Raw genomic sequence first — 56584 nt, 5'->3', positions numbered from 1 at the left:
GGGCGCTGGGCGCGGGGCATGGCGCGGGTCAGGCCCTCAATCACAGCGGCGGTGTAGATCGACTGGTGCCAGTACGGCGTGGACAGGTGCGGGCGGTCCTTGGGCAGGCTCAGGGTTTTGCCCAGGGCCAGGCCCAGGGCCAGGTTGATTACCAGATCAAAGCCCAATACGCGCACGATGGCGTCTTCGACTGAGCGGATCTTGCCCGGCGAGGCGTAGTAGGGCGACGCGGCCCAGCTGACGACCTGGGCGGCAAGGGCCGGGTCGGTTTCCACCACGCCAGTAATGTCGTCGATGGTGGCGTTGGGGTCGACACGCAGCTTGATGATCTTCTGTGCGGTGTCGGCCAGCGGCGGAATCTCGATGGTCGCTTCCAGGCGTTGCTGGATACGGCGCGCGGTGAAGGCTTGCATCGCCTGGGTGATTTCCTCGCGGTCATCATTGGGGCGGTCGAGGTTCGGGCGGATGTTGCTCAAGGGTTCACCGAACTGCGCGGCGCTGGCCTTGGTGAGCAGGCTCTTGAAGGCGTCGGTGGGGATTTCCAGCAACAGCCCGGCTTCGCCCGAATGCACCAGCAGGCTCGGCTCATTGAGCATACGGCCTTCGTACAGGCATGGCGAACTGGTCAGTGGCGGCAAGCCTGGCAGCAGGCTCAGGTCATGCTTGCCCAGCATGCGCTCGACCCGCTCGGGGGCTACGGCCGTGAGGCGGCGACCGGTGAGTTCGGCGAGGCGGTTGAGGTCCAGCAACTGGCTTTGGGGGAACAGCACCATGAGCGCGCCAACCGCATCCTCAAGCAATACCGCCTGGACCTTTCGGGCAGGGTTCAGGCCAGGCTGTTCGAGGACTTCCGTGTAGGGGATGGCGAGCTTTGCGAGCAGCGCCCGAATGACCGGCGGGGCGGTCAGTGGGGCTGTGGCGAGGGCAACTTCTGACATGGCCTGATCCAATTTCTTACAGTCATTGGAGTATAACCAGCTTGATACGGGTGTTGGTCGGATAAGTGCGTCAGGCGTCACACTTGACCGTATTGCTGGCCGTGGCGCAGCCAGCGGTTGAGCAAGGGGCTGACGTGATCGGGCCAACGTTCGAGCAAGGCTTGCGCAGCATCGCGCACGGCGGGCAGCAGGTCGGCATCGCGCATCAGGTCGGCGACCTTGAATTGAAGCAGGCCGGTCTGGCGCGTGCCGAGCATTTCACCGGGGCCGCGCAGTTCGAGGTCTTTTTCGGCGATGACAAAACCGTCGTTGGTTTCGCGCATGATGCCCAGGCGCTGGCGACCGATCTGCGACAGTGGCGGGTGATAGAGCAACACGCAGTGGCTGGCGGCGCTGCCCCGGCCCACCCGCCCGCGCAGCTGGTGCAGTTGCGCCAGGCCCAGGCGCTCGGGGTTTTCGATGATCATCAGGCTGGCGTTGGGAACGTCCACGCCCACTTCAATCACGGTGGTGGCCACCAGTAATTGCAGGTTGCCGGCCTTGAACTCGGCCATCACCGCGGCTTTTTCCGCCGGCTTCATACGGCCATGGATCAACCCGACCTTGAGCTCACCCAAGGCGCTGGTGAGGTCTTCATAGGTAGTTTCGGCGGCCTGGCAGGTCAGTTCTTCGGACTCTTCGATCAGTGTGCACACCCAGTACGCCTGGCGGCCTTCGGCGCAGGCACCGCGCACGCGCTCGATCACTTCGACCCGCCGCGTGTCGGTGACCAGCACGGTGTTGACCGGCGTTCGCCCTGGCGGCAGTTCGTCGAGGATCGAGGTGTCGAGGTCGGCGTAGGCGCTCATGGCCAGGGTGCGTGGGATCGGCGTGGCGGTCATGATCAACTGGTGCGGGTTCATGCGCCCGCCCACGCCTTTCTGGCGCAGGGCCAGGCGCTGTTGCACGCCAAAGCGGTGCTGTTCGTCGATGATCACCAGCGCAAGGTTCTTGAACTGCACTTCGTCCTGGAACAGTGCATGGGTGCCCACCACCATCGGTGCGCCGGCGGCGATCTGCTCCAGGGCGGCCACACGGTTCTTGCCTTTGAGCTTGCCAGCCAGCCACGCCACTTCCAGGCCCAGGGGTTCGAGCCAGCGCTTGAAGGTGATGAAGTGTTGTTCGGCGAGGATTTCCGTGGGTGCCATCAACGCCACCTGATAGCCAGCTTCCAGGGCTTGCAGGGCGGCGAGGGCGGCGACCACAGTCTTGCCGGCGCCTACGTCACCCTGGATCAACCGCAGCATCGGTTCTTGCTGGCTGAGGTCGTAGGCGATTTCATTGCCCACACGCTGTTGCGCGCCGGTGGGTGCAAAGCCGAGGTTGGCCAGGTATTGCGCAGGCAGCCGCGTGGCCTTGGGCATTGCCGGGGCGCGCAGGGAACGCATGCTTTCGCGCAGGCGTTGCTGGGACAGCTGGTGCGTGAGCAGTTCTTCAAAGGCCAGGCGATGCTGGGCCCAATGATGGCCGAGGGCGAGTTCGTCCACATCGGCATCGGCGGGCGGGTGATGCAAATACCGTATCGCATCGGCCAGGGGCGCCAATTGATAGTCGCGGGCCAGTTCCAGGGGCAGCCAATCGGGCAGGCTTTGCGGGCCGAGCATGGTCAGGGTCTGCATGCACAACTGACGCAGACGTTGCTGGGTCAGGCCCTCGGTCAGCGGGTAGATCGGCGTGAGCGTGGTGTCCACCGGTGGCGGCTCATCGCCGGTAATGGCTCGGTATTCCGGGTGGTAGATTTCCAGGCCCGAGGCGCCTGGGCGTGCCTCGCCGTAGCAGCGCACGCGGGTGCCACGCTTGAGGCCTTCCTTCTGCGCGTTGCTGAAGTGGTAGAAGCGCAGGCTCAAGCCGCCGGTGCCGTCCTGCAGGCGCACCACCAGGCTGCGGCGCTTGCCCATCACCACGTCGGCGCCACTGACGGTGCCTTCGATCACCGCGTCCTGCCCAGGGCGCAAATGGCCGATGGGCACCACGCGGGTGCGGTCCTGGTAGCGCAGAGGCAGGTGGAACAGCACGTCCTGAAGGTTCTCCAGGCCGACCTTGGCCAGCTTCTCGGCCATGGCCTCACCGACACCCTTGAGTGCCGTCACCGACACCTGCGACAGCTCAGTCATACCGTGGCTTAGCTCGCAACGGGCGGCTTGGCCACCGAACACAGGCGGATCGAGTCCGCGAGGATCTCAATCGCTTTGGGGCGCGGGAAGCTGGCGCGCCAGGCAATCGCCACGGTACGGAACGGCACGGGCGGCGTGAGTGGGCGCACTTCGATCACGCCCTGGGCGTAGTGATGGCTGTCTACCGCAGACAGCGGCAGGATCGAGATGCCCAGGCCGGACGCGACCATATGGCGAATGGTTTCCAGGGAGCTGGATTCCACCGTGGTGTGCTTGGCGCCGTCGTTGCCCTTGGTCAGGGTCGGGCAGGCTTCCAGCACCTGGTCGCGGAAGCAGTGACCTTCACCGAGCAGCAGCAGGCTCTTGTCATTGAGCAGGCCGGCGTCGATGGTGTCCTTCTTGGTCCACGGGTGGGAGGCCGGCATCAGCACGTAGAACGGCTCGTCGTAGAGCGGCAGGGTCAGCACGTCCGCCTCGTTGAAGGGCAGGGCGATGATGATCGCGTCCAGCTCGCCGTTGCGCAGTTTGTCGCGCAGCACGTGGGTGAAGTTTTCTTCGATATACAGCGGCATCTGCGGCGCGACGCGGTGCAGTTGCGGAATAAGGTGCGGGAACAGGTACGGGCCGACCGTGTAGATGGCGCCGACTTTGAGCGGTGCGGTCAGCTGGTTCTTGCCGGCCTGGGCCAGTTCGCGAATGCTTTGCGCCTGTTCCAGGACCTTCTGGGCCTGGGCAACGATGCCTTCGCCCACCGGGGTGAGACGCACGGCGCTCTTGCTGCGCTCGAAAATCAGCACACCGAGTTCGTCTTCAAGCTTTTTCACACCCACCGACAGCGTCGGCTGGCTGACGTGGCAACGTTCGGCTGCATGGCCGAAGTGCTGTTCTTGGGCGAGGGTCACGATGTAGCGTAATTCTGTAAGAGTCATAGCGGGCGTCCATGAGGTTGCGGGCCAAGCATACCGGCTGCAATCGATAGACGCACGTTATCAGAACTTTGCTGGGGATTGAGTGGGGAATGTCGGAATTTTGCTGAGGTAATAAAGCACATGCGGGAGGGAGCAAGTCCCTCCCACAGTACTCTGTCAGCGGCGACGCTTGTCGATGTTGTAAACGAACGGCGCGACCAGTTCGACGCTGCCGTTTTTCAACAGGTCCGCAGGCGGCTTGGGTAGCGGCTGAGCCTTGCGGATCATCTCAAGGGTTGCACGGTCCAGGTCGGCGTTGCCGGAGCGGCCTTCCAGTTCGTAAGACAGCACATTGCCTTCACCATCGACCACGAAGCGCAAGCGGTTCATACCTTCCTTGCCACTGCGTTGGGCGCCAGGCGGGTACTTCTTGTACTTCTGCAGATGCGCCAGCAATGTGCTTTGCCAGGAAGCCTGGGCGGCCAGCTGCTGTGCCGATGGGCCCGGCGTAGGCTGTGCGGACTTCTGCGCAGGTGCGTTGCTCGGCGGCGTTTCGCTCGGTGGCTCCTCGGAAGGTTTCTCCTTGGGCGGCTCGGGCTTCTTCTCCACCGGCTTTGGCGGTTGTGGCTTAGGCTTGGGCTTGACCGGCTTGGGCACCTGGATCGTTGGCTTGGGCGCCTCGGCCAGCTTCGGCAGGGGCAGCTCTTCGACCGGTGGTGGCGGCGGCGCAACGACCTTGGGCGGCGCTGGAGGCGGCGGCGGTGCTGGCAGCGGCGCCAGGTCGATGACCATGGCGGCGGGTGGCAGCTGGATCGCCTGCGGCGCGGACCATTGGAGCGCGATGATGATCGCGACGGCATGCACGCCCAGCACGACGGCGAGGCTGGTGCCATAACGCGTCAGTTTGTGGCGCGTCGTGATCATTTCTTGGCTGCCGTCTCAAGTCCGACCAGGCCTACCTTGAGGTAGCCGGCAGCCCGCAGGGCATCCATCACGCTCATCAGGTCGCCATAGTCCACGCCTTTGTCGGCCTGGAAGAAGATCGTCGTGTCTTTCTTGCCTTGGGTCTTGGCATCCAGCACCGGCCCCAGGGTTTCAGCCTTGACTTCTTCTTCGCCCAGGAACAGGCGTTGGTCCGCCTTGACGCTGAGGAAGATCGGTTTCTCTGGCCGCGGCGCCGGCTTGGCGCTGGACGCAGGCAGGTCCACCTTGATGTCCACGGTCGCCAGCGGAGCCGCCACCATGAAGATGATCAGCAGCACCAGCATCACGTCGATAAACGGCGTGACGTTGATTTCGTGGTTCTCGACGAGTTCGTCGTCGCCTTGATTCAAATGCAGGCCCATGGCCGATTACCCCACTTTCACCATGTGCGGTTGCGAGCTGCGCTCGGTAGGCAGGTGATCGAGGTCACGGCTGACCAGCAACAGGACTTCAGCCGATGCATCCGACACCTGGGCCTTGTAGCCGGCAATCGAACGGGCGAAGACGTTGTAGATGACCACCGCAGGAATCGCGGCAACCAGGCCCAGGGCGGTCGCCAGCAGGGCTTCGGCGATGCCGGGGGCAACGACGGCGAGGTTGGTGGTCTGGGTTTTGGCGATGCCGATGAAGCTGTTCATGATGCCCCACACGGTACCGAACAGGCCGACGAAGGGCGCGGTGGAACCGATGGTGGCGAGTACGCCGGTGCCGCTGCTCATGTTGCGGCCACAGGCGGCAACCAGGCGCTCCAGGCGGAAGCTGACGCGTTCCTTGATGCCTTCTTTTTCGCGAGTGTTGGCCGACAGGCGCATTTCTTCCAGCGCGTCGTGCACCAGCAGGTTGGCCAGGGTGCCCTTCTTGGTCGCGGTTTCGCTCGCTTCCTTGAGGGTGGTGGCTTTTTTCAGGTGGACGATTTCAGCACGCAGACGACGCTTGGCGCCCAACAGCTCGAAGCCTTTGGCAATCCAGATGGTCCAGGTGATGATCGAGGCGATGGCCAGGCCGATCATCACAGCCTTCACTACCACGTCGGCATTCTGGTACATGCCCCATGGCGACAGGTCGTGGGCCATGCCCAGGGTGTTGTCTTCTTCCAGCACCACGCCGGTTTCGTCGGCAGGTGCGGCAGCGCCGGCGGCCTGGGCCGGGTCGGTGGCCACTGGCGCGACGGCAGGCGCTGCCGGGGTCGCGGCATTTTGCTCGGCGGCTGCTGGAGCGGCGGGAGCGGTGGCGTCAGCGAATGCGGCGGTCGGTGCCAGCAGCACGCTGAACAGCATCGCAGCAATCGCACGCCAGGCGCGGGAGGGACTGTGAAGCTTGGTTGGCGAAGCGGGGTTTGTATGACGTGTCATGCTGGCCGGACCTGAGAGAAAAAATGGGTGATCGTCCTTCCAGACCATTTCGGGTCGAGGACAAATGGGCGGTTATTATTGCAAGTAATTCTTGTTAACTAAAGTGGCACTGTTACTTTATTTCGCTTTTTACTGGCCGTTGATCCACTCGCGCGGCTAATCTGCGCCTTTGAGAATGGAGTTTTGTGATGTCTGTGCCTTCTGTTGTGATTGCCGGTTGCGGTGATGTGGGTAGTCGGCTGGCTAGCCAATTGCTGGTCTCGGAATGGGAGGTTCACGGCCTGCGCCGCGATATTTCGCGCCTGCCCGACGGGGTGATCGGCATCGCCGGCGACCTGTTCAAAAAGGACTGCCCTGACACCTGGCCCATCGGCGGGGTGGATTACCTGGTGTACTGCGCCGCTGCCACTGACCACGACGAAGCCGGCTATCGCGCCGCCTACGTGCAAGGGTTGCTGCATGTGCTGGAGTGGCTGGAAGACTACGGCCAGACGCCCAAGCATTTGCTGTTTGTCTCCAGCAGCAGTGTGTATGGGCAGCAAAACGGCGAGTGGGTCGACGAAACGTCCGAGACGCAAGCGAAGGGCTATTCTGGGCAGGTGATGCTGGAGGCTGAACAGGTGGCGCTCAACAGCGGTATTCCAGCGACCATCGTGCGACTGACCGGGATTTACGGCCCGGGTCGTGAATGGCTGCTCACTCAGGTTCGCCAAGGCTATCGCGTAGCGGTTGACCCGCCGTTGTATGGCAACCGTATCCACGCCGATGACGCCGCGGGCCTGCTCGCCTTTTTGCTGCGGCATGTGGAAAAGGGCGGTTCGCTGGACAAGGTCTACATCGGCGTTGACGATGCGCCGGCACCACTGGCCGAGGTGGTGGCCTGGTTGCGCGAGTACCTGGGTGTGACCGAGTGGGCTGAAGATGCAAGTGTGCGCCGTGCTGGCAGCAAACAGTGCAGTAATGCGCGTATCAAGGCGCTTGGCTGGATGCCGACATACCCGACTTACCGGGAAGGCTATGCGGCGATTCTGAAAGGCTGAAGCGCGGCAAAAAATGTGGGAGCAGGCAAGCCAGCTCCCACATTTGGATTTGTGTGAGGCTTTTATTACTTTTCAAGCAGCCATTGGCGCGGGCCTGGCGTAAACGAAGGCACTTCATCGGCCTGCGCGGTATTGATCGCCTGGAAGATCTCCAGTTGCTCACCCTTGCGCGCGAAGATCCAAGGGTTGCCCTGGCCGTTCAGTTGCAGCCAGATGCTGTCATAGCCGCCGCTCATGGAGGCGCAGTCGCCTGCCAGGCAGAGTGAATAACGATCAACCCCCGGCAGGCCGGCGACCTTGCCGTCAGCCTGGAACTGCACCGTGGCGCCGCTGCCGGTGCCGTCGCTGATCTTCCAGTCGCCGCCCATGTAGGCCGCGTAAAGTGCGCGTTCGAAGTTGGCGCCCAGTGGCGCGCCTTCTGGGGCCGGGTCTTTGGCGCGGGCAAACAGCTGCTCGGGCTCATTGTCGTTGGCCACTTGCAGCAGTTGCTTGCCTTTGCGTTTGAGTTCGGTGGCAGAGCTGCCATAGAAGTCCACGTTCCACGCGCCGGGTTTTTCACCCGACAACTTGCCTTCCGCCACTTCAAAACCGTTGTAGTAGCGCGCCTGCAAGGCCTTGGTGTTGACCTCCCACTCAAGGTTGGGGCCATAGGATTGCAGGGCTTCACGCAAAGGGCCGCCCTTGGCTGCCGCGTCGATGGCGGCCTGGTTGATCCAGGTGCCGCTCACATCCAGGTCGGCGGGGTTGCTGGCGCAGCCGCCGAGCAACAGGGCGAGCAACGAGGAGGCTACAAGCGCTTTGCGCATTACGAAATCCTTCTGAAACGAAGTCGGCGCAGCCTGTTGGGGCTGCGCCGGGTGTTTTACTCGATGACCAGAATGGCGTCCATCTCAACCTGTGCGCCCTTTGGCAAGGCGGCAACGCCGATGGCGGCGCGGGCTGGGTAAGGTTGTTCGAAGTACTTGCCCATGATCTCGTTGACCTTGGCGAAGTGGCTGAGGTCAGTGAGGAAGATGTTCAGCTTGACGATGTCCTTGAACGAACCGCCGGCAGCTTCAGCCACGGACTTGAGGTTTTCAAAGACCTGTACGGTCTGGGCTTCGAAGCCTTCAACCAGTTCCATGGTCTTTGGGTCCAGCGGGATCTGGCCGGACATGTAGACGGTGTTGCCCGCCTTGATCGCCTGGGAATAAGTGCCGATGGCAGCTGGAGCTTTATCGCTGGTGATAACTGTCTTGGTCATGAATGACTCCTTGTAATGGATCGGTTATGCACGCATGCGGGTGATGCGGATCACACCGGTCAAGGCGCGCAACTTTTTGATCACGCGGGCCAGGTGCACGCGGTCGTGCACGCTGACCACCAGTTGGACCACGCTGATGCGACCATCGCGTTCGTCCATGCTGATTTTCTCGATATTGCCGTCGGCGGCGTTGACGCTGCTGGCCAGCAGGGCGATCAGGCCGCGCTGGTGTTCCAGCTCCACCCGCAGCTCGACGTTGAATTCGCCGGTGACATCCTTGGCCCACGAGAGCTGGATGCATTTTTCCGGGTTGTGGCGGATTTCGGTGATGTTGCGGCAGTTGTCCAGGTGCACCACCATGCCTTTGCCTGCGGACAAGTGGCCGACAATCGGGTCGCCCGGGATCGGCGTGCAACATTTGGCGTAGCTGAGCACCAGGCCCTCGGTGCCGCGAATCGCCAGCGGGCCTTCCGGGCTCGGCAGCTGTTCGCCTTCGCCCAGCAGGCGGCGCGCAACCACGTAGGCCATGCGGTTGCCCAGACCGATGTCTTCCAGCAGGTCTTCGATGGTTTCCTGGCGGTACTCGTGGAGCATCGCTTGCACGCGCTCTTGCGGGATCTTGTCCAGGGCGCTGTCGAAGCCGTTGAGTACCTTGTTCAGCAGGCGTTCGCCCAGGCTGATGGACTCGGAGCGGCGCTGCAATTTCAGCGCGTGGCGAATATGCGTACGTGCCTTGCCGGTGACCACAAAGTTGAGCCAGGCCGGGTTCGGGCGAGCGCCCGGTGCGCTGACGATCTCCACCGTGGAACCGCTTTGCAGCGGTTCGGACAGCGGGGCCAGGCGCCGGTTGATGCGACAGGCGATGCAGCTGTTGCCGACATCGGTGTGCACTGCGTAGGCAAAGTCGACCGCCGTGGAGCCTTTAGGCAGCTCCATGATCCGACCTTTAGGCGTGAACACGTAGACCTCGTCCGGGAACAGGTCGATCTTCACGCTTTCGATAAATTCCAGGGAGTTGCCGGCACGTTGTTGCATTTCCAGCACGCCCTTGACCCATTGGCGCGCACGGGCATGGGTGCCTTTGGGCTGCTCGTCGCCGCTGGATTTGTACAGCCAGTGGGCGGCGATGCCGTTGTTGGCCATCTCTTCCATTTCGCGGGTGCGGATCTGGATCTCGATCGGCACCCCGTGCATGCCAAACAGGGTGGTATGCAGCGACTGGTAGCCGTTGGCCTTGGGAATTGCGATGTAGTCCTTGAAGCGGCCTGGCAGGGGTTTGTACAAATTGTGTACAGCACCCAGTACGCGGTAGCAGGTATCGACCTTGTCGACGATGATCCGGAACGCATACACGTCCATGATCTCGTTGAAGGCCCGACGCTTGCCGCGCATCTTCTTGTAGATGCCATATATGTGCTTCTGCCGGCCGCTGACCTCGCCCTCGATCTCGTCGATCGCCAGGCAATGGCTCAGGGACTCTTCGATCTTGTTGACGATTTCCTTGCGGTTGCCCCGTGCGCGCTTGACCGCCTGGTAGATGCGCGCCGAGCGCATGGGGTGCATGGCTTTAAAGCCAAGGTCTTCGAATTCGATACGAATGGCGTGCATGCCCAGCCGGTTGGCGATGGGCGCATAGATTTCCAGGGTTTCCTTGGCGATGCGCCGGCGTTTTTCGCCGGACAGCACTTCCAGCGTGCGCATGTTGTGCAGCCGGTCGGCCAGCTTGACCAGGATCACCCGAATGTCTCGGGCCATGGCCATGGCCATTTTCTGGAAGTTTTCCGCCTGGGCTTCGGCCTTGGTCTCGAAGTTCATCTGGGTCAGCTTGCTGACCCCGTCGACCAGTTCGGCCACGGTTTCGCCAAATTGCGCACTGAGCGCTTCCTTGGCAATGCCGGTGTCTTCGATCACGTCATGCAGCATCGCGGCCATCAGGCTCTGATGGTCCATGTGCATGTCGGCAAGAATATTAGCCACCGCAAGAGGATGGGTGACATACGCCTCGCCGCTACGGCGGCGTTGGCCGTCGTGGGCTTGTTCGGCGTAGAAATACGCTCGGCGAACCAGGTTGACCTGGTCGGCGCCGAGGTAGGCCGATAAGCGATCGGCGAGGGCGTCTATGCTCGGCAAAGTGTGAACTCCTGCCGATGGCTGTGACCCCGCGCCGTGCTACGTCGACCAGGCATAGGCTTAGACGTCCTCGTTGGACTCGCCTTCGAACGCTGCAAACAGCGGTTCGTCTTCAACGATTTCGGCGTTGGCGATGAACTCGTAGCTCATCAGGCCTTCAGCGATTTCACGCAGGGCTACAACGGTAGGCTTGTCGTTTTCCCACTGGACCAGGGGCTCTTTGCCGCCAGTGGCCAGTTGACGGGCACGCTTGGTAGAGAGCATGACCAGCTCAAAGCGGTTATCCACGTGTTCTAGGCAGTCTTCAACGGTTACGCGGGCCATGGTATTCCTCGGAGCGAATGCAAGATGCGCGCTGCCCGGTTGGGCGAGCGGACTGAGCAGTTTAAAAAATCACCAGCGTTTAGGGAAGCGCTGATTTTTGGCAGGCCTTCGCAAAACCGCTACAAGTGCCAATGTAAGGCCCTTGCAGCTGTTTTGGGAAGAGCCAATCAGCCGAGCAATTCGGCGAGTAATTTGCCGAAACGTTGCTGTTGGCGCTTTTGCTGCAGTTGGTTGGCGCGGAAAATCGCCTTCAAATCGTCCAGTGCGTGGGCAAAGTCATCATTGATGATCAGGTAGTCGTAGTCGACGTAGTGGCTCATTTCGCTGACGGCCTCACGCATGCGCCCCTCGATGATCTCGTCGCTGTCCTGGCCGCGGTTGGTCAGGCGCTGGTGCAGGGCTTGGAGCGAGGGCGGCAGGATGAAGATGGAGCGAGCCTTGGGCATCAGTTGGCGCACTTGTTCGGCGCCCTGCCAGTCGATTTCCAGGATCAGATCGTGGCCTTCGTCCAGGGTCTGCTGCAGGTGGCTTTGCGAGGTGCCATAGAGATTGCCGAACACTTCGGCGCGCTCGAGGAAGTCACCGTGTTCGATCATCTTGACGAACTCGGTACGCTCGACGAAGTGATAGTGCACGCCGTCTACCTCGCCCGGGCGCATGGCGCGGGTGGTGTGGGAGACCGAAATGCGGATCTGCTCGTCGGCGTCGGTCAAGGCCTTGACCAGGCTGCTCTTGCCCGCGCCCGAAGGGGCGGAAATGATGTAAAGGGTGCCGGTGCTGTGGGTCATGGAGGGTGCCTTACTCAATATTCTGTACTTGTTCGCGCATTTGCTCGATCAACACTTTGAGGTTGACCGCCGCCGTGGTGCTGCGCGGGTCGAACGCCTTGGAGCCCAGTGTATTGGCTTCGCGGTTGAGTTCCTGCATCAGGAAGTCCAGGCGCCGACCGGCGGCACCGCCCGACTTGAGTACGCGGCGCACTTCAAGGATATGGGTGCTCAGGCGGTCGAGTTCTTCGGCCACGTCGCTCTTCTGCGCGAGCAGGACCATTTCCTGTTCCAGGCGCGTCGGGTCGAGGTCGGCTTTCATGTCGGTAAAGCGGTCGAGGACCTTCTGGCGCTGGGTGGCGAGCATCTGCGGTACCAGTTCGCGCAGGGTCACCACGTCGGCTTCGATCGACGTCAGCCGCTCGTTGATCAGGCGCGCCAGCTCGGCGCCTTCGCGCTCGCGGCCGGCCTTGAGTTCCTTCAGGCCCTGGTTGAACAGGGCGAGGGCTTCGGCATTCAGGGCCTGCGGGTCGGCCGCGTCGGCCACCAGCACGCCGGGCCAGGCCAATACTTCCAGAGGGTTCAATGCGGCCGGCTGCTTGATCAGTCCAGCGATGGTTTCGGCCGCGGCCACCAGTTGGGCGGCGCGGTCGCGGTCAACCTGCAGCGGCTTGCCGGTGGTTTCTTCGGTAAAGCGCAAGGTGCATTCCAGCTTGCCACGGGAGATCCCCTGGCGCAGCGCTTCACGCACCGCTCCTTCGAGGTCGCGGAACGACTCTGGCAGGCGCAGGTGCGGCTCCAGGTAACGGCTGTTGACCGAGCGCAGTTCCCAGCTGAGGGTGCCTTGGGCCCCGGCTTTTTCGACACGGGCGAAGGCGGTCATGCTGTGCACCATGGAGGTACCTCGCGTTGGATAAATAGAAATTGACCAGGCCGACCTGTAGGAGCGAGCTGGCTGGCGAAGAACGCAAGGGCACCGCGTTGAATCAGGAAGGCCCCGTAATCGTTGACGTTTTTCGCGAGCAAGCTCGCTCCTACCGTCTGGAGGCGCAGGATTGTAGCGCAGTGGGAGGGGGCACCCAAACACGGGCATTAGTAACCGGATTTTTTAGAAGTGCCTCGAACCGGCTTGCGGCTCTATAATGCTCGGCAGTTTTTCGTCCTCAGTACAGGTATCCCCTATGAAACGTCCAAGTGGTCGCGCTGCCGATCAGCTCCGCTCGATCCGCATCACCCGCAACTACACCAAACACGCCGAGGGATCTGTACTGGTCGAGTTTGGCGATACCAAGGTCATCTGCACTGTCAGCGTCGAAAACGGCGTGCCGCGCTTCCTCAAGGGCCAGGGCCAGGGTTGGTTGACCGCTGAATATGGCATGCTGCCGCGCGCCACTGGCGAGCGTAACCAGCGTGAAGCCAGCCGTGGCAAGCAAGGCGGGCGCACCCTGGAAATCCAGCGCTTGATCGGTCGTTCCCTGCGTGCCGCTTTGGATATGTCCAAGCTGGGTGACGTCACCCTCTATGTTGACTGCGACGTGATCCAGGCTGACGGCGGTACCCGCACGGCATCCATTACCGGCGCCATGGTGGCCCTGGTTGACGCTTTGAAAGTGATCAAGAAGCGTGGCGGCCTGAAAGCGGGTGACCCGCTCAAGCAGATGATCGCCGCTGTGTCGGTTGGCATGTACCAGGGCGAGCCTGTGCTGGACCTGGACTACCTGGAAGACTCGGCCGCCGAGACCGACCTCAACGTGGTCATGACCAGCACCGGTGGTTTCATTGAAGTGCAGGGCACTGCCGAAGGCGCGCCATTCCAGCCGGCTGAGCTGAACGCCATGCTGGCCTTGGCCCAGAAGGGCATGACCGAAATTTTTGAATTGCAGAACGCCGCGCTGGCTGACTGAGCCGGCCCCAAGGAGAAGCGCCATGAATGACAGCCAGTTGCCGGTTCCGGCACCGTCCAAGGAAGTACGCCAGTGGGCAATGTTGTGTCATTTCGCGGCATTCCTGGGGTTGGTATTCCCCTTCGGCAGCTTGCTGGGGCCGTTGATCCTGTGGCAGTTCAAGAAGGACATGGACCCGCTCGTCGATGACCAGGGCAAGGAGGCGCTGAATTTCCAGATCACCGTGGCGATCGCCTGGCTGGTGTGCCTGCTGCTGGGCTTCGTGGTGGTCGGCTTCTTGCTGATGACCGTGCTGGTGATCGGGGCGTTGATACTCACGATCATCGCCGGTATCAAGGCCAACAAAGGCATTGCCTACCGGTATCCGTGGACCTGGCGCCTGGTCAAGTAACCGAGCGGCCACAAAAAAACCGACATCACTGTCGGTTTTTTTGTGCCTGGAGAATGACCTCAGATGGTCAATGTCCAGTCGTAGTCCACGATCAGCGGCGCGTGCTGCGAGAAGCGCGGCTGGCGCGGCAGGCGTGCACTGCGCACGAACCGGCGCAGGCCCGGGGTCAGCAGCTGGTAGTCGAAACGCCAGCCCAGGTTGAGCATCTCAGCCTGTTCGTTATCCGGCCACCAGCTGTACTGGTCGCCTTCGCGGCTGACTTCGCGCAGGGCATCGACATAGCCCATGTTGCCGACAATCTCGTCCATCCAGGCGCGTTCCGGCGCCAGGAAACCTGGGGATTGCTGGCTGTCGCGCCAGTTCTTGATATCCAGCTTCTGTTGCGCCACGTACAGCGAGCCACAATAAATGTACTCGCGACGTTTGCGTCGCTGTTTATCCAAGTAACGGGCGAAATCGTCCATTAGCTTGAATTTCTGGTTCAAGTCTTCATCGCCGTTCTGCCCGGAAGGAAGCAGCAAGGTCGCGATGCTGACCTTGTCGAAATCGGCTTGCAGGTAACGCCCGTAGCGGTCGGCTGTCTCGAAGCCGAGGCCGCTGATGACCGCCTTGGGTTGCAACCGCGAGTACAAAGCCACGCCACCTTGGGTGGGCACTTCGGCATCGCAGGCATAAAGGAAGTAGCCATCCAGTTGGAAGGCTGGGTCGTCCAGTTCAAAGGCGGAGGCACGGGTGTCCTGCAGGCAGATGACGTCGGCATTCTGTGCTTGCAGCCAACTGAGCAAACCACGCTCGACTGCAGCCTGAATACCATTAACGTTCACACTGATGATCCGCATAAATGGCCCCAAAAATCGCGTGCGTGTATGATACACGCCGTCCACCCAATTAGCTAAATCCGTGGTATCTGAGGCTTTTTTCATGCAGGCGTATCAGCGCGATTTCATTCGTTTTGCCATCGATCGCGGCGTTTTACGCTTCGGTGAGTTCACCCTCAAGTCCGGGCGCACCAGCCCGTACTTCTTCAATGCGGGCCTGTTCAACTCAGGTTCGGCCCTGGCTCAGCTGGGCCGTTTCTATGCGGCAGCCATCGTTGAGAGCGGTATTTCCTTCGACGTACTCTTTGGCCCGGCCTACAAGGGTATTCCCCTGGCTGCGGCGACGGCGGTCGCCCTGGCGGAGCATCACGGGCAGGACTTGCCGTGGTGTTTCAACCGTAAGGAAGCCAAGGCCCATGGTGAAGGCGGGAGCCTGGTCGGCGCGCCATTGACCGGCGATGTGCTGATCATCGATGACGTGATCACCGCGGGTACTGCGATCCGTGAAGTGATGCAGATCATTGCTTCCCAGGACGGCGCCAAGGCTGCCGGTGTGCTGATCGCCTTGAACCGCCAGGAGCGCGGCAACGGTGAGTTGTCGGCGATCCAGGAAGTGGAGCGCGATTTCGGCATTCCGGTGGTGAGCATCGTGTCGTTGAACCAGGTGTTGCAGTTCCTGGAAGATGACCCGCAGCTCAAGCAGCATTTGCCAGCTGTGCGTGCATACCGCGAGCAGTTTGGCGTCTGACACTGACCCCTGTGGGAGCAGGCTTGCCCGCGATAGCGGTGTGTCAGGCGGTGCATTTTTGAATGTACTGCCGTCATCGCAGGCAAGCCAGCTCCCACATTTGAACTGTGTACAAACAAAAGGCCCCGCTCAATTCAATTGAGCGGGGCCTTTTGCTTTGCGGCGATTAAGAACGCTTGCGGTTACTGATCAGCGTGCCCATACCGGTATCCGTGAAGATTTCCAGCAGCACCGCATTCGGCACGCGGCCATCAATGATCAGCGAGCTGCCGACGCCGCCTTGCACCGCTTCCAGCGCGCAGCGGATCTTGGGCAGCATGCCGCCGTAGATGGTGCCGTCGGCAATCAGGTCGTCCACCTGTTGGGTGGTCAAGCCGGTCAGTACCTTGCCTTCCTTGTCCATCAGGCCGGCGATGTTGGTCAGCAGCATCAGCTTTTCAGCCTTCAACGCTTCTGCCACTTTGCCCGCCACCAGGTCGGCGTTGATGTTGTACGACTCACCGTTGGCGCCCACGCCGATCGGCGCGATCACCGGGATGAAGTCACCCTTGACCAGCAGGTTGAGCAGGTCGGTGTTCACGCCCACCACTTCACCCACCTGGCCGATGTCGATGATTTCCGGCTGGGTCATTTCAGGTGTCTTGCGGGTAACGGTGAGCTTTTTCGCACGGATCAGCTCGGCATCCTTGCCGGTCAGGCCGATGGCGCTGCCGCCGTGGCGGTTGATCAGGTTGACGATGTCTTTGTTGACCTGGCCGCCGAGGACCATTTCCACCACGTCCATGGTCTGCGCGTCAGTGACACGCATGCCATCGATGAAGTGACTCTCGATCGACAACCGCTTGAGCAGGTCGCCAATTTGCGGGCCGCCGCCGTGGACGACCACGGGGTTGATCCCCACGGCCTTCATCAGCACGATGTCGCGAGCAAAGCCGGTTTTCAGCTCGTCGCTTTCCATGGCATTGCCGCCGTACTTGATCACCAGCGTCTTGCCGACGTAGCGTCGAATATAAGGCAACGCTTCGGACAGGACCTTGGCGGTGTTGGCAGCGGCTTCGCGTTCGAGGGTCATTCAGGGCTCCGGGCAAAAAATCAGAACGGTAATTGGAGATCAGGGGCAACACGTTTCAACTGGGCGTGGAACACGTCCTTGATGCGCTGCAACTCCGCTTCGGTATCCGCCTCGAAACGCAGGACCAGCACCGGTGTGGTGTTGGACGCGCGAACCAGGCCCCAGCCTTTGGCGTAATCGACTCGCACACCATCAATGGTGGTCAGGTTGGCGCCTTCACCCCATTGCGCATCGTGCAATGCGTCAATGATGCTGAATTTGCTCTCCTCGGTCACATGGATATTGATCTCAGGCGTAGAAATATCATTCGGGAAGGTCTGAAACAGCTCTTGCGCCGTGGATTTCTCCTTGCTGAGGATCTCCAGCAGACGAGCGGCGCTGTAAATACCATCGTCAAACCCGAACCAGCGCTCTTTGAAGAACACGTGGCCGCTCATTTCGCCGGCCAACAGCGCGCCGGTTTCCTTCATTTTCTTTTTGATCAACGAGTGACCGGTCTTCCACATTAGCGGGCGACCGCCGTATTCCTTGATCAATGGCGTGAGGCGGCGAGTGCATTTCACGTCGAAGATGATCTCGGCGTTGGGGTTGCGCGCCACTACGTCACGGGCAAACAGCATCAGCAGGCGGTCCGGAAACACGATCTCGCCGGTTTCGGTCACCACGCCTACACGGTCGCCGTCGCCATCGAAGGCCAGGCCGACGTCGGCGCCCACTTCCTTGACCTTGGCGATCAGGTCCACCAGGTTTTCCGGCTTGCCTGGGTCTGGGTGATGGTTGGGGAAGTTGCCGTCCACTTCGCAGAACAGTGGGATCACTTCGCAGTTCAGGGCTTCGAGCAGTTGCGGGGCAATCACGCCCGCTGCGCCGTTGCCGCAGTCCACCACGACTTTCAGGCGGCGGGCGAGCTTGACGTCGCGGGTGATTTCATCGGAGTAGCGCTGGAGGATATCGACCTTGGTGATGCTGCCGGTGCCGCTGGTCAAGTCGTTGGTCTTCAGGCGGGTGTGCAGGGCCTGGATCTGTTCATTGGCCAGGGTGTCGCCAGCGATGACGATCTTGAAGCCGTTGTAGTCCGACGGATTGTGGCTGCCGGTAAGCATGACCCCGGATTTGCCCGCCAGTACGTTGGCGGCGTAGTACAGCGCGGGGGTTGGTACCAGACCGACGTCGCTGACGTGGCAGCCGCTGTCAGCCAGGCCCTGGATCAGTTGCTCGACCAACTCCGGGCCGGACAAGCGGCCGTCACGGCCTACCGAAACGTTGGGTTCGCCCTGGGCCAGGCTCTGGGAGCCGATGGCGCGGCCGATCCAGTAGGCGGTTTCGGCGGTCAGGGTCTTGGGGACCACGCCACGGATGTCATAGGCGCGAAAAATGCTGTCGGGAAAGGTCGGGGCTACGCGGGCTGCGGTACTCATTGCGGGGGAAACTCCATCTGAAAGGGGGCAAGGCTGGCCTGATGTGGCTGGCCGGCAGGCTCAAACTGAAGGGTATGACGGCGTTTTCGGCAGAGAGTTCGTGGTGTAAAAATGCCATCGGCGCTCTGGCTTTAGCATTGTTTTTACGTAGTCCTTTGATTTCATTAGAGAAATCTCGATGATTATTTCCGCGCATTCTTCATCCTGAAAAGCCGGGCGGTGGCGCGTGGCCGGACGATGGCGTCCGGCCACGTTCAGCTTAGTCAGTGACTGCCGGAATGCCCAAAACCGCCTGCGCCGCGTTGGGTTTCGTCAAATTCCTGCACCAATTCAAAATGCGCCTGCACCACCGGCACCAGTACCAACTGGGCGATGCGCTCGCCGATGGCGATGTTGAAAGCAGTCTGGCCACGGTTCCAGCACGACACCATCAACTCGCCCTGGTAGTCCGAATCGATCAGGCCGACCAGGTTGCCGAGCACGATGCCATGTTTGTGGCCCAGGCCGGAGCGCGGCAGGATCAACGCCGCCAAGCCTGGATCGCCGACATAGATCGACAGGCCAGTAGGAATCAGGATGGTCTGGCCCGGCTCAAGGACGGTGTCCTCCTTGAGCATGGCGCGCAGGTCCAGGCCGGCGGAGCCCGGCGTGGCGTAGGCCGGCAGGGGGAACTCGTTGCCGAGGCGTGGATCGAGGATCTTGGCTTGCAAAGCGTGCATGGAGATTAAACCTGGTTCAGCCGTTGGGCGATAAAAGAGATCAGTTGGCGGGCAATCTTGCCCTTGCTGGTCTGGGCGAAAAGGGTGGCGTGCAGTTCGCGGTCGATCACGCTGCACGCATTTTCCTCGCTGTTGAAGCCGATGCTCGGGTTGGCGACATCATTGGCAACGATCAGGTCGAGGTTTTTGTCTTTCAGTTTGCGTGCGGCGTAGTCCAGCAGGTGCTCGGTCTCGGCAGCGAAGCCGACGCTGAACGGGCGGTCTGGACGGGTAGCGATGGTGGCCAGGATGTCTGGGTTACGCACCATTTGCAGGAGCAGGCCGTCGCCGCTCGTAGGGTCTTTCTTGAGCTTCTGCGGGGCGACGACCTCCGGGCGGTAATCCGCAACCGCTGCCGAGGCGATAAACAGGTCGCAGGGGATGGCGGCTTCGCAGGCCGCCAACATGTCCCGAGCGCTGACTACGTCGATTCGCGTGACGCGATCAGGGGTGGGCAGATGCACGGGACCGGTGATCAGTGTGACGCGTGCGCCTGCTTCGACCGCAGCTTCTGCCAACGCGAAGCCCATTTTTCCTGAGCTATGGTTGGTGATGTAGCGCACCGGGTCGATGTTTTCCTGGGTTGGGCCGGCGGTGATCAGCACGTGCTTGCCGGTCAGGGCCAGGTGCTGGAAGCACTCGGCGGCGCACTGCGCGAGGTCCGTGGCTTCGAGCATGCGGCCCAGGCCGACGTCGCCGCAGGCCTGGCTGCCGGACGCCGGGCCGAACACCTTGAGGCCACGGGTTTGCAGGAGTTGGGTATTGGCCTGGGTGGCCGGGTCGCGCCACATGGCCTGGTTCATGGCCGGTGCGATAGCGACGGTGGCGTCGGTGGCCAATACCAGGGTGGTGAGCAGGTCATCGGCAATGCCCTGGGCCAGACGGGCGATCAAGTCGGCGGTGGCCGGGGCGATCAGCACCAGGTCGGCCCATTTGGCCAGTTCGATATGGCCCATGGCGGCTTCTGCTGCCGGGTCCAGCAGGTCGAGGTGAACCGGGTGGCCGGACAGGGCCTGCATGGTCAGCGGGGTGATGAACTCGCTACCACCACGGGTCATGACCACGCGCACTTCGGCGCCCTGGTCCAGGAGCCTGCGAACCAACTCTGCGCTCTTGTAGGCGGCAATGCCGCCGCCGACGCCGAGAACGATGCGTTTCCGATACAGACGCTGCATTGGTTTGCCTTTCCAGTTCAGTGATGCCAGTTCAGTGACGCCTGCGATGACCCCTCCCCAGGTGAAATCGCCGGCAAAAAAGAGGGCCCTACGATAACACAGCGCCCGCCGGGCAACAGCGGAGCAGATACAGGGAGGTGGGATGAGTATTCGTGATTGGCCCGTGGCGGAGCGTCCGCGGGAGAAGCTGTTGGAAGGCGGCGCGGCAAGCCTGTCCGATGCCGAACTGTTGGCGATCTTTTTGCGTACGGGGGTTGCCGGCCGAAGTGCGGTCGACCTGGCGCGCCATCTGTTGGCGCAATTCGGTGGCCTGCGCCCGTTACTGGAGGCCAGCCAGACGCTGTTCAGCCAGCATCTGGGGCTGGGCCCGGCGAAGTTCGCTCAACTGCAGGCGGTGCTGGAAATGTCCCGGCGCCACCTGGCAGAGCGCTTGCGAGCTGACTCGGTGCTGGAAAGCCCGCTGGCCGTGCGCGAGTACCTCAAGGCACTGCTGCGCCATGAGCCCCATGAGATCTTCGGTTGCCTGTTCCTGGATTCCAAGCATCGGGTGCTGGGGTTCGAGGCCATGTTCCAAGGCACTATCGACGCTGCGATTGTCTATCCGCGACAAGTGGTCAAGCGCGCCTTGGCGTACAACGCGGCGGCGTTGATCCTGTGTCACAACCACCCGTCGGGGAGCGCGGAGCCCAGCGCGGCTGATCGAAAATTGACCAAATTGCTGCAAAAGGCGCTGGATGTGGTGGATGTGCGTGTGCTGGACCACATCATCGTGGGCGATGGTGATCCGTTGTCGATGGCTGAATACGGTTGGCTGTAATAACCCCGCCTCTGTCTGTAGGAGCGAGCTTGCTCGCGAAAAACCTGAGAACCCCGCGGGGCGTCAGGCTTGCCGCGTCATCGTTGTCGATTTTCGCGAGCGAGCTCGCTCCTACAGGTGGGAGTGTTCCTTAGGGTTTGAGGCTGACCTTCGAGTAATCCTGGCGCCCGAAAGGGCTTACCTGGTACCCCTCGATGTTCTTGCGGGTCAAGGCAAACGCCGTCGGATGCGCCAACGGCAACCACAGCGCCTGTTGCTGGATCTGCGCCTGGGCCTGTTGATACAGCTTGCTGCGCACACCTTGCTCGCTGGTGGTTTTGCCGGCACTGATCAACTTATCCAGGGTGGGGTCGCAATAGCGGGCGAAGTTGGTACCGGACTTCACCGCAGCGCAGGAGAACTGCGGCGTCAGGAAGTTATCCGGGTCGCCGTTGTCGCCGGCCCAGCCCATGAACAGCAAGTCGTGCTCGCCGGCCTTGGCGCGGCGGATCAACTCGCCCCATTCGATCACGCGAATCTCGGCCTGGATGCCAACCTTGGCCAGGTCGGCCTGCAACAGTTGGGCGCCGAGGTTCGGGTTGGGGTTGAGCAGGCTGCCGGTAGGGCGGGTCCATATCGTGGTCTTGAAGCCGTCCTTGAGCCCGGCGCGGCCCAGCAGCGCCTTGGCTTTGGCGAGGTCCTGCGGGTAGCCTGGCAACTCTTTGGCATAGCTCCAGGTATTCGGCGGGTAGACACCGTTGGCCGCTTCGGCGGTGCCTTCGAACACGGCCTTGAGGTGGCTGCCCTTATCAAAGGCCAGGTTGATTGCCTGGCGTACTTCGGGCTTGTCCAGCGGCGGGTGCTGGCTGTTGATGGCGACGAATGCGGTCATGAACGCAGCGGTTTTCTCGACTTTGAGTGCTGGGTCCTTTTCGGCTTCGCCCACATCCAGAGGCTTGGGCGACAGGGCGATCTGGCATTCATCGCGGTGCAGCTTCTGCAGGCGTACGTTGGCGTCCGGGGTGATGGCGAAAATCAGGTTATCCACCGCCGGTTTGCCGGCGAAGTAGTCCGGGTTGGCCTTGTAGCGCACCACGGCGTCTTTCTGGAAACGCACGAACACAAACGGGCCGGTGCCGATGGGCTGGCTGTTGAGCTTTTCGGGTGTACCGGCCTTGAGCAGTTTGTCGGCATATTCGGCCGGGTAGATCGAGGCAAAACCCATGCTCAGCGCCGGTAGGAAGGTGGAGTCGGCGTGGTCGAGGGTAAAGCGCACGGTCAGCGGGTCAAGGGCGTCGATTTTCTTGACCAGTGTAGGCAATTGCAGGGATTGGGCGTGAGGAAAGCCGCTCTGGGCGATCTTGTGCCACGGGTTGGCCGGGTCGAGCATGCGCTCGAAGCTGAAGCGCACGTCTTCGGCGGTCAGGGTGCGGCTTGGGCTGAAATAGCTGGTGCGATGGAATTTCACATCGGGATGCAGCTTGAAGGTGTACGTGAGCCCATCGGGCGACACTTCCCAACTGTCTGCAAGGCTGGGTACCAACTTGCCACTGGCCGCGTCGAATTCCACCAGGCGGTTCATCAGCACATCGGCCGAGGCGTTGGTGGTGGTCAGCGAATTGTACTGCACCACATCGAACCCTTCGGGGCTGGCCTCGGTGCAAACGCTCAAATTGGTGGCCGCAACGGCCATCGGCGCAATAAAGAGAGGGGCAAGCAATAGCGGTAGGGCAGCGAGGCGCATATTCGGTTTCCTGTGCAGATCGAAGGCCCATCTGCGAGTGCAGTCTGGAAAAAGCCTACCGTAGAGGTCTGATTGATAAATGACTAGCCCATTTTTGCCTGTGCTTTTGGCGCAAATGCTGTTTTGATGGCGCCTGCGCGTGTTGCGCCGTGCACTTCCCTGTGACCGCAGGCGTTGTAAATCATTCTGTGCGACGAGCGGTCGGCTGTTACAGCGGCCCCTCCTGGCAGCGGTTCAGGCACTTGTGGCCAAGATTTACGCTGCTAAAAATACACAGGTTGTTGTTGCACTGGGGTCTTTCTGGTATAAAGCAGCGCTCTTTTCTAGGGGCCCGGTTCCTTCACTGTAGGTGTAGCCGGTAAGACCCTAAAGAAACGCGGCGCCTGGCGCCAAATGACTGAGAGATTAAGCGGCCAACCCATGCCGGGTTGGGCATGTGGTTTTAGAGGGCTGAGGCATGTCGAGAGTCTGTCAAGTTACCGGTAAGGGTCCGGTGACTGGGAATAACATTTCCCACGCAAATAACAAAACCCGTCGTCGTTTCCTGCCGAACCTGCAGCATCACCGCTTCTGGGTTGAAGAAGAGAAACGTTTTGTTCGCCTGCGTGTATCTGCTAAAGGCATGCGTATTATCGACAAGCGTGGCATCACTGTCGTGCTGGCCGAAATCCGTGCCGCTGGCAAGATCTAAGGAGCTCTATCATGCGTGAATTGATTCGAATGATCTCTAGCGCCGGTACTGGTCACTTCTACACTACCGACAAGAACAAGCGTACTACCCCGGACAAGCTCGAAAAGAAAATGTTCGACCCGCGCGTTCGCAAGCACGTGATCTACAAAGAAGGCAAAATCAAGTAATTGATTTTCTTCCTTGTGAAAAAAAGCCCGTATCTCACGATGCGGGCTTTTTTTTGCCTGGGATGATCGTTCCCACGCTCTGCTGATCGTTCCCACGCTCTGCGTGGGAATGCCGTCTCGGACGCTCAGCGTCCCGTTGTCGATCAATCAATGATCAGGCTTTCTCTTCGAACACCACGTAGATCTTGCGGCACGCTTCCAGCACTTCCCAGGTACCGCTGAAGCCGGCAGGGATCACAAAGCGGTCGCCGGCCCGCAGGGTCTTGGCATTTCCCTCGGTATCGCGCAACACCGACACGCCTTGCACGATCTCGCAGTATTCATGCTCGGTGTAGTTGACCTTCCACTGGCCCACTTCACCTTCCCAGACGCCGGCGTTCATCTGGCCGCATGGGCTGTTGTAGTGGTTGTAGAGTGTCTGCTCGGGATCGCCCTTGAGGATTTTCTCGGCGGCAGGGCGGTAACGTTCGGGGGCGGTGTTGGCTTGGCTGAAATCGACGATGTCCTGGATGCTCATGTGCATTTCCCGTCTGGCCTGCGGTTGGAGAGCCCAAAGTCTATGTTTATTAAAATGAACATCGCAAGGGCGTTTGCCGCCGTTATGTCAAATATATTGAAACATCCCCAGCCGCTGGTTTAGGGTGGCAGCTGCCTTGAGCCGAACAGCAGGCTGGTCGGGCAAGCATTTGTGATGGCGCCGGGATAAACCTCCCAGGCCCTTGTATTCAATAAGAGGAGGACACTCGCATGACCACCCTGACCCGTGCCGACTGGGAACAACGCGCCAAGGCTCTGAAGATCGAAGGCCGCGCCTATATCAATGGCGAGTACACCGCCGCCGTTTCCGGCGACACCTTCGAATGCATCAGCCCGGTGGATGGGCGCTTGCTGGCCACTGTCGCCAGCTGTGATGCCAGCGACGCCCAGCGCGCCGTGGAAAATGCGCGTGCCACTTTCAATTCCGGCGTGTGGTCGCGCCTGGCGCCGGCCAAGCGCAAGTCCGTCATGATCCGTTTCGCCGCGCTGCTCAAGGCCAATGCCGAAGAGCTGGCGCTGCTCGAAACCCTGGACATGGGCAAGCCCATCAGCGATTCCCTGAACATCGACGTCCCCGGCGCGGCGCAAGCCCTGAGCTGGAGCGGCGAGGCGATCGACAAGATCTACGACGAAGTCGCCGCCACGCCCCACGATCAACTGGGCCTGGTGACCCGCGAGCCCGTGGGTGTCGTTGGCGCCATCGTGCCGTGGAACTTCCCGCTGATGATGGCCTGCTGGAAACTCGGCCCGGCGCTGTCCACCGGTAACTCTGTCATCCTGAAGCCGTCCGAAAAATCCCCGCTGACTGCCATCCGCATTGCCGCGCTGGCCGTAGAGGCCGGTATTCCTAAAGGCGTGTTCAACGTGCTGCCTGGCTATGGCCACACCGTGGGTAACGCCCTGGCGGTGCATATGGATGTTGATACCCTGGTGTTCACGGGCTCCACCAAGATCGCCAAGCAACTGTTGATCCGCTCCGGTGAGTCGAACATGAAGCGTGTCTGGCTGGAAGCCGGTGGCAAAAGCCCGAACATCGTGTTTGCCGATGCGCCGAACCTGCAAGCGGCCGCCGAATCCGCCGCCAGTGCCATTGCCTTCAACCAGGGCGAAGTCTGCACCGCCGGTTCGCGCCTGCTGGTCGAGCGTTCGATCAAGGACACCTTCCTGCCGCTGGTGATCGAAGCCCTCAAGGGTTGGAAACCCGGCAATCCACTGGACCCAGCCACCACTGTGGGTGCCTTGGTGGATACGCAGCAGATGAATACCGTGCTTTCGTACATTGAAGCCGGCCACGCCGACGGCGCCAAGCTGGTCGCAGGTGGCAAGCGCACCCTGGAAGAGTCCGGCGGCACCTACGTCGAGCCGACGATTTTCGACGGCGTGACCAATGCCATGAAGATCGCCCAGGAAGAGATCTTTGGCCCAGTCCTGTCGGTGATCACCTTCGACAGCGCTGAAGAAGCCATCGCCATCGCCAACGACACCCAATACGGCCTGGCCGCAGCGGTGTGGACGGCGGATATCTCCAAGGCGCACCTGACGGCCAAGGCTCTGCGTGCCGGCAGCGTGTGGGTTAACCAGTACGACGGCGGCGACATGACCGCACCGTTCGGTGGTTTCAAGCAGTCGGGTAATGGCCGCGACAAGTCACTGCATGCATTCGATAAGTACACCGAGCTGAAAGCGACCTGGATCAAGCTCTAAGCAACACTGCTGATCCTCCTGTAGGAGCGAGCTTGTGTGGGAGCTGGCTTGCCTGCGATAGCATCTCCGAGGTGTGGCTGACACACCGAGGCGTCTGCATCGCAGGCAAGCCAGCTCCCGCACAGGTCCGCTCCTACAGTTCGTTTTGCAAACCAGAATTATCCACAGGAGCGTGGCAATGCGTTGGGCGACTTATTTCGCCGTGCTGGCCTCGGTACTCAGCGTTGGCTTGGCCCTGGGTGTCAGCATGCCGTTGGTTTCCCTGCGTCTTGAAGGCTGGGGGTATGGCAGTTTCGCCATTGGCGTGATGGCGGCGATGCCGGCGTTCGGCGTGCTGCTGGGGGCCAAGGTCTCCAGCCGTATGGCGTCCTGGCTCGGCACTGCCAACCTGATGCGCCTGTGCCTGTGGGCCGGTGCGGTGTCCATCGGCTTGCTGGCGATCCTGCCCAGTTACCCGGTGTGGCTGGTGCTCAGGCTGATGATCGGGGTGATCCTGACCATCGTCTTCATCCTTGGCGAAAGCTGGATCAACCAATTGGTGGTCGAGCAATGGCGTGGCCGCCTGGTGGCGCTGTATGGCTGCAGCTATGCCTTGAGCCAGCTCTCGGGGCCGTTGCTGCTGGGCCTGATTGGCACCGACCATGACTACGGTTTCTGGGTCGGCGCGGGCCTTTTGGTGGTGGCGCCGCTGCTGTTGCTGGGACGTACCGGGGCACCGACGGCGGATTCGTTCAGCGTGACGTTTGGCGACCTGTGGCGCTTTTGCCTGGGCCTGCCGGCGATTGCCTGGGCCGTGGCGTTGTTCGCAGCCTTCGAAGCGATGATCCTGACGTTGTTGCCGGTGTACTGCCTGCAACAGGGTTTTACCGCCGAGATCGCCTTGGCGATGGTCAGTACGGTGGTGGTGGGCGATGCGTTGCTGCAATTGCCTATTGGCGCGTTGGCCGACTACCTGCCGCGACGGACCTTGTTCCTGGCCTGTGCGCTGCTGTTGCTGGCGTCGAGCCTGGCGGTGCCGGTATTGATGCACACGTTGCTGATCTGGCCGGTGTGGGTGGTGTTCGGTGCGAGTGCCGGTGGGTTGTTTACCTTGTCGCTGATTTTGATTGGCGAGCGCTACCGCGACGATGCGTTGGTGCGTGCCAACGCTCATGTGGCGCAGCTGTGGGGCATTGGCTGCCTGATCGGGCCGCTAGTGGCGGGAGCGGGCAGCCAGTGGATCAGCGGGCATGCGCTGCCGCTGCTGATGGCGGCTGGGGCGTTGGGGTTGGTTGTGCTGTTGCTGCGCCAAGGTGCATTCGGTGCCGCGCAGCCGGCCTGACCTCGAAATGCAACCCATTGTAGGAGCGAGCTTGCTCGCGAAAAACCGGAGGGCGCCGCGTTAAACCAGATGCGCTGCGTTATCGTTGGCGTTTTTCGCGAGCAAGCTCGCTCCTACAGGGTTTTTAGAGCATGCGTTCCAGGCCAACACTGGTGGCGAACCAGGCATTGAACCGCCGCCACCAACTGCCCGGTTCGCGGGTCAGGGTGTGCATCTGGCCGTTGTCTTCTGTCACCCACACCAACTGGCCGTCCTGCAGTTTGGCCTCATAGCTCAACGCTGGCGCCATACCTTGCAGCGCGAGGTTGCGTACGTGTTCGGCCAGCTCGGGGCTGTCCACCAGTACGCCGACTTCGGTGTTCCACAGCACTGAGCGCGGGTCGAAATTGAATGAGCCGATGAACGACTTTTCTCGATCAAAAATCATCGCCTTGCTGTGCAGGCTCGAGTCCGAGCCGCGCCAGCTGCCATGCTGAAACAGATGCGGGCCGCTGCTTGCGCTGGGGTCGCCGGGTTGCCTGCGCAGTTCATAGAGCTTCACCCCGTGCTCCAGCAACGCTTTGCGATACGGTGCGTAACCGCCATGCACAGCCGGCACGTCGGTGGCTTCGAGGGCGTTGGTCAGCAGGCGCACCGAAACACCCGCATCGGCGCGCCCTGTGAGGTAGACCAGCCCAGGTTGGCCCGGCACGAAGTAAGCCGAAATCATGATCAGCTCATGGCTGACCCCCGCCAGCTCTGGCGCCAGCTGAGTGGTCAGCAGCAGTCGTGGGTCGGGGTCGGCCTTGGCCAGTACCTTGCTCGGTGCGTCCCACAGCGCCTGGTTCCAGGCCCAGATCAACTCGCGGCGCCAGATGTCCATGCGGGGCTGGGTCTGGTACGTGCGCAGGCGGTTATACAGCGCGTGGTTCTGCTGGCGGGACTGGGCCAGTGAGGCCTCAAGGCGCCCACGGGCGACGGCGAGGTCGACTTTGGAGGGTTTGTTCGAGACGAAGTCATCGATTGGCTTGCTCAGGGCGCTGTTCCAGTACTGGTCGAAGCTGTGACCCAATTGCTCGGCCACCGGCCCCACGCTGAGCATGTCGATGTCGGTGAAATTCAGGCTCGGTTCGGCGTCGAAATACTCGTCGCCCAGGTTGCGCCCGCCCACGATGGCCACGCTGTTATCGGCCAGCCACAGTTTGTTATGCATGCGCCGGTGTTGCAGTGACAGGTTGAATACCCGGCCCATGGCGCGCGTAACGCCGGTGCTGCGCCCCAGGTGCAAGGGGTTGAACAGGCGTATCTGCACCTTGGGATGGGCGGCGAGGGTGGCGATGATCTGGTCGAGGCCATCGCTAGTGGTGTCGTCCAGCAGAATGCGCACGCGCACCCCGCGGTCGGCGGCCTTGAGCAGTTCGTCCACAAGCATGCGTGTGCTGATGCCGTCGTGCACGATGTAGTACTGCAAGTCGAGGCTGGTCTGGGCGTTGCGGATCAACTCGGCGCGCGCCATGAAGGCTTCACTGCTGTTGGGCAGCAACCGGAAGCCCGAGCGCCCTTGGTAGGGGGCGGCCTGGGCCTGGATCGAGCGACCGAACGAGGAGTCCTTCGCCGGCAGGGCATCGCTGGGGATGCGCGGGGTGTCGACCGTGGCACAGCCGCCCAGGGCCAGGGCGCCTAGCAGGCAAAACGGTAAAAGCCGTCGAATCATCAAGGAAACTGCTTCCAGGTCAGGGCGGTTGTGGCATATGACGGCAATTGCTCGGGAAAGGTCAGTCCGCCGTCTCTTCCAGCATCTTGCCTGCGGCCGCCCCCACCTTGCGCACGGCCTCTTCAATCTGCGCCGTTGGCTTGGCAGCGTAGTTCATGCGCAAGCAATTACGGTATTTGCCGGAGGCAGAAAAAATACTGCCTACCGCCACCTGTACGCCTTGTTCTACCAGCACGCGGTTGAGCTTCAAGGTGTCGAACCCTTCAGGCAGTTCGATCCACAGCATGAAGCTGCCCTGGGGCCGGCTGGCGCGCGTGCCAGCGGGGAAATAGCGGCTGACCCAATCAAGCATCAAGTCGCGATTACGTTGGTATTGGGTGCGCATCCTGCGTAAATGCGGCTCGAAATGCCCGCCTTTGAGGAATTCGGCAATGGCGATCTGCGGCTGTGTGGCCGTAGAGCCGGTGCTGATGTATTTCATGTGCAGCACCCGTTCCAGGTAGCGTCCCGGTGCGACCCAACCAATGCGCAGGCCGGGCGCCAGGGTTTTGGAGAACGAGCTGCACAGCAGCACACGGCCGTCTTCATCGAAGGATTTGATGGTGCGCGGGCGTGGGTAGCTGTAGGCCAGTTCGCCATACACATCGTCTTCGATAATCGCCACGTCAAAGCGCTGGGCCAGGGTCAGCAAGGCGCGTTTGCGCGCTTCCGGCATGATGTAGCCCAAGGGGTTGTTGCAGTTTGGGGTGAGCTGGATGACTTTGATCGGCCACTGTTCCAGCGCCAGTTCCAGGGCTTCGAGGCTGATGCCAGTGAGCGGGTCGGTGGGGATTTCCAGGGCTTTCATGCCCAGGCCCTTGAGGGTCTGCATGGCGCCGTGGAAGCTGGGCGAATCCACCGCAACGATATCGCCGGGCTCACAGATGGCGTGAATGCTGGCGGAGAGGGCTTCGTGGCAACCGGTGGTGATCACGATGTCTTCGGCGCTCAGTTGGCAACCGGAGTCCAATGACAGCCGGGCGATTTGCTCACGCAACTCCATACAGCCAAGGATATTGTCGTAATACAGCCCCGGCAGGTCTTGGCGGCGGCTGACACGGGCGAGGCTACGCAGCAACGGCTTCAAGGTGGGCGACAATACATCCGGCATGCCGCGGCCCATCTGTATGACGTCTTTGCGCGGCACCGCACGAATCAGTTCCAGCACCAGGTCCCACTGGGAGATTTCCACTGGGCGTTGGGCCGGGCGGCCTATCTCGGGCAGCGCCGGCAGTTCACGGCCCACCGGAACAAAATAGCCTGACTTGGGCTTGGGCATCGCCAGGCCGTTGTCTTCGAGCAACCGATATGCCTGCTGCACGGTGCTCAGGCTTACCCCATGTTCCACACTCAAGGCCCGCACCGAGGGCAGTCGATCGCCCGGACGATAAAAGCCCTGTTCAATGCGGGTGCCGAGCAATTCGGCGAGGTTGACGTAAAGGGTCATGGTGCTCGCTCCCGAGGGACCAGTACAGATAGAGGGAAAATACAGGATTCAGCCACGCAGCGGCAGTCTCTGTATGGGTTTAATAAAAGTTGGCTGAATCTGTCATGGTTCTGGCCGCCCACGCATGCTGATCACTCAAGGCAACGGGCCAATGAGGGGCAGTCAAATGAGCGGCATGAGCGATGTACGGCTGGCGTTACGCAGTCAGGAACTGGAAGCGGGGCAGGAGCCGGTGCTCACTGCCCAGGCGCCTGGCCGCTGGAGTCTGTTCTGGCGCCGTCGTCATACGCGCAAGGCCCTGCTGGACCTGAGCCGCGAGCAGTTACGCGACATCGGGCTGACCGCCGAGCAGGCGCGCCGTGAGGGTTTGAAACCCTTCTGGCGCGATTGATCAGAGCAGTTCTTTGAGGCGGTGCCACAGCATTCCCAGGGCCAGCAGCGGCGAACGCAGGTGTTTGCCGCCGGGGAAGGTGATGTGTGGCACTTGGGCGAACAGATCGAAGCGCCCCTGTTGCTGGCCGCTGATGGCCTCGGCCAACAGCTTGCCCGCCAGGTGCGTGGCGTTGAGGCCATGGCCGGCATAGGCCTGGGCGTAATACACGTTGGGTTGATCGGCCAGGCGGCCAATCTGCGGCAGGCGGTTGGCGCCGATGCCGATCATGCCGCCCCACTGGTAGTCGATCTTCACGTCGGCCAGTTGCGGGAATACCTGCAACATTTTCGGTCGCATATAGGCGCCGATATCCTTGGGGTCGCGTCCGGAATAGTGGCAGGCGCCGCCGAACAACAGGCGATGGTCGGCGGACAGGCGGAAGTAATCCACCGTCACGCGTTGGTCACACACGGCCATGTTCTGCGGCAACAGGCTGGTGGCTTGTGCTTCGCTCAAGGGCTCCGTGGCAATGATGTAGCTGCCGGCGGGCAGCACCTTGCCGCTCAGTTGCGGGTTGAGTCCGTTCAGGTAGGCGTTGCAGGCCAGTACCAGGGTCTTGGCGCGCACTGTGCCTTGGGCGGTATGCACCTTGACCTCAGGGCCGTAGTCGATGCGGGTCACTTGGGATTGCTCGTACAGCGCCACGCCCAACTGCTGGGCAACGGCGGCCTCACCCAGTGCCAGGTTCAGCGGGTGCAGGTGGCCGGAACCCATGTCGATCATGCCGCCTACGTAGCGATCGGAGCCGATGACCGTGCCCATCTCGCTGGCTTGCAACAGGCGCACTTCGTGGCGGTAACCCAGGCTGTGCAGCTCTTCGGCATCCTCGGCCAGGCCCTGCAGGTCGCGGGGTTTGTTGGCCAGGTCGCAGTAGCCCCAGGTCAGGTCACAGGGGATCTGGAAGCGCTCCACACGCTCGCGCACGATCTCCACGGCTTCCAGGCCCATCAGCTTCATCTGGCGCACGCCGTCGCTGCCGATCACCTGGGTGAACTGATCCAGCCCGTGGCCGACCCCGCGAATCAACTGGCCGCCATTGCGCCCGCTGGCACCCCAGCCGATCTTGCGCGCTTCCAGCAACACCACGCGAAAGCCGCGCTCGGCCAATTCCAGGGCGGTGTTAAGACCGGAGAAACCCCCGCCGATCACACAGACATCGGCGTTTACCTCACCCGTCAACGTCGGGTAATCCGGTTGCGGCACGCTGCTGGCGGCGTAGTAGGAAGCGGTGTGCCGGGCGCTGGCGGTCATGGGGAACCTCCCTGTCTGGAAAATTTGACGCAGGATACAGTGGTCGCACGACGCTGTCTGCGCGGGGCGTTTTGCGTCAGAATCCACGTCTATTTGCCGTTCGGTATGGGTTTCGATGAGTTGCAACAGTCAGAAAATCAGCGCGCTGCGTCGCCAGATTCCATCGTTTGAGTGCGTCCCCGGTTGCCACGACTGCTGCGGGCCGGTGACCACTTCACCCGAAGAAATGTCGCGCCTGCCGCGCAAGACCGCCGCCGAGCAAGAGGCGGCGATGGACGAGCTGAACTGCGTGCACCTGGGACCCAAGGGCTGCACGGTGTATGACGAGCGGCCGCTGATCTGTCGCCTGTTCGGCACCACCAAGACCTTGCCGTGCCCTAATGGTCGCCGGCCGGTCGAGCTGATTCATCCGCGGGTGGAGAAGCAGATTCATAAGTACATGGCGAGCACCCGGCAGGTGTTGGTCTAGCGGATGTACTCGGTTAAAACTGTGGGAGCTGGCTTGCCTGCGATAGCGGTGGGTCAGCTAGCACCTATGCCTCTGAGCCGACGCTATCGCAGGCAAGCCAGCTCCCACAGTTGACCGTGTTGTGTCAGTGAGTCAGTCCGGGATCGGCAGGTTCAGGCTCTCCTTCACCTCTTCCATCACGATATAGCTCTTGGACTCGCGCACATGGGGGAGTTTGAGCAGGATATCGCCCAGCAATTTGCGATACGACGCCATCTCGGAAATCCGCGCTTTCACCAGGTAGTCGAAATCCCCCGACACCAGATGGCACTCCAGCACATGGGGCAGTTTCAGCACGGCCCGGCGAAATTCTTCAAAGGTGTCACCCGACTTGTAATCCAGGCTGATCTCGACAAATACCAGCAAACTTCCCTTCAAATGCTGGGGATTGAGCCGTGCGTTGTAGCCCATGATGATCCCTTCGCGCTCCAGGCGCCGCACGCGCTCGGTGCAGGGCGTGGTGGACAGCCCGACCTTTTCCCCCAGCTCCGTGAACGAGATGCGCCCGTCGGTTTGCAGGATGCGCAGGATATTGCGGTCGATCTTGTCCAGCTCCCGCTTGGTCTGGGTGTTGGTACGCATAGGGGATACGCCTCTGTCAAAAGGGTTTTTGCCAAGAATTGTCGCCAAATATAGGCGTTTATATAGTGAAATGCACTGCCGATTGTTTTTTACACTGCGCTCATCATTGCTCGAATAACACACGTCAGCGGCCAAGCCCGCGATGAGGATATAAAAATGCGCGTTCTGGTCTTGGGTAGCGGCGTCATTGGGGTGACCAGCGCCTACTATTTGGCGCGGGCCGGTTTCGACGTCGTGGTGGTCGATCGTCAGCCTGCCGCTGCCATGGAAACCAGTTTCGCCAACGCCGGTCAGGTGTCCCCAGGCTACGCTTCGCCATGGGCCGCGCCGGGTGTGCCACTCAAAGCGATCAAGTGGCTGCTGCAACGCCACGCGCCGCTGGCGATCAAGGCTACCGCCGATATCGATCAATACCTGTGGATGGCGCAGATGCTGCGCAACTGCACGGCCAGCCGCTATGCGGTGAACAAGGAACGCATGGTGCGCCTGTCCGAGTACAGCCGCGACTGCCTCGACGAATTGCGCGCCGAGACCGGCATTGCCTACGAAGGCCGCAGCCTCGGGACGACCCAACTGTTCCGCACCCAGGCCCAGCTCGATGGCGCCGCCAAGGACATCGCCGTGCTGAAAGAGTCCGGTGTGCCGTTCGAATTGCTCGACCGCGCCGGCATTGCCCGGGTTGAACCAGCCCTGGCCAGCGTCACCGATATCCTCGCCGGGGCCCTGCGCCTGCCCAACGACCAGACGGGCGATTGCCAGATGTTCACCACGCGCCTGGTCGACATGTGCAAACAACTGGGCGTGGAATTTCGCTTCGAACAAGACATCCAGCGCCTGGACTACGCAGGCGACCGCATCAACGGCGTGTTGATCGACGGCAAGCTGGAAACTGCCGACCGCTATGTCCTGGCCCTCGGCAGTTACTCGCCCAAGCTGCTCAAACCATTGGGAATCAAGGCGCCGGTGTACCCGCTCAAGGGTTATTCGCTGACTGTGCCGATCACCAACCCGGCAATGGCGCCGACCTCGACCATTCTCGATGAGACCTACAAAGTCGCGATCACCCGTTTCGACAACCGTATTCGCGTCGGTGGCATGGCTGAAATAGCCGGTTTTGACCTGTCGCTGAACCCGCGGCGACGTGAAACCCTGGAGATGATCGTCAACGACCTTTATCCTCAGGGCGGCGATCTGGCCCAAGCCAGTTTCTGGACCGGCCTGCGCCCGACCACCCCAGACGGCACACCGATTGTGGGTGCCACGCCGTTCAAGAACCTGTTCCTGAACACAGGCCACGGTACCCTCGGTTGGACCATGGCCTGTGGTTCCGGTCGCTTGCTGGCCGACCTGATGGCGAAAAAAACGCCACAGATCAGCGCCGCAGGCCTCGATATTTCCCGTTATGGCAACCACCAGGAGTCCGCACAACATGTCAATCCAGCGCCAGCTCACCAATGAGCGCATGAGCCAGATCGTTGTCCACAGCGGTACCGTGTACCTGGCGGGGCAGGTCGGCGACGACATGAGCGCCGGGATTGAGCAGCAGACCCGTGAAACCCTGGTCAATATCGAGCGCTTGCTGGACCTTGCCGGTACGGATAAGTCCAAGTTGCTGTCGGTGACGATCTATCTGAAGGACATCGACGCCGACTTCGCCGGCATGAACGCGGTATGGGACAAGTGGCTGCCCAAAGGCGTCGCCCCGGCCCGCGCCACCGTGCAAGCCAAGCTGTGCGAACCCGAGATTCTGGTGGAGCTGTCTGTCGTGGCTGCGCTGCCTTAACAAGCATCCCTCTCCCGGTGCCGATGTTGTTGGTCGGCACCGGTTTTTTCTTCACTCTGCTGCCTAGAAGCCTGCCGCCATGCGTCCAGCCCGTGCCCTGATCGACCTCCAAGCCCTGCGCCATAACTACCAATTGGCCCGAGAAGTCACCGGGGCCAAGGCCCTTGCCGTGATCAAGGCCGATGCCTACGGCCATGGTGCGGTGCCCGTGGCCCAGGCGCTGGAAGCCGAAGCCGACGGGTTCGCGGTGGCGTGCATCGAGGAAGCGTTGGAACTGCGCGCCGCCGGCATCCACGCGCCGGTGTTGCTGCTGGAAGGTTTTTTCGAAGCCGACGAGGTGCCGCTGATCATCGAGCAGGATTTGTGGTGCGTGGTGCATTCGTTGTGGCAGTTGGAAGCCATCGAACAGGCGCGCCTGAGCAAACCGCTGACGGTGTGGCTCAAGCTGGACTCGGGCATGCACCGTGTGGGCCTGCACCCCAAGGATTACCAGGAGGCGTATCAGCGCCTGCTGGCCAGCGGCAAAGTGGCGAAAATTGTGTTGATGAGCCATTTTGCCCGCGCCGATGAGCTCGATTGCGTCAGCAGCAACGAACAAGTAACGGTGTTTGAGGCGGCGCGCCAGGGGCTGGCGGCTGAGGTCAGCCTGCGTAACTCACCTTCTGTATTGGGCTGGCCAAGCGTGTCCAGCGACTGGGTGCGCCCCGGCATCATGCTGTACGGCGCAACGCCCTTTGGCGAAGACCAGGCCCTCACCGCACGCTTGCAGCCGGTGATGACCCTGGAGTCCAAAGTGATTTGCGTGCGCGAATTGCCAGCCGGTGAGCCGGTGGGCTACGGCGCCAGGTTCGTTACGCCCAAGCCGATGCGCATCGGTGTGGTTGCCATGGGCTATGCCGACGGTTACCCGCGCCATGCGCCGACCGGCACACCGGTGCTGGTGGCTGGCCAGCGCAGCCGGCTGCTGGGCCGCGTGTCCATGGACATGCTGTGTGTCGACCTCACCGACTTGCCCCAAGCGGGCCTTGGTTCCACTGTGGAACTGTGGGGCAAGCACATCCTCGCCAGTGATGTTGCCGTGGCCGCCGAGACCATCCCCTATCAGATTTTTTGCAACCTGCGCCGGGTGCCAAGGCTCTATTGCGGCGCTTAGCCGCCGGCAACGAACCGAGCAGGCCGGGATTTAGGCCCAAGTGTTGTAAATACTGAACGCTGTCGCCATGATAACGCTCAATTACAACAAAGCCTGAATCCTAGGAGGCTCCTGCATTGGACGTCGGCGAACGACTGCAATCCATCCGTAAACTCAAAGGTCTTTCCCAGCGTGAGCTCGCCAAGCGTGCGGGCGTCACCAACAGCACCATTTCGATGATCGAGAAAAACAGCGTCAGCCCCTCGATCAGCTCCCTGCGCAAGGTGCTGGGCGGTATCCCCATGTCCATGGTCGAGTTCTTCTCCGAGGAAGTCCTCCAGGAAATACCGACGCAGATCGTCTATAAAGCCAATGAGCTGATCGACATCTCCGACGGGGCCGTCACCATGAAACTGGTGGGGCGGTCGCGCCCGAGCCGGGCCATCGCTTTTCTCACCGAGATCTACCCGCCAGGTGCCGACACGGGCGAAGAAATGCTCACCCATGAAGGCGAGGAAACCGGGATTCTGGTGGAAGGTCGCCTGGAGTTGGTGGTCGGCCTTGAAACTTTTGTGCTCGAGGCTGGCGATAGCTACTACTTTGAAAGTACCAGGCCCCATCGTTTTCGCAATCCGTTCGACGTGCCGGCGCGACTAATCAGCGCAGCCACCCCCGCGAACTTTTAAGAACAGAGGCGCCCTGCCAGCGTTGCAGAGGTTCCCGCAGCTGTACACCGTGAAGCCGAATCTCCCTTTATTTAATAGGGTTGTTTCGGCCGGGCGGGCTAACCGTTATACTTTCGCCGCCTGCGAAACCGTGGCCGCAGGCGTGAATAGCCACCATTGAGGGTGAACGCGTGAACCTAATTATGAAAATGCTGGCTGCACCAGCAACCGTACTGGCCCTATGGGCTGTCAGCGCTCAAGCTGCGACCAATGATGACATTGCCAAGCGCCTGGAGCCTGTGGGTCAGGTTTGCGTCCAGGGCCAGGAATGCAAGGGCATGGAAGTGGCCGTGGCAGCGGGCGGCGGCGGCGCGAAAACCCCGGATGAGATCATCGCCAAGCACTGTAATGCCTGCCACAGCACGGGCCTGTTGGGTGCGCCGAAAATTGGCGACACCGCCGCATGGAAAGAACGCGCCGACCATCAAGGCGGCCTCGATGGCATCCTGGCCAAGGCCATCACCGGTATCAACGCCATGCCGCCCAAAGGCACTTGCGCTGATTGCTCGGACGACGACCTCAAGGGTGCGATCAAGAAGATGTCCGGGCTGTAACCGATCGATCTTCGCCAAAAATGCCGCTTACGAGCGGCTTTTTTGTGCCTGCGAATTATGTATTGAGGCTGTTCATTGCAGCAAAGACCCGGCAAGCTCGGTCCAACTCCAATTCATGGAATGTTCGGGAGCAGTCGGATGGTGCAGTTGTGTTCAATCGAGCAAGCAGTTGACGACGTACTGGCGCGGTTGCCGGCGCATATCCACATGGGCATGCCCTTGGGCCTGGGCAAGCCCAATTTGTTCGTCAACGCGCTGTACCGGCGCATCGCCAAGTTGCCGGAGCGGGCGCTGACTATCTACACCGCGTTGAGCCTGGGTCGCCCGACGATGGGGGATGGCTTGCAGAAACGCTTTCTCGAACCCTTTATCGAACGGGTGTTTGGCGACTACCCCGAACTAGACTTTCTCGCCGACCTGCACAAGGGCAGCCTGCCGAAGAATATCCGTGTGCAGCAATTCTTCATGCAGCCTGGCAGCCTGCTCCACAGCGCCGCGGCGCAGCAGGATTACGTCAGCAGCAACTACAGCCATGCGGCGCGCGACATCAATGCCGCCGGCCTGAACCTGGTGGCGCAACTGGTTGCCAGTAGCAGCGAGCATCCCGACCGCCTGAGCCTGAGCTGCAACCCGGATATCACCCTCGACCTGATGCCCATGATCGCCAAGCGCCGCGCGACCGGGGAGACCATCCTGGTCGTTGGCCAGGTCCATAGCGACTTGCCCTACATGCCCGGTGATGCCGAGCTGGGCATGGATGAGTTCGACTACCTGCTGGATGAAAAAGACAGCACCACGTTGTTCTCCACGCCGAATATGCCGGTGGGCTTTCAGGACCATTTTATCGGCCTGCATGCCAGTACCCTGGTGCGTGATGGCGGTACGTTGCAGATTGGTATCGGCTCCATGGGCGATGCGCTGACCGCTGCCTTGCTGGCGCGCCAGGCCGACAACGAGGCCTATCGCCTGTTGCTCACCGACCTGGATGTGTACCAGTGGGCGCCGTTGATCAGCCGCGAAGGCGGCGTTGAGCCGTTTGCCCGTGGCCTTTACGGTTGCAGCGAGATGTTCGTCAACGGCCTGCTGGTATTGGCCGATGCCGGGATTGTGCGGCGCAAGGTCTACCCGGATGTGGCGACCCAGATGCAGGCCAACGCGGGCACCCTGGACGACGCGGCGCAACCCGACGGCGTGTCGATCCATGGCGGTTTCTTCCTGGGGCCGCGCAGTTTTTACCAGCGCCTGCAGGAAATGACCCACGCCAAGCGCCAGGCATTCAACATGACCCGTATCAGCTACATCAACGAGCTGTACGGCCAGGAAGAACTCAAGCGCTTGCAGCGCCTGGATGCGCGGTTTATCAACAGCGCCATCATGGTCACCTTGCTCGGCGCGGGCGTGGCCGATCAGTTGGAAGACGGTCGCGTGCTCAGTGGCGTGGGCGGGCAATACAATTTCGTGGCCCAGGGGCATGCGCTGGAAGGTGCGCGCTCAATCCTGATTTTGCGCAGCTGGCGTGAGTCGGCGGGGGAGGTCAGTTCCAATATCGTCTGGGAGTACGGCCACTGCACCATTCCCCGGCACCTGCGGGATATTGTCATTACAGAATACGGCATTGCCGACTTGCGCGGTCAGACGGATGCCAAGGTGATCGAAGCGCTGCTGAACATCGCCGACTCCAGATTCCAGCACGACTTGATTGAACAAGCGCAAAAGGCCGGCAAACTGCCCAAGGATTTCCAGTTGGATCCGCGTTTTGCCGACAACACGCCAGAGCGGCTTCAGGCGATTCAGGCCAGGCATCGTCGCCTGTTCCCGGAATACCCCCTGGGCAGCGACTTCACGGATGAAGAGCGGGATTTGTTACGAGCGCTGAACTGGCTCAAGAGCAAATTCAAGCTCACGGAAATTCTGGAGTTGGGCAAGGCGGCACTCGACGCGCCGGAGCCGGAGGCCTTTCCCAAGCATTTGCAGCGCATGCGCTTGGATAAGCCGGAGGGCATCAAGGAAGACCTGTATCAACGATTGCTGCTTGCCGGCCTGCAGGCCACCGCCCACTGACAGCCCAACGCAAAACCCCATGTGGGAGCTGGCTTGCCTGCGATGAGGGCCTTTCAGTCGACATCTCTGTCGACTGACACTCCGCTATCGCAGGCAAGCCAGCTCCCACATAGTGATTACTCGATAAAGGTCACGACACCACCGGCCAGCGACTTCACCCGCGCCAGCGACTCAACCCGATAACCTTGGGCGTCCAGCTCCGCCCGCCCACCTTGGAACGACTTCTCGATCACAATGCCCAAACCGGCGACGGTCGCGCCGGCCTGCTTGATGATCGAGATCAGCGCCTGGGACGCCTTGCCGTTGGCCAAAAAGTCATCGATCACCAGCACGCGGTCGCTGCTGGTCAGGTGGCGCGGGGAGATCGCCACGGTGCTTTCGGTTTTCTTGGTGAAGGAATACACCGTGGCCGACAGCAGGTTTTCCGTGAGGGTCAAGGATTGCTGCTTGCGGGCGAAGATCACCGGCACGCCCAGGTTCAGCCCGGTCATGATGGCCGGTGCAATGCCCGAGGCTTCGATGGTGACGATCTTGGTGATGCCCGAATCCTTGAACAGTGCGGCGAATTCGTCGCCGATCAGTTTCATCAGCGCCGGGTCGATCTGGTGGTTCAAAAAGGCGTCAACCTTGAGGACCTGATCGGAAAGCACGATGCCTTCTTCGCGAATTTTCTTGTGCAGTGCTTCCACGGAAAGCTTCCTCTAATGGCGCGTTGTGCGCCGAAAGTAGATTAAAAAGTAGTCGATTCTAGCGCTTTAGCATCGCGCGTATATCCGCCAAGGCGGTGTTGCCGCGAACGGCCTTCACCTCGGTGGGCGTGTCGTCATTGCCTTCCCAGGCCAGGTCGTCCGGCGGCAGTTCATCCAGGAACCGGCTGGGGGCACAGTCGATGATTTCACCGTATTGCTTGCGCTTGGCGGCAAAGGTGAAGGCCAGGGTCTGACGTGCGCGGGTAATACCCACATAGGCCAGGCGGCGTTCTTCCTCGATGGTGTCGGCTTCGATGCTGGAGCGGTGCGGGAGGATTTCCTCTTCCATGCCCATGATGAACACGTAGGGAAATTCCAGGCCCTTGGACGCATGCAAGGTCATCATCTGCACGCCTTCGGCACCGTCTTCCTCTTCTTGCTGGCGCTCGAGCATGTCGCGCAACACCAGCTTGCCGATGGCGTCCTCGACGGTCATCTCGCCGTCTTCGTCTTTTTCCAGGGTGTTCTTCAACGCCTCGATCAGGAACCAGACGTTGCCCATGCGGTAATCCGCGGCCTTGTCGCTGGAACTGTTGGTGCGCAGCCAGTTTTCATAGTCGATGTCCATGACCATGCTGCGCAGGGCGCTGATCGGGTCTTCGCCGGCGCACTGCTCGCGCACCTTGTCCATGAAGCGCTTGAAGCGTGACAGGCGATCAGTGAAGCGCGTGTCCAGGTGTTCGCCCAGGCCGATTTCGTCGGTGGCGGCGTACATCGAGATCTTGCGTTCGGTGGCGTAGTTACCGAGCTTTTCCAGGGTCGTCGAGCCGATTTCCCGGCGTGGCACGTTGATCACGCGCAGGAAGGCGTTGTCGTCGTCCGGGTTCACGATCAGCCGGAAGTAGGCCATTAGGTCTTTGACTTCCTGGCGTCCGAAAAAGCTGTTGCCGCCCGACAGGCGATACGGCACCTGGTGATGCTGCAGCTTCAGCTCGATCAGTTTGGCCTGGTAGTTGCCGCGATACAGGATCGCAAAGTCGCTGTAGGGCCGGTCGGTGCGCAAGTGCAGGCTGAGGATTTCCACGGCCACGCGTTCGGCTTCGGCGTCTTCGTTGCGGCAGCGGATCACTCGGATCTCGTCGCCATGGCCCATCTCGCTCCACAGTTGTTTTTCAAACTCGTGGGGGTTGTTGGAGATCAGCACGTTGGCGCAGCGCAGGATGCGGCTGGTGGAGCGGTAGTTCTGCTCCAGCATCACCACTTTCAAGGAGGGGTAGTCTTCCTTGAGCAGCATCAGGTTTTCCGGGCGGGCGCCGCGCCAGGCGTAGATCGACTGGTCGTCGTCGCCTACCACGGTGAACTGGTTGCGCGTGCCGATCAGCAACTTCACCAGCAGGTATTGGCTGGCGTTGGTGTCCTGGTATTCGTCCACCAGCAGGTAGCGCACCTTGTTTTGCCACTTCTCCAGGATGTCCTTGTGCTCTTGGAATAGCTTGACCGGTAGCAGGATCAGGTCGTCGAAGTCCACCGCGTTGAACGCCTTGAGCGTGCGCTGGTAGTGGGTGTAGACGATGGCGGCGGTCTGTTCCTTGGGGTTGCGCGCGGCTTCCAGGGCTTCGGCGGGCAGGATCAGGTCGTTTTTCCAGGCGCCGATCATGTTCTTGATCTCGTCGACGCCGTCGTCGCCCGCGTATTCCTTCTGCATGATGTCGGTCATCAAGGCCTTGACGTCGGTCTCGTCGAAGATCGAGAAGCCCGGCTTGTAGCCCAGCCGCACATGCTCCTTGCGGATGATGTTCAGGCCCAGGTTGTGGAAGGTACACACGGTAAGGCCACGGCCTTCGCCACCCTTGAGCAGGGTGCCGACCCGCTCTTTCATTTCCCGCGCCGCCTTGTTGGTGAAAGTCATGGCGACGATGTACTGGGCGCGGATGCCGCAGTTCTGGATCAAGTGCGCGATCTTGCGGGTGATCACGCTGGTCTTGCCGGAGCCTGCACCGGCGAGCACCAATAGAGGGCCGCCGACGTAGTTCACGGCTTCTTGCTGCCGGGGATTGAGTCGGGACATACGGAATTTTAGGAGTCGTTGTTCAAAAGGGCGGGCATTTTAACAGGCTGGAAAGATTCTGCTGCCATAGAACGACGGTGTGACGTACCACTCGATCTAAATTTGCCGGTTTTGCTACTTTGCCGCAGGATGTGGAGGAATAGCCGAGACGATTATTTACAGTCTGCGTATTTGATAACACCTATCATTTGTCATCCTTTGTCATTGTCAGGCCGCACGTCATAATGGCACCGCTAATGAAATTTTGCAGAGTCTAGGGAGTTAGCGTGTCTACGCCTGTCGAACCCTTGCGTTTGCTGCTGCTGGCCGATGAGCCCGAGTGGGCAGCGTTGTTGCGCGAGTGCCTGGCGCCGATGGGCGAAGGGGCTGTGCTGATCAGTGCGCCCAACTGGGACTCGGTGAGCCGCCTGTTCGATGACGACCAGGGTGCTGTGTTATTGACCACGCCCAGCCTGCAGCCCGGCCCGGGCCGGTGCAGTTTGCCGTGTGTATTGCTGCTGGAGCAGGAGCCCCTGGTGTCGCCGCTGGGTGTCAGCGATTGGTTGGTGCTGGATGCATTGGATGCCGACACATTGCGCCGCTGCCTGCGCCATGTGCGCGAGCGCGGCGTGCTGGAGAACACCTTGCAGCGCCTGGCCGAGCAGGACCCGCTCACCGGTATTGCCAACCGCCAGGGCTTCCAGACCTTGCTGGCCGCGCGCTTGGCAGAAAACGACGGCCGTGGCCTGGCCCTCGGTCACCTGGACCTGGACAACTTTCGTCACGCCAACGATGCCCTCGGCCATCAGGCGGGCGACCGGTTGATCCTGCAAGTGGTGTCGCGGCTCAAGAGCCAGCTCGAAGCCGGAGACCAACTGGCGCGCCTGGGCAGCGATGAGTTTGCCTTGTTGATCGATACCCGCCGGGCGCCCCAGCGCGCCGAATGGATGGCCGAGCGCATCACCGAAGTGATGGCCGAACCCTATTGGGTGGATGGCGAAAGCCTGTTGATCGGTTGCAGCCTGGGCATGGCTCATGCTCGAGCCCGCGCTGGCGCCGACCCGTTGATGTGGCATGCCCATATCGCCATGCAACAGGCCAAAAGCACCCAGGGCTGCACCTTCCATATCTTCAATGAACGCATCAACCGCAACGCCCGCAGCCTGGCCGACCTGGAAAGCGAACTGCGCCGGGCCTTGCGCCGCGATGAGTTGGAGCTGCATTACCAGCCGCGCCTGGACCTGGACGACGGCCATATCGTTGGCCTCGAAGCCCTGGTGCGCTGGCGCCACGGCGAGCGCGGCTTGTTGCCGCCCAGCGAATTCGTGCCGCTGGCCGAACAGAGTGGCCTGATCGTGCCATTGGGCTACTGGGTGATCTCCCGAGCCCTGCGCGACATGCAAGACCTGCGCGAACGCGGCCTGCCGCCGCTGCACATGGCGGTCAACCTGTCGTTTCGCCAGTTTCAGGACAGCCAGTTGCTGTCCACCCTCAGCCGCCTGATTGCCGAGCGCGGCGTGGAAGCGCAATGGCTGGAATTTGAACTGACCGAAACCGCCGTGATGCGCCGCAGCGACCTGGTCAAACAGACCATGGATGCCCTTGGCCGGTTGGGTGTGCGGTTTTCCCTGGATGACTTCGGCACCGGTTTTTCATCGTTTGTGCACCTCAACAGCCTGCCGATTGCCTTGTTGAAGATCGACAAGAGTTTTGTCGGCGGCATGGAAGAGCGCGAAGAAAACCGCAAGCTGGTGCACGCCATGATCAACCTGGCCCACAACCTCAACCTGGAAGTGGTCGCCGAAGGCGTGGAAACCCCTGAGCAACTTGAGCTTTTGCGCTTGTTTGGGTGCGACCAGGTCCAGGGTTACCTGATCAGCAAGCCGTTGCCGTTGCCGGAGCTGGTGGAATACCTGATGTTCGGGCAAAGCCAGCAGGCGCTGTTGGGTTAAGCCTTTAAAGTGGTTCAAATGTGGGAGCTGGCTTGCCTGCGATAGCGGTCGTTCAGCTAATAATGATTAGCCTGACACACCGCTATCGCAGGCAAGCCAGCTCCCACATGAACCGCGTGCACTCGCTAGTCAGGCAGTGCCGCTCGGAGTCCGACATCAGCATCCGGCTCCTGCCGAATCATCCGCTTCATCTTCGCCTCAAACGCCCAGGTCAGGCTCACCGCCGCACACGCCAGGCCTAGTGCCAGGCCCCACCAGACGCCGGTTGGCCCCCAGCCCAGGGTGAACGCCATCAACCAGGCCGACGGTGCACCAATCAGCCAATAGCAACCCAGCCCCACCAGGAAGGTGGTCTTGGCGTCCTTCAAGCCACGGATACAACCCATGGCGATGGTCTGCACGCCATCGAACAATTCGAACCAGGCAGCGACGGCCAGCAGGCTCACTGCCAGCACGATAACGTCATGGAATGCCGGGTCGTCATGGTCGAGGAACAGTCCTATCAGCGGGTCGGAGAACAGCCACAGCACCGCCGCAAACCCCAACATCACCATGGCGCCGAATCCTATGCCGACCCGCCCGGCCATGCGCGCCATCAGCAACTGCCCGGCGCCGTAATGCTGGCCGATGCGCATGGTCACCGCGTAGGACATCCCCGCCGGCACCATGAAGGCCACCGACACAATCTGCAGGGCGATCTGGTGCGCCGCCAACTGCGTGCTGCCCATGGTACCCATGCACAACGCCGCAAAGGCAAACAGCCCGACCTCTACCGCATAGGTGCCGCCAATCGGCAGGCCCAGGCGCCACAGCTCGCGCAGGTAGTGGGTATTCAGGCGCAGCAGGCCGGTGCCCAGCGGGTAGGCGGCGTAGGCGCGGTTGCTGCGGATGTACCACATCAATGCCAACGCCATGCCATTGGCGACGATGGCGGTCACCAGGCCGATGCCCATCAGGCCCAGTTTCGGTAGGCCGAACATGCCTTCGATCAACGCATGGTTGAGTAGGTAGTTGACCACGGTACCGCACAGGCTGATCACCATCACCGGAGTGGCCTTGCCGATGGCGCTGGTAAAGCCGCGCAGGGCCATGAAGCTCAGGTAGCCGGGCAGGGCAAAGGGCAGGATCGTCAGGAATTGCCCGGCTGCTTGCACGTTGGTTTCGGTCTGGCCGAACATCAGCAGTACCGGCTTCAAGTTCCATAACAGCAACGCCGCCGCCAGCGCCATCAACCACGCCAGCCACAGCCCGGCCTGGGTCAGGCGGGTGGCGCCGTCGATATCGCCCGCGCCATGGCGAATGGCGACCAAGGTGCCCACGGCTGCGATCACGCCGATGCAGAAAATCGCCACGAACGAATAGCTCGCCGCGCCCAGGCCGCCGCCCGCCAAGGCCTCGGGGCTCAGGCGCGCCATCATCAGGGTGTCGGTCAGCACCATCAGCATGTGCGCCAACTGTGAGGCAATCAACGGCCCCGATAGCCGCAGAATGGCCCAGAGTTCGGTACGTGCCGGATGTTGCATGATCATCACACTCGAATGGTCAGGAAGGTGGGGAAGGGTTGATTCTCGGCGCATTCAGCGCATTGCACAAAAGGATAAAAGCGATCATTGGCATGATTAAAACTCATGCATGAGTGATTCTGGTAGGGTTTCCAGATTGCGCAGTCGGAGCTTTCAGCATGTCTCGTCGTCTTCCTCCTCTTTATGCCTTGCGGGCATTTGAAGCCGCCTCCCGCCACCACTCGTTTACCCGCGCGGCTGAGGAATTGTCGATTACCCAAAGTGCGATCAGCCGGCATATCCGTACGCTCGAAGATTATTTCGCCTGCCGATTGTTCCAGCGCAGCGGTCGCACGTTGCAGCTCACGGAAGCGGCGCGTTTGTTGCTGCCTGGCGTACGGGAGGGCTTCGCTGCCCTGGAGCGTGCTTGCCATACCTTGAATGCCGAAGATGACATCCTGCGTATGAAGGCGCCGTCCACCTTGACCATGCGCTGGCTGCTGGCGCGGCTGAGTCGCTTCCGGGCCCTGCAGCCAGGCAATGAGGTGCAGCTCACCAGTGCGTGGATGAGCATCGATGAAGTGGACTTTAACCAAGAACCGTTCGACTGCGCGGTGTTGCTCAGCAACGGGCACTTTCCGGCGGACTGGGAGGCCAGTTATCTGTTTGCGGAAATGCTCATCCCGGTGGGAGCGCCCAATCTGCTGGACGACGGTCCCTGGGACGTGACGCGGTTGGCAACCGCCGAACTGCTGCACCCGACCCCGGACCGCCGCGACTGGCGTTACTGGCTGCAGCGCATGGGGCTGTCGTCTCAGGTTTCACTCAAGGGTGGGCAGGTGTTCGACACGCTTGAGCTGGGCATGATTGCCGCCGCCCGAGGCTATGGCGTGTCCATGGGTGATTTGCTGATGGTGGCCGAAGACGTGGCACAGGGGCGCTTGAGCCTGCCGTGGCCTACGGCGGTCGCCAGTGGGGAAAGCTACTACCTGGTGTGGCCGAAAACCCGCCCGGGTGGGGAACGTTTGCGACGGCTGGCGGAATTTCTTCAAGGTGAAGTCAAGGCGATGGAATTGCCCCAGGTTGAACGCCTCGATTGAGTGGCGGCGAGTTGTTAGTGCAATCGTTTGCGGGATACCCCTGTGATTCGCTCAAGTATTGCCAAATGCCGCCGAAGAAGGGGGTTGGAACCATCGTGCATCATCGTTTCCCACTAGATAATTTGCCGAGCAGCGCTATGAGATCAGGATGATCCTGGCCTCGGCCAGGAGCTGTCATGTCTCAACCCCGTGCCCGGATTGCCTCCCAGTTAGGCCTCGCACTCGCCGTGATTCTCGCTGTCGTGATCAGCGGCAGTACGGTCTTTGCCTTGCGTACCCTCGACTCCGCCAACCTCGCCACCCGCGAGGAACACCTGGCCAGCGAGGCGCGTTTGCTCGCCGACCAACTCAACACCTTCCACAGCACCTTGCGCGAAAGCACTCAGCGTTTGAGCGGGCTGTTTGAAAAGCGCTTCGGCGCAGGCTTGAGTGTGCGTGCGGACCAGCCCGTGGCCGTGGCCGGCGTGCAGACGCCGAGCCTCTATCTGGGCAACGAGGTGCTGAACAACAACTTCGAAGAAGTGGATGAGTTCAAGCAGATGTCCGGCGGCGTGGCCACGGTGTTCGTGCGCAGCGGCGACGACTTTATCCGCGTCAGCACCTCCCTGACCAAGCAGGATGGCAATCGCGCCATTGGCACCGTACTTGACCGTCAGGGCGCGGCCTACCAGCGCGTTGTGAGTGGCCAGACCTACATCGGCCGTGCCGTGTTGTTTGACCGCTCCTACATGACCCAATACAGCCCCGTGCGTGACAGCAGTGGCCAGGTCATTGCCGTGCTGTTCATCGGTTTCGATTACACCGATGCCCAGAACGCCCAGTTTGAAAACCTCAAGCGCTTCCGCATTGGCCAGACCGGCTCCCTCGCGCTGCTCGATGAGCAAAAGCACTGGCTGGTGCCGCCAGCTGGCGTGCAAGCGCCGGATCAGGCGATTGCGGTGATGCTCGACCTGGCGAAAAAGCCGGGTGCAGGCCGTTTCTGGAGCGACAAGAGCGAAGATTTCTATAGTGTCTCGGTGCCGTTCGAAGGCGGCCCTTGGGCGGTGATAGCGAGCATGCCCAAGGCTGAGATTCGCGCCGTGACCTGGGAAGTCGGCATCCGCCTGGTGATCGGCAGCGTGCTGGCGATGTTGCTGGCAGTGGGCGCCACGGTGTGGCTGTTGCGCAGCAAGCTGGCGCCATTGAGCGAACTGGTGCGCCAGGCCCAGGCGCTGGGCGCGGGGGATTTGAGTGCGCGCCTCAACGTGTCCAGCCATGACGAAATCGGCCAGTTGGCGCGCAGTTTCAACCAGATGGGCGAAGCGCTGTCGACCATGGTGTCGCATATCCGTACTGCCGCCGAACAGGTCAACAGCCGCGCCCAGGCGTTGTCGGGCTTGTCTGGTGGTGCCTACGAAGGCATGGAGCAACAGTCCGGCGAGATCACCAGCATGGCCGGTGCGGTGGAAGAGTTCAGTGCTACCTCGCTGAACATTGCCGACAACATGGGCAACACCGAGCGCCTGGCTCAAGAGAATGCCCAGCAAACCCGTATCGGCCGTACCTCGATGCAAGAGGCTTCATCGTCCCTGGAACATATCGCCACTGCGCTGAACAGCACCGCGGCAGTGATCAACACCCTGGGCCAGCGTTCCCAGGAAATCGGCGGGATCGTCGGCGTGATTACCGCCATCGCTGAACAGACCAACCTGCTGGCGCTCAACGCCGCCATCGAAGCCGCCCGTGCCGGTGAGCAAGGCCGTGGTTTCGCCGTGGTCGCTGATGAGGTGCGCAACCTGGCTTCGCGTACCCGCCAGGCCACCGATGAAATCTCCGGCATGATCCAGAGCATCCAGCAGGAAACCGGCAACGCCATCAGCACCATGGAGCATGGCAATGCGCTGATGCAGGAAGGCCTGTCGCGCAACGCCGACGTGGCCTCGGCCCTGGCGCGTATCGACGAGCAGAGTCGCTCGGCCGGCCAGCAGTTTGCTGCGATCACAACCGCCACCCAAGAGCAGAGCAGCACCGCGACTTTGCTCAGCGCCAACCTTCAGAGCATTGCCCTGGCCAACAGCGAGCAGCGTGAAGTGGTGTCGAACCTGGCGGTTACCGCCAAGGAACTGGAGACCTTGGCAGCAGGCTTGCGCCATGAGGTGGATCGGTTTCGCTGACGCACCACCAATCAAATGGTGGGAGCGGACTTGCTCGCGAATGCGGTAAATCAGTAGCAAATGGGTGACTGACACTCCGCATTCGCGAGCAAGCCCGCTCCCACATTGATATTGCGTAAGGCTCAAGTCACGGATGTGGGGCGGTACTGCAGGGCCTCCTTCAGATGGTCACGGGTGATGGCGTCCATCTGGTCCAGGTCCGCCAAGGTGCGCGCCACCTTCAGCAGCCGATGGGCCGCCCGCAGTGACAGTGTCAGTCGCTCGCAGGCGGTCTCCAGCCAACCCTCGTCGACCTTTGGCAGCTTGCAGTGCTGGCGCAGCCCCGGCAGGTCCAGAAAAGCATTGGCACACCCCTGGCGTCGCTGCTGACGCTCGCGTGCTTGCGCTACCCGCACCGAGGCATCGGCCGTGGTATCGCCCGCCTGTTGGGTGGGGCTCAGGGCAGTGGCCTCCCGCGCGACAGTCAGGTGCAAATCAATCCGGTCCAGCAACGGCCCGGAGAGCTTGTTGCGATAGCGCTGAATCTGCTCCGGTGTACACCGGCAACGCCCGCTGGGCTCGCCCATGTAGCCGCAAGGGCAGGGGTTCATCGCCGCGACCAGTTGAAAGCGCGCCGGGAAACTCACACGGTCACGGGCGCGGGAGATCACGATATGCCCAGATTCCAATGGCTCACGCAGCACCTCCAGCACCTTGCGATCGAACTCTGGCAGCTCATCCAGGAACAACACCCCGTGATGGGCCAGGGTGATTTCCCCCGGTTGTGGCTTTGAGCCGCTGTAGGTTTTGTTAATTAATGCGACTGAAGTACTCCGAAAGCCCCGCCTCGCGGACTTACATTATGGAATTAAGTGCGACTGGCTTTGGAAATAGATGCGACTGCGTCTAGTATCGCTGGCAATAAGTGCGGCTATCCTAAGAAGGATTTTTAGCCGTTACGGACGCGATCTGAAAATGCACCCCATTCCTCAAAACATGTTTGATATCTACGGTCTGGCTTTGCCTTGGGGCTTAAGCTTCGTTGATTCGTTGCCAATTGCTGGCTGGAGGACGGCGGATGCAGCTTCGTGGGGAATCGTGACTTTCAATGAACAGGAAAATACGTTCGGCTGCATCGCCATGCGTCAACGAGTCGACTTTGTTTGGACGTTGACCTTGGAGGCTATCGGGCTGGCGAGCTTCGACTTAGCCAAGCAACAATTAGCGACTCAGTTGATCGACGGCAATCCGCGTGAGCCTGTACCGCGAAACTCAGGGAAGCGGCCAAACCTCTATAAAGCTGGCAAAAGAAAACCAAGCAATCTGTTTGAGCAACTCAAGACTAAAAGACGAGCGATGGCCGCTTGGATGATCGGATATTTGTACTACGCGCTTCCTCAACCGGATCTCAATTGGGTGCCAGATTTCCAAGGAGAAAATCTTCATACCCGTCTCTGGGAGCTTCATCTATTTGCGTGTTTTCGTGAGCAAGGCATGCATGTAGCTCAGGATCACCCTTCGCCAGACTACTATGTGTCTAACCGTAAGGGGGCATCCGCATGGATTGAGGCTGTCACTACAAATCCTGAAGTGCGGTATGACCATGCCACCGCCATTGCTGACCCTCCGCCCGGAGATGTGATTGAGAAGATTCTGGGGGCAGCGGCAGTAAGATATGCCAAAACAATCCGAAACAAGCTTGACCGTCGATACCACGAGATGTCGCATGTAGTTGGCAAACCTTTTGCGCTCGCTCTCGCCGATTTTTATGCTCAAGGTTCAATGACCTGGAGCAGGCCTGCCTTGGTTGCTTACCTCTTCGGCTTTTACGCAGTGACACATGAAGTCGATGGGCAGCAGGAGGCCAAACGGGTTAATGTAGAACGACTATTAGGACCGGAGAGTATCCCAGCAGGGCTTTTCAAGTTCCCCGAGAATTCGGGTCTTTCTGCGGTGATATTCAGCAATGGATGCAGCATTCAGAAATTTGGACGTGTGATGGTTTCCATCACGGGTAATGGCAACGGCTATAGACACACTCGCGTTGGAATCATCTTTGATCGTATGCCAGGTGCGTTGCAGGGCTTCGACTTCTGCCTTGATGTGTCGAGTGAGGAGTATCGAGATCTTTGGCCGCAAGGTTATGAACCTTGGTCAGCGGAGCTCGAGGTTTTTCATAATCCCTTGGCCTCCCACCCATTTCCCAAGGGGCTTTTACGAGAAGCGACCCATTGGATTGATAACGGGCATGAGATCATCTGCGAGGCTTTTTATGAGACACAGATACTGCAGTCGAGAACGATTGTTCAACCGATATCTGATCCTCCCATTTCTCCACACGATGTGTTCGATTTAGCGAATTCAGGCATTTCTCAGCTAAAAAATTAGCCGTAATTTCCAAAAGTATGCTTCGACCCTAAGCGAATATTTTTACTGAGGATATTAAGGCTTGACCCTACAAAAGCATCGGTCGATTGCGGCTCGTACCAAGTGCAGAAAAGGGCCCGCACAATTCATAAAGTAGTGGCAGTAAGGAGTTAGATAGCGCCTATAACTGCCTCAGTCGCATGATTGAATTTGTGATGGCTTGAGCATTCATGTCCAGCGTTTCCATCGCCCCGATTGCGTTCAAGGCGACATTCCCTTCACCATTCTCAGAGAGCCACTTTGTCACCTCTTCAATAGCCGCACCAATGGCGTGCTGGTTGTGCAGGAGCAAAGTGAGAGCATCAGCTGCGGCAATGTTGGCTTCAGAGCTATCTGGCATGGGAATCGTCATCAAGTAAGTTGTGTGGCAAGACTAGCTGAATTTTCCAGAGGTTAGAGCTCTCCGATTGGTACTGGAAGCTGCGAGCATTCTCGCCCGTTGAGCTTGGGCTGAAGTCATAAACCACAACCTTGAGTGCCGAAAGCGAGGCGGCGCAATTAGCCCAGAACTACGATCGGGGGGTATTCTTCTCGTAATTGATCCAAAGCTTAAAGAGGGCGCCCCAGGGGACGCGTTGGGCAAGTGGCAGCACGAGCCCTCGGTTTCCTGAACTTCAAGAAGCACTTTTTTGCCATGAATGATGAGCCAGGGAAACCTGGCCGCTGGGCTGATGGATCGGACGCAGTTAGGGCCGCTCTGAACGAGAGCTGAGTGAATGATCGTGGGGAATCTAAATGATCCAGGAGGGGAAAGCCCCATTGACATAGTGATTATGGTTTGACTATTGTTCGTCCGCGCCTAGGCGTGAACCACAGGATGGCTACAGGGATCTTCGGATCGCATCCCACTTCTGATGAGCGTCAGATGGCCCAGTGCCAGGTAACAGTGTCCTGCCCCGTCGAACGCATGCAATCGACGGCTGAGAATCCCGCCTAGAGCGGGATTCGCCGTTTCTGGGCCCTCACTTTTGCAGCTTCGGTCGATTCCGCACTTCCAAAGGGCATTGACCTTGGACTTTCTTTACGCATCCAACGCGACCTTGTTGACGCTGAAACCCTTTTGCTTAACCTGAGTATCCGGTAAGCCCACGCCGGTGCGTGCGAAACTTCCGGAAAATCGTAGCGGAGTCCAGATGGGCCGACCGTGCGGGCGCTCGTTCGAGCACTATTCGCACGTATCATTTATAGGGTAGTGTCCCGGCGTAAAGGGAAAACACATGGAGTGAAAACTTGCCAATACCTAAGGAATATCATGGCCGCGAACAGGCATACGTCAAACACACGATTCTGAAGACCTACCTTCAGTGCTTGTTCATGATCATCGGGCGCAAGGAAACCGTCATCAATTACGTTGACTGCTTCGCGGGTCCTTGGGCAGAGGAGTCGGATGATTTAAAAGACACCTCTATCGGTATTTCGCTTCGTCAGATGATGGAGTGTGCCGAGACGCTGAAATCCAAGTTTAGCGCCAATGTAAAATTTCGCGCGCTTTACATCGAGAAGGACAAAAAAGCTTTCGGAAAGCTCGAAGCGTTCCTCGCTGGGAACAAGCAGGCCTCTGTAGAAGCCTCCTGCATTCAAGGTGACTACACCAGCAAGATCGATGACATCGTTCAGTGGGCGTCAGGCAATTTTACGTTTTTCTTTATTGATCCCAAGGGTTGGAAAACTGTAATCAGCGCGCCAGTTCTGGCCCCGCTCTTGGCACTGAATAAAGTCGAGTTCCTCATTAACTTGATGTACGACTTCTTCAACCGCGCTATGTCGATGAAGCCGCATCAAGCAGATGTTGAAGAACTTTTAGGAAGGCCGGTTGTTTTAACTGGAAATGAAACCTCATCCGAACGGCAGTCGCTGGTAATTTCTCAGTATCGCGAGGTCATCGGGGACTTGTATGGTGGAAAGACAGCATATGTATCAGTTGAGCGCCCGGGCATGGAGCGGGTGCTTTATTTTTTGGTATATCTGACCAGGCATCCTCTGGGCATTATCAAGTTCAAACAAGCTGCCGAAGAAATGGAGATGGCTCAGCGCGTCAGCCACTTTGAGTCGAAGGTTCGAGCACAAATCAGCAAATCTCCCATCGGCGATTTGTTCGGCTCGGACCAAACTCTACAGCCTGTTGAAAAACTCAAAGACAATCGACTGGCAGCAAAAGAGTTTCTTCTGGCGAGACTGTCAAAAAAACCTCTGCTGATAGATTACGATTGCTGGTCAGAATTTCTCGTGCAGACTGATTATTATCCGACCGATCTTCAGCTGGCCTTTAAGGAATTGGCAAAAGAAGGCCGAATCCTAAATCTTGATGCAGATATTGCCAGGCGGAGAAAATTTCCGGTTAAGCCCGATTGGCCGCGAAAAAGTGAGCGCTGGATCCTCAATGACTGACCAGTGAGGGAATATATAGCGATATTTAGGAAACACTTGATATGATAATTGAAGGCATGTCAGTCGAAAAAAATCACGCCATTCTTGCGTTTTTTTAAATCGAGCTATGTTTGGGCTACGATTTTCACTGAATATATGAATCGAAAAGATAATATGGGGTGAAGTCAGAAACGCTGAGTGATGTCAATTTGACATATCTCGCGGCATCTTACTAATATCGCGCACGAAAGGAGCGACAGTGCAATGAGTACCCAAACAAGCATTGAGTGGACCGAGATGACTTGGAACCCGGTGGTGGGTTGCACCAAGGTCTCACCGGGCTGCAAACATTGCTACGCCGAGAACATGGCTCACCGCCTGCAGGCGATGGGCACACCTGGCTACGAGAATGGCTTTCGGTTGAGCCTGCGTCCAGAAAAGCTTCAAGAGCCTCTTCTGCGCAAGAAGCCGACGATTTACTTCGTTAACTCCATGTCTGACCTCTTCCACGAGCAGGTGCCTGATGCTTATATCGATCAGGTCTTCGATGTGATCCAGCGTGCCTCTCAGCATACGTTTCAGATCCTGACCAAACGAGCTGAGCGCCTGGCTGAGTATTTCAGCACGCGAGAAACGCCGACCAATGCCTGGTTAGGTGTTTCGGTAGAGGACAAGGCCTACGGGGTGCCGCGTATTGATTGTCTGCGTAAGATTGATGCCACCATCCGCTTTCTGTCAGCGGAGCCTTTATTGGAAGACTTGGGCGAGATTGACCTGACGGATATTCATTGGGTGATTGTCGGGGGTGAATCAGGTTCGAAGGCGCGCCCAATGCAGCAGGAATGGGTCGACAACATCCACCGTCAATGCGATGCCTTCGGTTCTGCTTTCTTCTTCAAGCAGTGGGGTGGCTGGGGCGCTGACGGAGTAAAACGATCCAAGAAAGCCAATGGCCGCTTATTGAACGGTCAGACTTGGGATGAAATTCCCTTGCTAAACCTAGCCTGAGCTAAAAGGATTTCGCGTGGCCAAGGACGAAAAATATAAATGGGATTTGTCGACTGGTATCTATCCGAACATAGATCCTCATAGCAAAATAAAACATCAGATTATTCATGACTATATCCGTTCGTACATCACGGTGGTCATGAGTAATCAAATGATTCCGCGCATTGGCATTAATATCGTCGATGGCTTTTGCGGTGGAGGCGTCTATAAAGATGATTGGGGTCGTCGTGACCACTACGGCTCACCCATTATCGCGCTAGAGGCGGTTCAAGAAACTGTCGCTGAGATAAATATTCAGAGAAACATGCCGCGGGAAGTATTGGCGCAGTATTTTTTCATAGATATCAAAAAGGCCAATATTGATTACTTGAAGGCCGTGCTTGCCACCAAAGGGCATGGCCATCGCTTGGATAAAGATATTTACGCTCTTCGCGCGAGATTTACGAATGCGCTTCCGAGCGTTATTAAAAAAATAAAGGAATTCAAGTTTTCCGAGCGCTCATTGTTTTTGCTCGATCAATACGCCTACAAAGATGTACCTTTCTCTAGCATACGAACTATTTTCAATAGTTTGACGAATGCTGAAGTTTTGTTGACTTTCAATGTTGATAGCCTGATCGACTACCTCTCCGAGCGGGATGAAAACAAGAAGGCATTACAAAATATCGATTTGGAGAAGTATATTCCTTGGGAAAAGCTGCGATCTTTTAAAGCCACCATGCGTCACGAGTGGCAGCATTTGATTCAGCGGTTTCTTGCAGAGGGGATCTTGAAAGAAAGCGGTGCTGATTTCATGACCGTTTTCTTTATTACTCCTGGTGGGCCGAATCCGCGAGCCTATTGGTTTATCCATTTGGCGAAGAGCTACCGCGCCAACGCGGTGATGAAAGAAATTCATTGGAGATATGGCAACAACTTTTCCCACTCCATGACGCCGTCACTTTTTGTGGGCTATGACACTAATAAAGATATCCAGATTACGGATCAACATGCGTTCGGATTTGGAGATGAGCATAATTTTTGTGGTGTTACGAGCAAACGCATTGAAGTGGAGCTCTCTGAAGTGCTGCCAAGGAAGATCTACGATCAACCGCAATTGTCCTTCGAACAGATGATGATGGGTATGGCCAACCACACGATGGCGGATGAGGCCATCGTAAAACAGTCCTTGCACGGTCCGATCATGAATGGCGACATTGAGGTCTTTGATAAGAACAGTCGAACGAAGCGACGCAAGGGCAGCAGCATAAAATCAAGTGACATCATTATTCCCTCTCAGCAGCGGACCATGTTTTTTACTCGCTGACGCTCCTACGCCGCAGGCCTCCTAGAATTTCGGGTCAAGCGTGCCTTCTTGGGGCGGCGAAATCTCTCGTTCGCGCAACGCTTCGCCCCCTGAACGGGGCCGAATTGCCGACATTTTTGGCCTACACTCAAAGCATGATTCCTGGAATTCGGTTAACCAGGTGAACATCATGCAGACCCACCGTATTCCCGTCGTCGCCCACCAGCAGACTCGGCCAATTGCGCCGACGAGACGCAGCCTTTCCGGCACCTATCCGCTGCGTAATGGCGATGGCATTCCCTATGAGTCCTTGCTTGAGCGTGATTTCCTTGCGCGAATGACATTTTCCAGCCAGGTGTGTGACGTTATCGCGCAGCCGGTTCAAATCCCTTTTCACGGTGACGGCGCGCGCACCCATACCTACACGCCTGATTTCCTCATCAACTATCATCTGGGTGACTGTCAGTTTGGTAACTACCCGGTGCCTTTACTGGTCGAGGTCAAACCTCGCGACCTCTGGGTTAAAAACTGGCGCAAATGGCTGCCGAAATGGAAAGCCGCCTGGCGATATGCGCGGGAACAAGGATGGGCGTTCCACATTTACGACGAGTCCCGAATTCGTGACACGGGCTTTGCCAACATTCAGTTCCTCGACCGCCCCCTCTGGCAGGATAGTTGTCACCCTCCAGTTTTCCCCAGATAGGCGGTAAAGGACACCGATGTGGCCCGTTATTCCCATGAGCGAAAAGAAGCCGTGCTGAGCAAGTTGTTGCCGCCTTACAAC

The 56584-nt window shown here is 59.9% G+C and carries 52 protein-coding genes and 2 pseudogenes (1 of these 54 cut by a window edge); 26 read left to right on the top strand and 28 right to left on the bottom strand.

Annotated features, from left to right (window positions below):
* The 6 genes from TX24_RS14640 to exbB form a co-directional block, all read right to left on the bottom strand.
* A protein-coding gene (locus TX24_RS14640) for an aminoacyl-tRNA deacylase and HDOD domain-containing protein (RefSeq protein ID WP_057710577.1) crosses the window boundary here: on the bottom strand, positions 1 to 938 show its 5' portion. Its footprint begins 463 nt before the window's first position; only the first 938 of its 1401 coding nucleotides appear in the window; it begins with the start codon at positions 936 to 938; the stop codon falls past the left edge of the window.
* Between the two features lie 77 nt (positions 939 to 1015).
* Complete coding sequence (gene recG, locus TX24_RS14635; protein WP_003195525.1) at positions 1016 to 3091, bottom strand: ATP-dependent DNA helicase RecG; 2076 nt, start codon at positions 3089 to 3091, stop codon at positions 1016 to 1018.
* Positions 3092 to 3099: 8 nt separating this feature from the next.
* Complete coding sequence (locus TX24_RS14630) at positions 3100 to 4020, bottom strand: hydrogen peroxide-inducible genes activator (protein ID WP_003195523.1); 921 nt, start codon at positions 4018 to 4020, stop codon at positions 3100 to 3102.
* 156 nt (positions 4021 to 4176) lie between these two features.
* Positions 4177 to 4923, bottom strand: a complete 747-nt coding sequence (locus tag TX24_RS14625) for an energy transducer TonB family protein (RefSeq protein ID WP_003195521.1) — start codon at positions 4921 to 4923, stop codon at positions 4177 to 4179.
* Positions 4920 to 5345, bottom strand: a complete 426-nt coding sequence (gene exbD / locus TX24_RS14620) for a TonB system transport protein ExbD (protein WP_003195519.1) — start codon at positions 5343 to 5345, stop codon at positions 4920 to 4922. The genes TX24_RS14625 and exbD overlap by 4 nt, the downstream gene beginning before the upstream one ends.
* A gap of 6 nt (positions 5346 to 5351) precedes the next feature.
* Entirely contained in the window at positions 5352 to 6335 is a 984-nt protein-coding gene (gene exbB / locus TX24_RS14615; protein ID WP_003195517.1) for a tonB-system energizer ExbB, read from the bottom strand.
* 188 nt (positions 6336 to 6523) lie between these two features.
* Between exbB and TX24_RS14610 the strand changes: the two genes are divergently transcribed.
* Positions 6524 to 7375, top strand: coding sequence for an SDR family oxidoreductase (locus TX24_RS14610; protein ID WP_057710576.1), 852 nt, complete (start codon positions 6524 to 6526; stop codon positions 7373 to 7375).
* Between the two features lie 65 nt (positions 7376 to 7440).
* Here TX24_RS14610 and TX24_RS14605 read toward each other — a convergent pair whose 3' ends face one another.
* The 6 genes from TX24_RS14605 to TX24_RS14580 form a co-directional block, all read right to left on the bottom strand.
* Positions 7441 to 8181, bottom strand: a complete 741-nt coding sequence (locus tag TX24_RS14605) for a hypothetical protein (protein ID WP_003195513.1) — start codon at positions 8179 to 8181, stop codon at positions 7441 to 7443.
* Positions 8182 to 8237: 56 nt separating this feature from the next.
* Positions 8238 to 8618 carry a RidA family protein gene (locus tag TX24_RS14600; RefSeq protein WP_003176922.1) on the bottom strand — a complete coding sequence of 127 codons (381 nt, stop codon included), beginning with the start codon at positions 8616 to 8618 and terminating at the stop codon, positions 8238 to 8240.
* 24 nt (positions 8619 to 8642) lie between these two features.
* Positions 8643 to 10748: a bifunctional GTP diphosphokinase/guanosine-3',5'-bis pyrophosphate 3'-pyrophosphohydrolase gene (gene spoT / locus TX24_RS14595; protein WP_003195510.1), complete on the bottom strand. Its 2106-nt coding sequence runs from the start codon at positions 10746 to 10748 to the stop codon at positions 8643 to 8645.
* Positions 10749 to 10808: 60 nt separating this feature from the next.
* Positions 10809 to 11072, bottom strand: a complete 264-nt coding sequence (rpoZ, locus tag TX24_RS14590) for a DNA-directed RNA polymerase subunit omega (protein ID WP_003195508.1) — start codon at positions 11070 to 11072, stop codon at positions 10809 to 10811.
* Positions 11073 to 11239: 167 nt separating this feature from the next.
* Entirely contained in the window at positions 11240 to 11860 is a 621-nt protein-coding gene (gmk, locus tag TX24_RS14585) for a guanylate kinase (RefSeq protein ID WP_003195506.1), read from the bottom strand.
* A gap of 10 nt (positions 11861 to 11870) precedes the next feature.
* Complete coding sequence (locus TX24_RS14580; RefSeq protein WP_003195504.1) at positions 11871 to 12734, bottom strand: YicC/YloC family endoribonuclease; 864 nt, start codon at positions 12732 to 12734, stop codon at positions 11871 to 11873.
* A gap of 286 nt (positions 12735 to 13020) precedes the next feature.
* Here TX24_RS14580 and rph point away from each other — a divergent pair, with 286 nt between their 5' ends.
* Positions 13021 to 13743 carry a ribonuclease PH gene (gene rph, locus TX24_RS14575; RefSeq protein ID WP_003195497.1) on the top strand — a complete coding sequence of 241 codons (723 nt, stop codon included), beginning with the start codon at positions 13021 to 13023 and terminating at the stop codon, positions 13741 to 13743.
* Positions 13744 to 13765: 22 nt separating this feature from the next.
* Positions 13766 to 14134, top strand: a complete 369-nt coding sequence (locus TX24_RS14570; protein WP_032894534.1) for a DUF4870 domain-containing protein — start codon at positions 13766 to 13768, stop codon at positions 14132 to 14134.
* 59 nt (positions 14135 to 14193) lie between these two features.
* On the opposite strand, the gene TX24_RS14565 is transcribed toward TX24_RS14570, so the two are convergent.
* A complete protein-coding gene (locus TX24_RS14565; protein ID WP_003195493.1) occupies positions 14194 to 14973 on the bottom strand; it encodes an exodeoxyribonuclease III in 780 nt (259 codons plus the stop codon).
* Between the two features lie 82 nt (positions 14974 to 15055).
* Between TX24_RS14565 and pyrE the strand changes: the two genes are divergently transcribed.
* Positions 15056 to 15700, top strand: coding sequence for an orotate phosphoribosyltransferase (gene pyrE / locus TX24_RS14560; RefSeq protein ID WP_003195489.1), 645 nt, complete (start codon positions 15056 to 15058; stop codon positions 15698 to 15700).
* 166 nt (positions 15701 to 15866) lie between these two features.
* Here the strand turns inward: pyrE and argB are convergent, their stop codons facing one another.
* The 4 genes and pseudogenes from argB to coaBC form a co-directional block, all read right to left on the bottom strand.
* The gene (gene argB, locus TX24_RS14555) at positions 15867 to 16772 is read right to left on the bottom strand and encodes an acetylglutamate kinase (RefSeq protein WP_003195487.1); all 906 of its coding nucleotides are present in this window, start codon (positions 16770 to 16772) and stop codon (positions 15867 to 15869) included.
* 20 nt (positions 16773 to 16792) lie between these two features.
* A pseudogene (locus TX24_RS14550) lies at positions 16793 to 18199 on the bottom strand (phosphomannomutase/phosphoglucomutase); the annotation flags it as partial.
* Between the two features lie 254 nt (positions 18200 to 18453).
* Positions 18454 to 18909: a dUTP diphosphatase gene (gene dut, locus TX24_RS14545; protein WP_003195482.1), complete on the bottom strand. Its 456-nt coding sequence runs from the start codon at positions 18907 to 18909 to the stop codon at positions 18454 to 18456.
* A gap of 5 nt (positions 18910 to 18914) precedes the next feature.
* Positions 18915 to 20123 carry a bifunctional phosphopantothenoylcysteine decarboxylase/phosphopantothenate--cysteine ligase CoaBC gene (gene coaBC, locus TX24_RS14540; RefSeq protein ID WP_003195481.1) on the bottom strand — a complete coding sequence of 403 codons (1209 nt, stop codon included), beginning with the start codon at positions 20121 to 20123 and terminating at the stop codon, positions 18915 to 18917.
* A gap of 142 nt (positions 20124 to 20265) precedes the next feature.
* Between coaBC and radC the strand changes: the two genes are divergently transcribed.
* The gene (gene radC, locus TX24_RS14535; protein WP_003195479.1) at positions 20266 to 20940 is read left to right on the top strand and encodes a RadC family protein; all 675 of its coding nucleotides are present in this window, start codon (positions 20266 to 20268) and stop codon (positions 20938 to 20940) included.
* Positions 20941 to 21070: 130 nt separating this feature from the next.
* Here radC and TX24_RS14530 read toward each other — a convergent pair whose 3' ends face one another.
* Positions 21071 to 22663 (bottom strand): ABC transporter substrate-binding protein, encoded by a 1593-nt coding sequence (locus TX24_RS14530; RefSeq protein WP_057710575.1) that lies wholly within the window; start codon positions 22661 to 22663, stop codon positions 21071 to 21073.
* Between the two features lie 457 nt (positions 22664 to 23120).
* On the opposite strand from TX24_RS14530, the gene rpmB reads away from it, so the two are divergent.
* Together rpmB and rpmG are read left to right on the top strand one after the other, a co-directional pair.
* Positions 23121 to 23354 (top strand): 50S ribosomal protein L28, encoded by a 234-nt coding sequence (rpmB, locus tag TX24_RS14525; protein WP_003176907.1) that lies wholly within the window; start codon positions 23121 to 23123, stop codon positions 23352 to 23354.
* An 11-nt stretch (positions 23355 to 23365) separates the two neighbouring features.
* Positions 23366 to 23521: a 50S ribosomal protein L33 gene (gene rpmG / locus TX24_RS14520; RefSeq protein ID WP_003176906.1), complete on the top strand. Its 156-nt coding sequence runs from the start codon at positions 23366 to 23368 to the stop codon at positions 23519 to 23521.
* Between the two features lie 154 nt (positions 23522 to 23675).
* On the opposite strand, the gene TX24_RS14515 is transcribed toward rpmG, so the two are convergent.
* A complete protein-coding gene (locus tag TX24_RS14515; protein ID WP_003195474.1) occupies positions 23676 to 24038 on the bottom strand; it encodes a cupin domain-containing protein in 363 nt (120 codons plus the stop codon).
* A 230-nt stretch (positions 24039 to 24268) separates the two neighbouring features.
* Between TX24_RS14515 and TX24_RS14510 the strand changes: the two genes are divergently transcribed.
* Both TX24_RS14510 and TX24_RS14505 read left to right on the top strand, forming a co-directional pair.
* On the top strand, positions 24269 to 25762 hold the full coding sequence (locus tag TX24_RS14510; protein WP_003195472.1) for an aldehyde dehydrogenase: 1494 nt from the start codon (positions 24269 to 24271) through the stop codon (positions 25760 to 25762).
* Positions 25763 to 25940: 178 nt separating this feature from the next.
* Entirely contained in the window at positions 25941 to 27083 is a 1143-nt protein-coding gene (locus tag TX24_RS14505; protein ID WP_047712072.1) for an MFS transporter, read from the top strand.
* Positions 27084 to 27207: 124 nt separating this feature from the next.
* Here the strand turns inward: TX24_RS14505 and TX24_RS14500 are convergent, their stop codons facing one another.
* Entirely contained in the window at positions 27208 to 28776 is a 1569-nt protein-coding gene (locus TX24_RS14500) for a phospholipase D family protein (RefSeq protein ID WP_057710574.1), read from the bottom strand.
* A gap of 61 nt (positions 28777 to 28837) precedes the next feature.
* On the bottom strand, positions 28838 to 30262 hold the full coding sequence (locus tag TX24_RS14495) for an aminotransferase-like domain-containing protein (RefSeq protein ID WP_003195467.1): 1425 nt from the start codon (positions 30260 to 30262) through the stop codon (positions 28838 to 28840).
* A gap of 166 nt (positions 30263 to 30428) precedes the next feature.
* Between TX24_RS14495 and TX24_RS14490 the strand changes: the two genes are divergently transcribed.
* Positions 30429 to 30653, top strand: a complete 225-nt coding sequence (locus tag TX24_RS14490; RefSeq protein ID WP_057710573.1) for a DUF1127 domain-containing protein — start codon at positions 30429 to 30431, stop codon at positions 30651 to 30653.
* On the opposite strand, the gene TX24_RS14485 is transcribed toward TX24_RS14490, so the two are convergent.
* Positions 30654 to 31946, bottom strand: a complete 1293-nt coding sequence (locus TX24_RS14485; RefSeq protein ID WP_003195463.1) for an NAD(P)/FAD-dependent oxidoreductase — start codon at positions 31944 to 31946, stop codon at positions 30654 to 30656.
* A 115-nt stretch (positions 31947 to 32061) separates the two neighbouring features.
* On the opposite strand from TX24_RS14485, the gene TX24_RS14480 reads away from it, so the two are divergent.
* Positions 32062 to 32415, top strand: coding sequence for a YkgJ family cysteine cluster protein (locus TX24_RS14480; RefSeq protein WP_057710572.1), 354 nt, complete (start codon positions 32062 to 32064; stop codon positions 32413 to 32415).
* A 132-nt stretch (positions 32416 to 32547) separates the two neighbouring features.
* On the opposite strand, the gene TX24_RS14475 is transcribed toward TX24_RS14480, so the two are convergent.
* Positions 32548 to 33036 (bottom strand): Lrp/AsnC ligand binding domain-containing protein, encoded by a 489-nt coding sequence (locus TX24_RS14475; protein ID WP_003176896.1) that lies wholly within the window; start codon positions 33034 to 33036, stop codon positions 32548 to 32550.
* Between the two features lie 156 nt (positions 33037 to 33192).
* On the opposite strand from TX24_RS14475, the gene dadA reads away from it, so the two are divergent.
* From dadA to TX24_RS14445, 6 genes are all read left to right on the top strand, one after another.
* Positions 33193 to 34494 carry a D-amino acid dehydrogenase gene (gene dadA, locus TX24_RS14470; RefSeq protein ID WP_003195458.1) on the top strand — a complete coding sequence of 434 codons (1302 nt, stop codon included), beginning with the start codon at positions 33193 to 33195 and terminating at the stop codon, positions 34492 to 34494.
* Complete coding sequence (locus tag TX24_RS14465; RefSeq protein ID WP_057710571.1) at positions 34466 to 34819, top strand: RidA family protein; 354 nt, start codon at positions 34466 to 34468, stop codon at positions 34817 to 34819. Before dadA ends, TX24_RS14465 begins: the two co-directional genes overlap by 29 nt.
* 79 nt (positions 34820 to 34898) lie before the next feature.
* Entirely contained in the window at positions 34899 to 35972 is a 1074-nt protein-coding gene (gene alr, locus TX24_RS14460; protein WP_057710570.1) for an alanine racemase, read from the top strand.
* Positions 35973 to 36088: 116 nt separating this feature from the next.
* Positions 36089 to 36637 carry a cupin domain-containing protein gene (locus TX24_RS14455; protein ID WP_003195453.1) on the top strand — a complete coding sequence of 183 codons (549 nt, stop codon included), beginning with the start codon at positions 36089 to 36091 and terminating at the stop codon, positions 36635 to 36637.
* Positions 36638 to 36819: 182 nt separating this feature from the next.
* The gene (locus tag TX24_RS14450; protein WP_003195451.1) at positions 36820 to 37230 is read left to right on the top strand and encodes a c-type cytochrome; all 411 of its coding nucleotides are present in this window, start codon (positions 36820 to 36822) and stop codon (positions 37228 to 37230) included.
* 138 nt (positions 37231 to 37368) lie between these two features.
* Positions 37369 to 39291: an acetyl-CoA hydrolase/transferase C-terminal domain-containing protein gene (locus TX24_RS14445; protein ID WP_057710569.1), complete on the top strand. Its 1923-nt coding sequence runs from the start codon at positions 37369 to 37371 to the stop codon at positions 39289 to 39291.
* Between the two features lie 116 nt (positions 39292 to 39407).
* Here TX24_RS14445 and TX24_RS14440 read toward each other — a convergent pair whose 3' ends face one another.
* Positions 39408 to 39980: a xanthine phosphoribosyltransferase gene (locus TX24_RS14440; RefSeq protein WP_003195447.1), complete on the bottom strand. Its 573-nt coding sequence runs from the start codon at positions 39978 to 39980 to the stop codon at positions 39408 to 39410.
* A 58-nt stretch (positions 39981 to 40038) separates the two neighbouring features.
* On the bottom strand, positions 40039 to 42048 hold the full coding sequence (rep, locus tag TX24_RS14435; protein WP_003195444.1) for a DNA helicase Rep: 2010 nt from the start codon (positions 42046 to 42048) through the stop codon (positions 40039 to 40041).
* Between the two features lie 266 nt (positions 42049 to 42314).
* Between rep and TX24_RS14430 the strand changes: the two genes are divergently transcribed.
* On the top strand, positions 42315 to 43979 hold the full coding sequence (locus TX24_RS14430) for a putative bifunctional diguanylate cyclase/phosphodiesterase (RefSeq protein ID WP_003195443.1): 1665 nt from the start codon (positions 42315 to 42317) through the stop codon (positions 43977 to 43979).
* A gap of 125 nt (positions 43980 to 44104) precedes the next feature.
* Here the strand turns inward: TX24_RS14430 and TX24_RS14425 are convergent, their stop codons facing one another.
* Positions 44105 to 45508, bottom strand: coding sequence for a NorM family multidrug efflux MATE transporter (locus TX24_RS14425; RefSeq protein ID WP_003195441.1), 1404 nt, complete (start codon positions 45506 to 45508; stop codon positions 44105 to 44107).
* 152 nt (positions 45509 to 45660) lie between these two features.
* Here TX24_RS14425 and TX24_RS14420 point away from each other — a divergent pair, with 152 nt between their 5' ends.
* The 3 genes and pseudogenes from TX24_RS14420 to TX24_RS33045 all read left to right on the top strand — a co-directional run bounded on the left by TX24_RS14420 (position 45661) and on the right by TX24_RS33045 (position 48734).
* Positions 45661 to 46581, top strand: a complete 921-nt coding sequence (locus TX24_RS14420; protein WP_003195439.1) for a LysR substrate-binding domain-containing protein — start codon at positions 45661 to 45663, stop codon at positions 46579 to 46581.
* Positions 46582 to 46757: 176 nt separating this feature from the next.
* Positions 46758 to 47831, top strand: a pseudogene (locus TX24_RS33050) (Cache 3/Cache 2 fusion domain-containing protein); the annotation flags it as partial.
* Between the two features lie 42 nt (positions 47832 to 47873).
* Positions 47874 to 48734 (top strand): methyl-accepting chemotaxis protein, encoded by an 861-nt coding sequence (locus TX24_RS33045; RefSeq protein WP_437180736.1) that lies wholly within the window; start codon positions 47874 to 47876, stop codon positions 48732 to 48734.
* A gap of 122 nt (positions 48735 to 48856) precedes the next feature.
* On the opposite strand, the gene TX24_RS14410 is transcribed toward TX24_RS33045, so the two are convergent.
* Positions 48857 to 49528: an ATP-binding protein gene (locus tag TX24_RS14410; protein ID WP_276326772.1), complete on the bottom strand. Its 672-nt coding sequence runs from the start codon at positions 49526 to 49528 to the stop codon at positions 48857 to 48859.
* Between the two features lie 79 nt (positions 49529 to 49607).
* Between TX24_RS14410 and TX24_RS14405 the strand changes: the two genes are divergently transcribed.
* Complete coding sequence (locus TX24_RS14405) at positions 49608 to 51101, top strand: hypothetical protein (RefSeq protein ID WP_186354311.1); 1494 nt, start codon at positions 49608 to 49610, stop codon at positions 51099 to 51101.
* 160 nt (positions 51102 to 51261) lie between these two features.
* Here TX24_RS14405 and TX24_RS14400 read toward each other — a convergent pair whose 3' ends face one another.
* A complete protein-coding gene (locus tag TX24_RS14400; protein WP_057710661.1) occupies positions 51262 to 51480 on the bottom strand; it encodes a hypothetical protein in 219 nt (72 codons plus the stop codon).
* A gap of 890 nt (positions 51481 to 52370) precedes the next feature.
* Here TX24_RS14400 and tcmP point away from each other — a divergent pair.
* The 4 genes from tcmP (at position 52371) to TX24_RS30850 (ending at position 56503) form a co-directional block, all read left to right on the top strand.
* A complete protein-coding gene (tcmP, locus tag TX24_RS14395; RefSeq protein WP_057710567.1) occupies positions 52371 to 53528 on the top strand; it encodes a three-Cys-motif partner protein TcmP in 1158 nt (385 codons plus the stop codon).
* A 243-nt stretch (positions 53529 to 53771) separates the two neighbouring features.
* Complete coding sequence (locus TX24_RS14390; RefSeq protein ID WP_057710566.1) at positions 53772 to 54515, top strand: phage Gp37/Gp68 family protein; 744 nt, start codon at positions 53772 to 53774, stop codon at positions 54513 to 54515.
* A gap of 16 nt (positions 54516 to 54531) precedes the next feature.
* Complete coding sequence (locus TX24_RS14385) at positions 54532 to 55821, top strand: three-Cys-motif partner protein TcmP (RefSeq protein ID WP_057710565.1); 1290 nt, start codon at positions 54532 to 54534, stop codon at positions 55819 to 55821.
* A 169-nt stretch (positions 55822 to 55990) separates the two neighbouring features.
* Complete coding sequence (locus tag TX24_RS30850; RefSeq protein WP_082628807.1) at positions 55991 to 56503, top strand: TnsA endonuclease N-terminal domain-containing protein; 513 nt, start codon at positions 55991 to 55993, stop codon at positions 56501 to 56503.
* The last annotated feature ends 81 nt before the right edge of the window (positions 56504 to 56584 follow it).

It is taken from the genome of Pseudomonas lactis (assembly GCF_001439845.1).
GTDB lineage: Bacteria > Pseudomonadota > Gammaproteobacteria > Pseudomonadales > Pseudomonadaceae > Aquipseudomonas > Aquipseudomonas lactis.
The sequence above is the reverse complement of the archived record's forward strand: the minus strand, read 5'-3'. Positions and strand labels throughout refer to the sequence as shown.

Bases quoted from the DNA above. Each gene is read 5' to 3' on its own strand.
- TX24_RS14565 (WP_003195493.1), bottom strand. From the start codon at position 14,973: ATGCGGATCATCAGTGTGAACGTTAATGGTATTCAGGCTGCAGTCGAG.
- TX24_RS14450 (WP_003195451.1), top strand. From the start codon at position 36,820: ATGAAAATGCTGGCTGCACCAGCAACCGTACTGGCCCTATGGGCTGTC.
- rpmB (WP_003176907.1), top strand. From the start codon at position 23,121: ATGTCGAGAGTCTGTCAAGTTACCGGTAAGGGTCCGGTGACTGGGAAT.
- rpoZ (WP_003195508.1), bottom strand. From the start codon at position 11,072: ATGGCCCGCGTAACCGTTGAAGACTGCCTAGAACACGTGGATAACCGC.
- TX24_RS14485 (WP_003195463.1), bottom strand. From the start codon at position 31,946: ATGACCGCCAGCGCCCGGCACACCGCTTCCTACTACGCCGCCAGCAGC.
- radC (WP_003195479.1), top strand. From the start codon at position 20,266: ATGAGTATTCGTGATTGGCCCGTGGCGGAGCGTCCGCGGGAGAAGCTG.
- TX24_RS14425 (WP_003195441.1), bottom strand. From the start codon at position 45,508: ATGATCATGCAACATCCGGCACGTACCGAACTCTGGGCCATTCTGCGG.
- dut (WP_003195482.1), bottom strand. From the start codon at position 18,909: ATGCACGCTTTGCAAGCCAAGATCCTCGATCCACGCCTCGGCAACGAG.
- exbD (WP_003195519.1), bottom strand. From the start codon at position 5,345: ATGGGCCTGCATTTGAATCAAGGCGACGACGAACTCGTCGAGAACCAC.
- rep (WP_003195444.1), bottom strand. From the start codon at position 42,048: ATGTCCCGACTCAATCCCCGGCAGCAAGAAGCCGTGAACTACGTCGGC.
- TX24_RS14390 (WP_057710566.1), top strand. From the start codon at position 53,772: ATGAGTACCCAAACAAGCATTGAGTGGACCGAGATGACTTGGAACCCG.
- TX24_RS14600 (WP_003176922.1), bottom strand. From the start codon at position 8,618: ATGACCAAGACAGTTATCACCAGCGATAAAGCTCCAGCTGCCATCGGC.
- recG (WP_003195525.1), bottom strand. From the start codon at position 3,091: ATGACTGAGCTGTCGCAGGTGTCGGTGACGGCACTCAAGGGTGTCGGT.
- coaBC (WP_003195481.1), bottom strand. From the start codon at position 20,123: ATGCAGCGTCTGTATCGGAAACGCATCGTTCTCGGCGTCGGCGGCGGC.
- TX24_RS14515 (WP_003195474.1), bottom strand. From the start codon at position 24,038: ATGAGCATCCAGGACATCGTCGATTTCAGCCAAGCCAACACCGCCCCC.
- TX24_RS14420 (WP_003195439.1), top strand. From the start codon at position 45,661: ATGTCTCGTCGTCTTCCTCCTCTTTATGCCTTGCGGGCATTTGAAGCC.
- TX24_RS14625 (WP_003195521.1), bottom strand. From the start codon at position 4,923: ATGATCACGACGCGCCACAAACTGACGCGTTATGGCACCAGCCTCGCC.
- TX24_RS14605 (WP_003195513.1), bottom strand. From the start codon at position 8,181: ATGCGCAAAGCGCTTGTAGCCTCCTCGTTGCTCGCCCTGTTGCTCGGC.
- TX24_RS14445 (WP_057710569.1), top strand. From the start codon at position 37,369: ATGGTGCAGTTGTGTTCAATCGAGCAAGCAGTTGACGACGTACTGGCG.
- pyrE (WP_003195489.1), top strand. From the start codon at position 15,056: ATGCAGGCGTATCAGCGCGATTTCATTCGTTTTGCCATCGATCGCGGC.
- alr (WP_057710570.1), top strand. From the start codon at position 34,899: ATGCGTCCAGCCCGTGCCCTGATCGACCTCCAAGCCCTGCGCCATAAC.
- TX24_RS14480 (WP_057710572.1), top strand. From the start codon at position 32,062: ATGAGTTGCAACAGTCAGAAAATCAGCGCGCTGCGTCGCCAGATTCCA.
- TX24_RS14570 (WP_032894534.1), top strand. From the start codon at position 13,766: ATGAATGACAGCCAGTTGCCGGTTCCGGCACCGTCCAAGGAAGTACGC.
- rph (WP_003195497.1), top strand. From the start codon at position 13,021: ATGAAACGTCCAAGTGGTCGCGCTGCCGATCAGCTCCGCTCGATCCGC.
- TX24_RS14505 (WP_047712072.1), top strand. From the start codon at position 25,941: ATGCGTTGGGCGACTTATTTCGCCGTGCTGGCCTCGGTACTCAGCGTT.
- TX24_RS30850 (WP_082628807.1), top strand. From the start codon at position 55,991: ATGCAGACCCACCGTATTCCCGTCGTCGCCCACCAGCAGACTCGGCCA.
- TX24_RS14490 (WP_057710573.1), top strand. From the start codon at position 30,429: ATGAGCGGCATGAGCGATGTACGGCTGGCGTTACGCAGTCAGGAACTG.
- TX24_RS14630 (WP_003195523.1), bottom strand. From the start codon at position 4,020: ATGACTCTTACAGAATTACGCTACATCGTGACCCTCGCCCAAGAACAG.
- TX24_RS14495 (WP_003195467.1), bottom strand. From the start codon at position 30,262: ATGACCCTTTACGTCAACCTCGCCGAATTGCTCGGCACCCGCATTGAA.
- TX24_RS14610 (WP_057710576.1), top strand. From the start codon at position 6,524: ATGTCTGTGCCTTCTGTTGTGATTGCCGGTTGCGGTGATGTGGGTAGT.
- TX24_RS14530 (WP_057710575.1), bottom strand. From the start codon at position 22,663: ATGCGCCTCGCTGCCCTACCGCTATTGCTTGCCCCTCTCTTTATTGCG.
- gmk (WP_003195506.1), bottom strand. From the start codon at position 11,860: ATGACCCACAGCACCGGCACCCTTTACATCATTTCCGCCCCTTCGGGC.
- TX24_RS14510 (WP_003195472.1), top strand. From the start codon at position 24,269: ATGACCACCCTGACCCGTGCCGACTGGGAACAACGCGCCAAGGCTCTG.
- TX24_RS14580 (WP_003195504.1), bottom strand. From the start codon at position 12,734: ATGGTGCACAGCATGACCGCCTTCGCCCGTGTCGAAAAAGCCGGGGCC.
- rpmG (WP_003176906.1), top strand. From the start codon at position 23,366: ATGCGTGAATTGATTCGAATGATCTCTAGCGCCGGTACTGGTCACTTC.
- dadA (WP_003195458.1), top strand. From the start codon at position 33,193: ATGCGCGTTCTGGTCTTGGGTAGCGGCGTCATTGGGGTGACCAGCGCC.
- argB (WP_003195487.1), bottom strand. From the start codon at position 16,772: ATGACCCTCGAACGCGAAGCCGCTGCCAACACCGCCAAGGTCCTGTCC.
- TX24_RS33045 (WP_437180736.1), top strand. From the start codon at position 47,874: ATGGGCGAAGCGCTGTCGACCATGGTGTCGCATATCCGTACTGCCGCC.
- TX24_RS14465 (WP_057710571.1), top strand. From the start codon at position 34,466: ATGTCAATCCAGCGCCAGCTCACCAATGAGCGCATGAGCCAGATCGTT.
- TX24_RS14405 (WP_186354311.1), top strand. From the start codon at position 49,608: ATGCGACTGCGTCTAGTATCGCTGGCAATAAGTGCGGCTATCCTAAGA.
- exbB (WP_003195517.1), bottom strand. From the start codon at position 6,335: ATGACACGTCATACAAACCCCGCTTCGCCAACCAAGCTTCACAGTCCC.
- TX24_RS14500 (WP_057710574.1), bottom strand. From the start codon at position 28,776: ATGATTCGACGGCTTTTACCGTTTTGCCTGCTAGGCGCCCTGGCCCTG.
- TX24_RS14400 (WP_057710661.1), bottom strand. From the start codon at position 51,480: ATGCCAGATAGCTCTGAAGCCAACATTGCCGCAGCTGATGCTCTCACT.
- TX24_RS14475 (WP_003176896.1), bottom strand. From the start codon at position 33,036: ATGCGTACCAACACCCAGACCAAGCGGGAGCTGGACAAGATCGACCGC.